At 73.0% G+C, this 55,961-nt stretch carries 57 protein-coding genes and 1 pseudogene (1 of these 58 running past the window's edge); 33 read left to right on the top strand and 25 right to left on the bottom strand.

The features are described from left to right. From BUE41_RS13220 to BUE41_RS13175, 10 genes are all read left to right on the top strand, one after another. Positions 1–1,204, top strand: the 3' portion of a protein-coding gene (locus tag BUE41_RS13220; RefSeq protein WP_073457380.1) for an FAD-binding oxidoreductase. The gene continues 191 nt to the left of window position 1, outside the view; only the last 1,204 of its 1,395 coding nucleotides appear in the window; its start codon lies beyond the left edge, outside the window; it ends in the stop codon at positions 1,202–1,204. 393 nt (positions 1,205–1,597) lie between these two features. Beyond that, positions 1,598–2,437 carry an enoyl-CoA hydratase/isomerase family protein gene (locus tag BUE41_RS13215; RefSeq protein WP_073457379.1) on the top strand — a complete coding sequence of 280 codons (840 nt, stop codon included), beginning with the start codon at positions 1,598–1,600 and terminating at the stop codon, positions 2,435–2,437. Between the two features lie 8 nt (positions 2,438–2,445). Continuing rightward, on the top strand, positions 2,446–3,045 hold the full coding sequence (locus BUE41_RS13210; protein ID WP_073457378.1) for a TetR/AcrR family transcriptional regulator: 600 nt from the start codon (positions 2,446–2,448) through the stop codon (positions 3,043–3,045). Between the two features lie 84 nt (positions 3,046–3,129). Next, positions 3,130–4,068 (top strand): 1,2-phenylacetyl-CoA epoxidase subunit PaaA, encoded by a 939-nt coding sequence (gene paaA, locus BUE41_RS13205; protein WP_234997224.1) that lies wholly within the window; start codon positions 3,130–3,132, stop codon positions 4,066–4,068. After that, entirely contained in the window at positions 4,065–4,352 is a 288-nt protein-coding gene (paaB, locus tag BUE41_RS13200) for a 1,2-phenylacetyl-CoA epoxidase subunit PaaB (protein ID WP_073457377.1), read from the top strand. Before paaA ends, paaB begins: the two co-directional genes overlap by 4 nt. Next, on the top strand, positions 4,349–5,227 hold the full coding sequence (gene paaC / locus BUE41_RS13195; protein WP_073457376.1) for a 1,2-phenylacetyl-CoA epoxidase subunit PaaC: 879 nt from the start codon (positions 4,349–4,351) through the stop codon (positions 5,225–5,227). The genes paaB and paaC overlap by 4 nt, the downstream gene beginning before the upstream one ends. Next, on the top strand, positions 5,224–5,733 hold the full coding sequence (gene paaD / locus BUE41_RS13190) for a 1,2-phenylacetyl-CoA epoxidase subunit PaaD (RefSeq protein WP_143172131.1): 510 nt from the start codon (positions 5,224–5,226) through the stop codon (positions 5,731–5,733). The genes paaC and paaD overlap by 4 nt, the downstream gene beginning before the upstream one ends. Next, positions 5,734–6,786, top strand: a complete 1,053-nt coding sequence (paaE, locus tag BUE41_RS13185; RefSeq protein ID WP_073457374.1) for a 1,2-phenylacetyl-CoA epoxidase subunit PaaE — start codon at positions 5,734–5,736, stop codon at positions 6,784–6,786. A 13-nt stretch (positions 6,787–6,799) separates the two neighbouring features. Then, positions 6,800–7,597, top strand: a complete 798-nt coding sequence (locus BUE41_RS13180; RefSeq protein ID WP_073457373.1) for a thymidylate synthase — start codon at positions 6,800–6,802, stop codon at positions 7,595–7,597. Positions 7,598–7,602: 5 nt separating this feature from the next. After that, positions 7,603–8,082 carry a dihydrofolate reductase gene (locus BUE41_RS13175; protein WP_073457372.1) on the top strand — a complete coding sequence of 160 codons (480 nt, stop codon included), beginning with the start codon at positions 7,603–7,605 and terminating at the stop codon, positions 8,080–8,082. Here BUE41_RS13175 and BUE41_RS13170 read toward each other — a convergent pair. From BUE41_RS13170 to BUE41_RS13160, 3 genes are read right to left on the bottom strand one after another with little or no spacing between them, the layout of a single operon-like run. Further along, entirely contained in the window at positions 8,066–9,685 is a 1,620-nt protein-coding gene (locus BUE41_RS13170; RefSeq protein WP_073457371.1) for a CotH kinase family protein, read from the bottom strand. The genes BUE41_RS13175 and BUE41_RS13170 overlap by 17 nt on opposite strands. Continuing rightward, on the bottom strand, positions 9,682–10,362 hold the full coding sequence (locus BUE41_RS13165; protein ID WP_073457370.1) for a DUF4956 domain-containing protein: 681 nt from the start codon (positions 10,360–10,362) through the stop codon (positions 9,682–9,684). The genes BUE41_RS13170 and BUE41_RS13165 overlap by 4 nt, the downstream gene beginning before the upstream one ends. Next, on the bottom strand, positions 10,359–11,288 hold the full coding sequence (locus BUE41_RS13160; protein WP_084754956.1) for a polyphosphate polymerase domain-containing protein: 930 nt from the start codon (positions 11,286–11,288) through the stop codon (positions 10,359–10,361). The genes BUE41_RS13165 and BUE41_RS13160 overlap by 4 nt, the downstream gene beginning before the upstream one ends. 296 nt (positions 11,289–11,584) lie before the next feature. On the opposite strand from BUE41_RS13160, the gene BUE41_RS13155 reads away from it, so the two are divergent. Next, positions 11,585–12,205, top strand: a complete 621-nt coding sequence (locus BUE41_RS13155; RefSeq protein ID WP_073457369.1) for an L-threonylcarbamoyladenylate synthase — start codon at positions 11,585–11,587, stop codon at positions 12,203–12,205. 4 nt (positions 12,206–12,209) lie between these two features. Here the strand turns inward: BUE41_RS13155 and BUE41_RS13150 are convergent, their stop codons facing one another. Continuing rightward, on the bottom strand, positions 12,210–13,277 hold the full coding sequence (locus BUE41_RS13150) for a serine hydrolase domain-containing protein (RefSeq protein ID WP_143172130.1): 1,068 nt from the start codon (positions 13,275–13,277) through the stop codon (positions 12,210–12,212). Between the two features lie 53 nt (positions 13,278–13,330). Here BUE41_RS13150 and hemQ point away from each other — a divergent pair, with 53 nt between their 5' ends. After that, complete coding sequence (gene hemQ / locus BUE41_RS13145; protein WP_073457368.1) at positions 13,331–14,026, top strand: hydrogen peroxide-dependent heme synthase; 696 nt, start codon at positions 13,331–13,333, stop codon at positions 14,024–14,026. Between the two features lie 491 nt (positions 14,027–14,517). Here the strand turns inward: hemQ and msrB are convergent, their stop codons facing one another. Together msrB and BUE41_RS13135 are read right to left on the bottom strand one after the other, a co-directional pair. After that, a complete protein-coding gene (msrB, locus tag BUE41_RS13140; protein ID WP_073457367.1) occupies positions 14,518–14,937 on the bottom strand; it encodes a peptide-methionine (R)-S-oxide reductase MsrB in 420 nt (139 codons plus the stop codon). A 39-nt stretch (positions 14,938–14,976) separates the two neighbouring features. Continuing rightward, a complete protein-coding gene (locus BUE41_RS13135) occupies positions 14,977–15,282 on the bottom strand; it encodes a hypothetical protein (protein WP_073457366.1) in 306 nt (101 codons plus the stop codon). 37 nt (positions 15,283–15,319) lie between these two features. On the opposite strand from BUE41_RS13135, the gene BUE41_RS13130 reads away from it, so the two are divergent. Continuing rightward, positions 15,320–16,405: a DNA polymerase domain-containing protein gene (locus tag BUE41_RS13130; RefSeq protein WP_200803881.1), complete on the top strand. Its 1,086-nt coding sequence runs from the start codon at positions 15,320–15,322 to the stop codon at positions 16,403–16,405. 98 nt (positions 16,406–16,503) lie between these two features. Then, positions 16,504–17,703: a cytochrome P450 gene (locus BUE41_RS13125; RefSeq protein WP_073457364.1), complete on the top strand. Its 1,200-nt coding sequence runs from the start codon at positions 16,504–16,506 to the stop codon at positions 17,701–17,703. Positions 17,704–18,008: 305 nt separating this feature from the next. On the opposite strand, the gene BUE41_RS13120 is transcribed toward BUE41_RS13125, so the two are convergent. After that, positions 18,009–19,331, bottom strand: coding sequence for a family 4 glycosyl hydrolase (locus tag BUE41_RS13120; RefSeq protein WP_073457363.1), 1,323 nt, complete (start codon positions 19,329–19,331; stop codon positions 18,009–18,011). Continuing rightward, positions 19,328–20,116 (bottom strand): DeoR/GlpR family DNA-binding transcription regulator, encoded by a 789-nt coding sequence (locus BUE41_RS13115; protein WP_073457500.1) that lies wholly within the window; start codon positions 20,114–20,116, stop codon positions 19,328–19,330. Before BUE41_RS13115 ends, BUE41_RS13120 begins: the two co-directional genes overlap by 4 nt. A gap of 192 nt (positions 20,117–20,308) precedes the next feature. On the opposite strand from BUE41_RS13115, the gene BUE41_RS13110 reads away from it, so the two are divergent. Continuing rightward, entirely contained in the window at positions 20,309–21,418 is a 1,110-nt protein-coding gene (locus tag BUE41_RS13110; RefSeq protein WP_073457499.1) for a carbohydrate kinase family protein, read from the top strand. A 1-nt stretch (position 21,419) separates the two neighbouring features. Here BUE41_RS13110 and BUE41_RS13105 read toward each other — a convergent pair whose 3' ends face one another. Further along, the gene (locus BUE41_RS13105; RefSeq protein WP_073457362.1) at positions 21,420–21,959 is read right to left on the bottom strand and encodes a COG4315 family predicted lipoprotein; all 540 of its coding nucleotides are present in this window, start codon (positions 21,957–21,959) and stop codon (positions 21,420–21,422) included. 529 nt (positions 21,960–22,488) lie between these two features. Here BUE41_RS13105 and BUE41_RS13100 point away from each other — a divergent pair. From BUE41_RS13100 to BUE41_RS30190, 8 genes are all read left to right on the top strand, one after another. Further along, entirely contained in the window at positions 22,489–23,850 is a 1,362-nt protein-coding gene (locus BUE41_RS13100) for a ferredoxin reductase family protein (RefSeq protein ID WP_084754895.1), read from the top strand. 92 nt (positions 23,851–23,942) lie between these two features. Then, on the top strand, positions 23,943–25,103 hold the full coding sequence (locus BUE41_RS31295; RefSeq protein WP_073457361.1) for a DUF4142 domain-containing protein: 1,161 nt from the start codon (positions 23,943–23,945) through the stop codon (positions 25,101–25,103). 167 nt (positions 25,104–25,270) lie between these two features. Beyond that, complete coding sequence (locus BUE41_RS13090; protein WP_143172129.1) at positions 25,271–26,326, top strand: Pecanex-like protein 1; 1,056 nt, start codon at positions 25,271–25,273, stop codon at positions 26,324–26,326. Between the two features lie 11 nt (positions 26,327–26,337). Beyond that, positions 26,338–26,862 (top strand): response regulator transcription factor, encoded by a 525-nt coding sequence (locus tag BUE41_RS13085; RefSeq protein ID WP_073457360.1) that lies wholly within the window; start codon positions 26,338–26,340, stop codon positions 26,860–26,862. Positions 26,863–26,893: 31 nt separating this feature from the next. Beyond that, positions 26,894–27,634, top strand: a complete 741-nt coding sequence (locus BUE41_RS13080) for an SDR family oxidoreductase (RefSeq protein ID WP_073457359.1) — start codon at positions 26,894–26,896, stop codon at positions 27,632–27,634. A 58-nt stretch (positions 27,635–27,692) separates the two neighbouring features. Beyond that, positions 27,693–28,973, top strand: a complete 1,281-nt coding sequence (locus tag BUE41_RS13075; protein ID WP_143172128.1) for a nucleotidyltransferase domain-containing protein — start codon at positions 27,693–27,695, stop codon at positions 28,971–28,973. Positions 28,974–28,987: 14 nt separating this feature from the next. After that, positions 28,988–30,148, top strand: a complete 1,161-nt coding sequence (locus BUE41_RS13070) for an NAD(P)/FAD-dependent oxidoreductase (RefSeq protein WP_073457357.1) — start codon at positions 28,988–28,990, stop codon at positions 30,146–30,148. A 247-nt stretch (positions 30,149–30,395) separates the two neighbouring features. Beyond that, complete coding sequence (locus BUE41_RS30190; protein WP_073457356.1) at positions 30,396–32,039, top strand: DUF732 domain-containing protein; 1,644 nt, start codon at positions 30,396–30,398, stop codon at positions 32,037–32,039. Positions 32,040–32,135: 96 nt separating this feature from the next. Here BUE41_RS30190 and BUE41_RS13060 read toward each other — a convergent pair whose 3' ends face one another. The 9 genes from BUE41_RS13060 to BUE41_RS13020 all read right to left on the bottom strand — a co-directional run bounded on the left by BUE41_RS13060 (position 32,136) and on the right by BUE41_RS13020 (position 37,543). After that, positions 32,136–33,716, bottom strand: a complete 1,581-nt coding sequence (locus tag BUE41_RS13060; RefSeq protein ID WP_143172127.1) for an alpha/beta hydrolase — start codon at positions 33,714–33,716, stop codon at positions 32,136–32,138. 77 nt (positions 33,717–33,793) lie between these two features. After that, positions 33,794–34,468, bottom strand: coding sequence for an alkaline shock response membrane anchor protein AmaP (gene amaP / locus BUE41_RS13055; RefSeq protein ID WP_234997223.1), 675 nt, complete (start codon positions 34,466–34,468; stop codon positions 33,794–33,796). Then, positions 34,465–35,016: a DUF6286 domain-containing protein gene (locus tag BUE41_RS13050; RefSeq protein ID WP_073457354.1), complete on the bottom strand. Its 552-nt coding sequence runs from the start codon at positions 35,014–35,016 to the stop codon at positions 34,465–34,467. The genes amaP and BUE41_RS13050 overlap by 4 nt, the downstream gene beginning before the upstream one ends. 22 nt (positions 35,017–35,038) lie before the next feature. After that, positions 35,039–35,416 (bottom strand): Asp23/Gls24 family envelope stress response protein, encoded by a 378-nt coding sequence (locus tag BUE41_RS13045; RefSeq protein ID WP_073457353.1) that lies wholly within the window; start codon positions 35,414–35,416, stop codon positions 35,039–35,041. Then, positions 35,413–35,592, bottom strand: coding sequence for a hypothetical protein (locus tag BUE41_RS13040; protein WP_073457352.1), 180 nt, complete (start codon positions 35,590–35,592; stop codon positions 35,413–35,415). Before BUE41_RS13040 ends, BUE41_RS13045 begins: the two co-directional genes overlap by 4 nt. A gap of 30 nt (positions 35,593–35,622) precedes the next feature. Next, positions 35,623–35,907, bottom strand: a complete 285-nt coding sequence (locus BUE41_RS31290) for a hypothetical protein (RefSeq protein WP_073457351.1) — start codon at positions 35,905–35,907, stop codon at positions 35,623–35,625. A 20-nt stretch (positions 35,908–35,927) separates the two neighbouring features. Next, on the bottom strand, positions 35,928–36,245 hold the full coding sequence (locus BUE41_RS13030) for a hypothetical protein (protein ID WP_073457350.1): 318 nt from the start codon (positions 36,243–36,245) through the stop codon (positions 35,928–35,930). A gap of 6 nt (positions 36,246–36,251) precedes the next feature. Then, a complete protein-coding gene (locus tag BUE41_RS13025; RefSeq protein ID WP_073457349.1) occupies positions 36,252–36,752 on the bottom strand; it encodes an Asp23/Gls24 family envelope stress response protein in 501 nt (166 codons plus the stop codon). A gap of 71 nt (positions 36,753–36,823) precedes the next feature. Next, positions 36,824–37,543 carry a pyrimidine reductase family protein gene (locus tag BUE41_RS13020; protein WP_073457348.1) on the bottom strand — a complete coding sequence of 240 codons (720 nt, stop codon included), beginning with the start codon at positions 37,541–37,543 and terminating at the stop codon, positions 36,824–36,826. Between the two features lie 140 nt (positions 37,544–37,683). On the opposite strand from BUE41_RS13020, the gene BUE41_RS13015 reads away from it, so the two are divergent. The 5 genes from BUE41_RS13015 (at position 37,684) to BUE41_RS12995 (ending at position 42,287) form a co-directional block, all read left to right on the top strand. After that, positions 37,684–38,748 carry a FecCD family ABC transporter permease gene (locus BUE41_RS13015; RefSeq protein WP_084754889.1) on the top strand — a complete coding sequence of 355 codons (1,065 nt, stop codon included), beginning with the start codon at positions 37,684–37,686 and terminating at the stop codon, positions 38,746–38,748. Beyond that, positions 38,748–39,836: a FecCD family ABC transporter permease gene (locus BUE41_RS13010; RefSeq protein WP_073457347.1), complete on the top strand. Its 1,089-nt coding sequence runs from the start codon at positions 38,748–38,750 to the stop codon at positions 39,834–39,836. The genes BUE41_RS13015 and BUE41_RS13010 overlap by 1 nt, the downstream gene beginning before the upstream one ends. After that, positions 39,833–40,666: an ABC transporter ATP-binding protein gene (locus tag BUE41_RS13005; protein ID WP_073457346.1), complete on the top strand. Its 834-nt coding sequence runs from the start codon at positions 39,833–39,835 to the stop codon at positions 40,664–40,666. The genes BUE41_RS13010 and BUE41_RS13005 overlap by 4 nt, the downstream gene beginning before the upstream one ends. A 131-nt stretch (positions 40,667–40,797) precedes the next feature. Continuing rightward, positions 40,798–41,433 (top strand): Uma2 family endonuclease, encoded by a 636-nt coding sequence (locus BUE41_RS13000; protein WP_073457345.1) that lies wholly within the window; start codon positions 40,798–40,800, stop codon positions 41,431–41,433. A gap of 11 nt (positions 41,434–41,444) precedes the next feature. Next, on the top strand, positions 41,445–42,287 hold the full coding sequence (locus BUE41_RS12995) for a PPK2 family polyphosphate kinase (protein WP_073457344.1): 843 nt from the start codon (positions 41,445–41,447) through the stop codon (positions 42,285–42,287). A gap of 4 nt (positions 42,288–42,291) precedes the next feature. On the opposite strand, the gene BUE41_RS12990 is transcribed toward BUE41_RS12995, so the two are convergent. From BUE41_RS12990 to BUE41_RS12975, 4 genes are all read right to left on the bottom strand, one after another. After that, positions 42,292–42,900 carry a hypothetical protein gene (locus BUE41_RS12990; RefSeq protein WP_073457343.1) on the bottom strand — a complete coding sequence of 203 codons (609 nt, stop codon included), beginning with the start codon at positions 42,898–42,900 and terminating at the stop codon, positions 42,292–42,294. A 77-nt stretch (positions 42,901–42,977) separates the two neighbouring features. Then, a complete protein-coding gene (locus BUE41_RS12985) occupies positions 42,978–43,976 on the bottom strand; it encodes an inorganic phosphate transporter (RefSeq protein ID WP_073457342.1) in 999 nt (332 codons plus the stop codon). A gap of 3 nt (positions 43,977–43,979) precedes the next feature. Next, positions 43,980–44,615 carry a DUF47 domain-containing protein gene (locus tag BUE41_RS12980; protein WP_073457341.1) on the bottom strand — a complete coding sequence of 212 codons (636 nt, stop codon included), beginning with the start codon at positions 44,613–44,615 and terminating at the stop codon, positions 43,980–43,982. Between the two features lie 34 nt (positions 44,616–44,649). Further along, the gene (locus BUE41_RS12975) at positions 44,650–45,795 is read right to left on the bottom strand and encodes an acyl-CoA dehydrogenase family protein (RefSeq protein WP_073457340.1); all 1,146 of its coding nucleotides are present in this window, start codon (positions 45,793–45,795) and stop codon (positions 44,650–44,652) included. 418 nt (positions 45,796–46,213) lie between these two features. Between BUE41_RS12975 and BUE41_RS12970 the strand changes: the two genes are divergently transcribed. The 4 genes from BUE41_RS12970 to BUE41_RS12955 all read left to right on the top strand — a co-directional run bounded on the left by BUE41_RS12970 (position 46,214) and on the right by BUE41_RS12955 (position 51,441). Continuing rightward, positions 46,214–47,299 carry an alpha/beta fold hydrolase gene (locus tag BUE41_RS12970; protein WP_073457339.1) on the top strand — a complete coding sequence of 362 codons (1,086 nt, stop codon included), beginning with the start codon at positions 46,214–46,216 and terminating at the stop codon, positions 47,297–47,299. A gap of 100 nt (positions 47,300–47,399) precedes the next feature. After that, positions 47,400–48,770: an FAD-binding oxidoreductase gene (locus BUE41_RS12965; RefSeq protein WP_073457338.1), complete on the top strand. Its 1,371-nt coding sequence runs from the start codon at positions 47,400–47,402 to the stop codon at positions 48,768–48,770. A gap of 5 nt (positions 48,771–48,775) precedes the next feature. Then, a complete protein-coding gene (locus BUE41_RS12960) occupies positions 48,776–50,005 on the top strand; it encodes a class I SAM-dependent methyltransferase (protein WP_073457494.1) in 1,230 nt (409 codons plus the stop codon). 17 nt (positions 50,006–50,022) lie between these two features. Continuing rightward, positions 50,023–51,441 (top strand): WS/DGAT/MGAT family O-acyltransferase, encoded by a 1,419-nt coding sequence (locus tag BUE41_RS12955; RefSeq protein WP_073457337.1) that lies wholly within the window; start codon positions 50,023–50,025, stop codon positions 51,439–51,441. Positions 51,442–51,546: 105 nt separating this feature from the next. Here the strand turns inward: BUE41_RS12955 and BUE41_RS31285 are convergent, their stop codons facing one another. The 3 genes from BUE41_RS31285 to BUE41_RS12935 all read right to left on the bottom strand — a co-directional run bounded on the left by BUE41_RS31285 (position 51,547) and on the right by BUE41_RS12935 (position 55,367). Beyond that, complete coding sequence (locus tag BUE41_RS31285) at positions 51,547–52,296, bottom strand: fructosamine kinase family protein (protein WP_200803880.1); 750 nt, start codon at positions 52,294–52,296, stop codon at positions 51,547–51,549. A 2-nt stretch (positions 52,297–52,298) separates the two neighbouring features. Further along, positions 52,299–52,709 (bottom strand): low molecular weight protein-tyrosine-phosphatase, encoded by a 411-nt coding sequence (locus tag BUE41_RS31280; RefSeq protein ID WP_407691665.1) that lies wholly within the window; start codon positions 52,707–52,709, stop codon positions 52,299–52,301. A gap of 1,749 nt (positions 52,710–54,458) precedes the next feature. After that, complete coding sequence (locus BUE41_RS12935; protein WP_073457335.1) at positions 54,459–55,367, bottom strand: TetR-type transcription factor C-terminal domain-containing protein; 909 nt, start codon at positions 55,365–55,367, stop codon at positions 54,459–54,461. Between the two features lie 175 nt (positions 55,368–55,542). On the opposite strand from BUE41_RS12935, the pseudogene BUE41_RS12930 reads away from it, so the two are divergent. Continuing rightward, positions 55,543–55,961: pseudogene (locus tag BUE41_RS12930) on the top strand (cyclase family protein); the annotation flags it as partial.

Below are 55,961 nucleotides of genomic sequence, written 5' to 3'. Positions count from 1 at the left end.
GGGCCTGGAGATCGCCGTGCGGTCGGGCGCGCACAACGTCGCAGGGCGCTGCACGTGCGACGACGGGGTGATGATCGACCTCAGCGGGATGCGCACCGTGCAGGTCGATCCCGAGACGCGCAGGGCGCGGGTGCAGGCCGGGGCGCTGCTGGGGGATCTGGACGCCGCGACCCAGGAGCACGGCCTCGCTGTGCCGCTCGGGGCGATCAGCCACACCGGCGTCGGGGGACTGACGCTCGGCGGCGGCATGGGGTGGTTGACCCGCCGGTTCGGGCTCGCGATCGACAACCTGGAGTCCGCCGAGATCGTCGTGGCCGACGGGCGCGTGCTGCGGGCGTCGCGCGCTGAGCACCCGGACCTGTTCTGGGCGATCCGTGGCGGCGGCGGGAACTTCGGGGTGGTCACCGAGTTCGAGTTCCGGCTGCACGAGGTCGGGCCGATGATCGACTTCGGGCTGTTCTTCTGGCCGGTCGAGCAGGGCGTCGAGGCGCTGCGGCTCATGCGCGACGTCGTCGGCGGGCTGCCGCGCACGCTGAACGCGTTCATCGCCTTCACGAACGCGCCACCTGCCCCGTTCGTGCCGCAGGAGCACCACATGCGACCCGGGTACGCGCTGGTGCTGGCCGGGTTCGGCGACTCGGCCGAGCACGCCCGGGTCGCCGGACGGCTGCGGGCGGCGCTGCCCCCGCTGTTCGACTTCTGCACGCCTCTGCCGTACACGGAACTGCAGAAGGTCTTCGACGAGGGCACCGCGTGGGGCTACCACGCCTACGAGAAGACGATCGAGATCGACGACTTCACCGATCCGGTGATCGACGTGCTGGTCGAGCGGCTGCCGCAGAAGGCGTCCCCGCTCACCGTGCTGATCGCCTACCGCCTCGACGCCGCCTACACGGAGGTCGGCGAGGACGAGACCGCGTTCGGCGGTCGTCGCGAACCGCGCTGCGAGTTGTTCCTGTTCCCGATCTGCCCCGACCCGGACACCCTGGTCGCCGACCGAGCGTGGGCGCGCGGGTTGTGGGACGCGCTGCGTCCGCTGAGCCGCAGCATCGGCGGGTACGTCAACTCGATGTCCGGTGACGTGGAGGAGGAGCGCGTGCTGGCCGCGTACGGGCGGGAGAAGCTGGATCGGTTGGCGCAGATCAAGGCGGTGTACGACCCGGGCAACGTCTTCCGCAACAACGTGAACATCAAGCCCGTCTGACGGCCGCGGCCGGGCGCGCCGTGCGCCCGCCCCGGTCGCGCGAGTCTCGCGTCCCGTCGGGCGACCTCCGCGTCCAATCCGGGCGAGTCCCGCACCCGGCGCCGCGAGTCTCGCGTCCGGCACCACGAATCCCGCTGTGCGTTATGTGACTCGTGCGTGCGGTGCGGCGAGTCCTGCGTCGCAAGCGGCGAGGTGCGCGTTCGGTCCGGCCGATGTGCAGGACTCGCCCGACCGATCGCGGGACTCGCTCGCCCGCACGCGCGACTCGCCGGGCGGAACGCGCGACTCGCCGGGCGGAACACGGGACTCGCCGGGCGGAACGCGGGACGCGCGAGCCTGGCCGCGCGTGTTCGAACGCGACCGATCGTTCGGTCGGCCGCTACGCTGCGCTCCATGGGTGATGACAAGGTCGCAGAACCGGCCGTCGCGGCGGACCCGGCTCCCGCCGTGCTGCTGGCCAGGGACGAGGTCGATCCCGCGGTGGCGGTGCTGACCCTCAACCGCCCCGACACCTACAACGCGCTCACCCTCGAGCTGAAGACCGCGCTGCTGGCCGCGATCCGTGAGCTGGAGACCCAGGTGGACGTGCGTGCGCTGGTGCTCATCGGTGCGGGCCGGGCGTTCTGCGTCGGCCAGGACCTCAAGGAGCACGCCGCTGCGCTGGAGGCCGGTCCGGCCGCGGCGTTCGCCACGGTCGAGCAGCACTACAACCCGATCGTCTCCGGGCTGGTCGACCTGGCCTTCCCGGTGGTCGCGGCGATCAACGGGTCGTGCGTCGGGGCGGGGCTCGGGTTCGCGCTGGCCTGCGACCTGCGCATCGCCGCCGCGGGCGCGAAGTTCTCGACCGCATTCGCCGGCATCGGGCTCACCGCCGACTCCGGCCTGTCCGCGACGCTGGCGCACGCGGTCGGCGTGGCCCGAGCGACCGACCTGCTCATGCTCAACGAGTCGTTCACCGCCGAGGAGGCCGCGAACTGGGGGCTGGTCCGCCAGGTCGTCCCGGCCGACGAGCTGCAGTCGGCGGCGCTCGACCTCGCCCGCCGGCTCGCGGCCGGGCCGACGAAGGCCTACGTCGAGATCAAGCGAGCGGTGCGCCGCGGGGCCATCTCCGCGCTGCCCGACGTGCTGGAGGCCGAGTGGGCTGCGCAGACCCGGCTGGGCGCCACGAAGGACCACCAGCGGGCGGTGGCGGACTTCCTCGCCAAGCGCACCCCCACGTTCACCGGTTCGTGAGGCACGGCATGACGACGAGCACGGGCCGCCGCCCGCGCCGCCCGGCCAACGGGCCGGGCTCGCTGCTCGAGGTGTGCGTCCTCGAGTTCACCACCCGCGGCTACGACGCCACCAGCATGGAGGACCTCTCCCGCGCCGCGGGCATCACGAAGTCGTCGTTCTACCACCACTTCCCCAGCAAGGAGGCCCTGTTGCGGGCCGGGCTGGAGGTGGCGCTCAACGGGTTGTTCTCCGTGCTCGACGAGCCCGGCGCGAAGACCGGCACCCCCGTGCAGCGGCTGCGGCACATCGTCACCTCGCAGGTGGCGGTGCTGCAGCGGGAGCTGCCGTACGTGCGGCTGCTGCTGCGGGTGCGCGGCAACACCGAGACCGAGCGGTGGGCGCTGGAACGTCGCCGCGCCTACGACGCCCACATCGCGGGCCTGGTCCGGGAGGCGATGGAGGCGGGGGAGCTGCGCGCCGACGTCGACCCGACGCTGGCCGCGCGGTTGCTGTCCGGCCTGGTGAACTCCGTGGCCGAGTGGTACCGGCCTGGGCATCCGCGCAGCGCCGAGCTGCCGCAGCAGGTCGCCGACGCCGCGTTCTCAGGCATCCTGCCCGCGCCCTGACCAGCGCAACCACCTAGCCACTTGCGGACTTGCAACCCGTGCGGCATCCTCAAACCGAACGAACATTCGGTCGAGGAGGACCCCGTGGACGACCTGCAGGCGCAGTTCGACGCGACGATCGCCGCGGACCAGCGCATCGAGCCGCGGGACTGGATGCCCGAGGGCTACCGCCGCACGCTCATCCGTCAGATCGCCCAGCACGCCCACTCCGAGATCATCGGCATGCAGCCGGAGGGCAACTGGATCCTGCGCGCGCCCACCCTGCGCCGGAAGGCGATCCTCCTGGCCAAGGTCCAGGACGAGGCGGGCCACGGGCTCTACCTGTACTCCGCGGCCGAGACCCTCGGCGCCGACCGCGCCGAGCTCACCGAGCTGCTGCTCGCCGGCAAGCAGAAGTACTCCTCGATCTTCAACTACCCGACGCTCTCCTACGCCGACGTCGGCGTGATCGGCTGGCTCGTCGACGGAGCCGCGATCTGCAACCAGGTACCGCTGTGCCGCTGCTCCTACGGCCCCTACGCACGGGCGATGATCCGCATCTGCAAGGAGGAGTCGTTCCACCAGCGGCAGGGCTACGAGCTGCTGATGGCGATGATGCAGGGCACCGACGAGCAGCGGGCCATGGTGCAGGAGTCCGTGAACCGCTGGTGGTGGCCGTCGCTGATGATGTTCGGCCCGCCCGACTCCGATTCGCCGAACACCCAGCAGTCGATGGCCTGGAAGATCAAGCGGCACAGCAACGACGAGCTGCGCCAGCGGTTCGTCGACATGACGGTGCCGCAGGCCGAGGCCCTCGGCGTCACGCTGCCCGACCCGGACCTGCGCTGGAACCCCGAGCGCGGCCACTACGACTTCGGCGAGATCGACTGGTCCGAGTTCAAGGCCGTGCTCGCCGGCGCCGGACCGTGCAACGCCCAGCGGCTCGCGCACCGCCGTCGCGCCCACGAGAACGGCGCCTGGGTGCGGGAGGCCGCGGCCGCGTACGCGGAGAAGCACGCGCGCAAGCAGGAGGTGGCGGCGTGAGCAGGCGGGACTGGCCGCTGTACGAGGTGTTCGTGCGCAGCAAGCGCGGCCTCAACCACGTGCACGTCGGCTCGCTGCACGCCGCCGACGACGAGATGGCGCTGCGCAGCGCCCGCGACATCTACACCCGCCGCAACGAGGGCGTGAGCATCTGGGTCGTCCGCTCCGACGCGATCACCGCGTCGAGCCCGGACGAGAAGGACCCGTTCTTCGCCCCGGCCGGCGACAAGGTCTACCGGCACCCGACCTTCTACACGATCCCGGAAGGGGTGCCGAACCTGTGACCGTCTTCGACGCGCTCTCCGATGCTCGCGACGAGCACGGTCAGTGGGCCTTCGGCACCGGCATCGAGGACGTCGCCACCGAGATCACCGCGCCCGTCCCCGACGGTGTGGACGCCGCCGACCTCGCCGAGTACTGCCTGATGCTCGGTGACGACGCGCTCGTCTGCGGCCACCGGATCTCCGAGTGGGTGTCGAACGCGCCCGAGCTGGAGGAGGAGGTGGCGCTCGCCAACACCGCGCTCGACCTCATCGGCCAGGCCCGCCTCCTGCTGTCCCGCGCCGCCCACCTCGGTGCCGGCGCCGACGAGGACGAGCTGGCCTTCCAGCGCAACGAGGACCGGTTCCGCAACGTCGCGCTCGCCGAGCTCACCGACGACGGCGACTTCGGCCACGCGATCGCTCGTCTGCTGCTGTTCTCCTCGTGGCGGCTGGCGCTGCTGCAGCGGCTGCTCGGCTCGCGTGACCCGGTGCTGGCCGCCGTCGCCGAGAAGGGCGTCAAGGAGGTCGCCTACCACCGCGACTACGCCGCCCGCTGGACACTGCGCCTCGGCGACGGCACCGAGCAGTCGCACCGGCGCATGCAGGCCGCACTGGACACCGTGTGGCCCTACGTCGAGGAGCTCTACCGCGTCTCCGACGTCGAGGAGCGCCTGATCGCCGCCGGTGTCGCGGCGAACCCCGCCGAGACCCGCGCCGACGTAGACGCCGTCCTCGACGAGCTGCTGCCGCAGGCCACCCTCACCCGGCCGGATCGCCCGCCGCGCGGCACGGTCCGCGGCCGCGCCGGCCGGCAGGGCGTGCACACCGAGCAGCTGGGCCACATGCTCGCCGTGATGCAGAGCCTGGCCCGCCAGCACCCGGGGGCGAAGTGGTGAACCGGACGACACCGGTCCGCTCGCGCGCCTGGGAGATCGCGGCTGCGGTGCGCGACCCCGAGATGCCCATGCTGACGCTCGCCGATCTGGGCGTGCTGCGCGACGTGACCGAGGACGGCGACCGGGTCACCGTCACGATCACCCCGACCTACTCCGGCTGCCCCGCGCTCACCGAGATGCGCGCCGACCTGCAGCGCAGCCTCACCGCCGCCGGGTACCGCGACGTCGAGGTGCGCACGGTGCTCTCCCCGGCCTGGTCCACCGACTGGATCACCGAGGACGGCCGCCGCGCGCTCGCCGAGCACGGCGTCGCCCCGCCCGGCCCCGCTCCGCGCCGCGGCGGACCGGTGCCGCTCACCCTGCTCCCGCCGTCCGACGTGGTGCGCTGCCCGCGGTGCGGATCACCCGCCACCGAGGAGACCTCGCGGTTCGGCCCCACCGCCTGCACGGCGCTGCGCCGCTGCACTGCGTGCCGCGAACCGTTCCAGCACATGAAGGAGCTGTGAGTGGCCCGCTTCCACAAGCTCACGGTGGCCGACGTCGAGCGGCTGTGCGACGACGCCGTCGCCGTCACCTTCGCGGTGCCCGACGACCTGCGCACCGAGTTCGCGTTCCGGCCCGGCCAGTACCTGACGCTGCGGCTGGTCGTCGACGGTGTGGAGGAGCGGAGGTCGTACTCGATCTGCGCACCGGCCGGGGCCGCTCCGCGCGTCGGCGTGCGGCGGGTGGACGGCGGCCTGTTCTCCGAGTGGCTGGTCGACCGCCTGCAGCCCGGCGACACCGTCGAGGTCGCTCCGCCCGCGGGCCAGTTCACCCCGGACCTGACCCGGCCCGGCCACCACGGCATGATCGCCGCCGGCTCGGGCATCACCCCGGTGCTGTCGATCGCCGCGACCGTCCTGGCGAACCCGGAGTCGGCCGTCACCCTCATCTACGGCAACCGCCGCACCGACACGGTGATGTTCGCCGAGGAGCTCGCCGACCTGAAGAACCTGCACGGCCCCCGGCTGCAGCTCATCCACGTCCTGTCCCGCGAGCCGATGGCCGCGGAGATCTTCTCCGGCCGGCTCGACGCCGACCGCCTCGGTCGCATCCTCGACCACCTCGTGCTCGTCGATGACGTCGACGAGTGGTGGCTGTGCGGCCCGTACGGCATGACCACGGGCGCGCAGGAGGTGCTGCGCGCCCGCGGGGTCGCCAAGGAGCGGGTCCACCGCGAGCTGTTCTACGTCGACGAGCCACCGCCCGCGGTGCACCGCGCGGAAGCCACCGTGTCGGGGGAGACCAGCGAGGTCACCGTCGTGCTCGACGGCCGGTCCACCACGCTCACCCTGCCGCGGGCCGAGACCGTGCTCGACGCCGCCCAGAAGGTGCGCGCCGACCTGCCGTTCGCCTGCAAGGGCGGGGTGTGCGGCACCTGCCGGGCCCGCGTGCGCGAGGGTGAGGTCCAGATGCGGCGCAACTTCGCGCTGGAGGACGACGAGATCGCGGCCGGCTTCGTGCTCACCTGCCAGAGCCACCCGGTCACGGCGTCGGTGACGGTCGACTACGACGCCTGACTAGGCTCGCCGCATGCCCGACACGCAGTACGAGGACCTGCTGCGCCTGGTGCTGGACACGGGTGCCCGCAAGTCCGACCGCACCGGCACGGGCACGCGTTCGATCTTCGGTCACCAGCTGCGTTACCGGCTCGCCGACGGGTACCCGCTGATCACGACCAAGAAGGTCGCGTTCCGGTCGATGGCCTACGAGCTGCTGTGGTTCCTGCGCGGCGACGGCAACGCCACCTGGCTGCAGCAGAACGGCGTCACGATATGGGACGAGTGGGCCGGACCCGACGGCGATCTCGGCCCGATCTACGGCGTGCAGTGGCGCTCGTGGCCCACCCCGAGCGGCGCGCACGTCGACCAGATCGAGCAGGTCCTGCGCACGCTGCGGGAGGACCCGGACTCGCGGCGGATGGTCGTGTCGGCCTGGAACGTCGCCGATCTGCCGCGGATGGCGCTGGCGCCCTGCCACGCGCTGTTCCAGTTCTACGTCGCGGACGGGGAGCTGTCCTGCCAGCTCTACCAGCGCAGCGCGGACCTGTTCCTCGGCGTGCCGTTCAACATCGCCAGCTACGCGCTGCTCACGCACATGATCGCCGACCAGGTCGGGCTGCGCGTCGGCGAGTTCATCTGGACCGGCGGCGACTGCCACATCTACGACAACCACGTCGAGCAGGTGCGCACCCAGCTGGCCCGCGAGCCGCGGCCGTTCCCGACGCTGCGGCTCAAGCCCGCCGAGAGCCTGTTCGACTACACCTTCGAGCACTTCGTCCTCGAGGACTACGACCCGCACCCGGCCATCCCCGCGCCGGTCGCGGTCTGACCGGCGTGATCGGGCTGATCTGGGCGCAGTCGGCGAACGGGGTCATCGGCCGCGGCGGCACCCTGCCCTGGCACCTGCCCGAGGACCTCGCCCACTTCAAGGCGGTGACCGCCGGCGCGACCGTCGTCATGGGCCGGCGCACGTGGGAGTCGCTGCCGCCGCGGTTGCGACCGCTGCCCGGGCGGCGCAACCTGGTGCTCTCCCGAACACCGCAGGACGGCGCCGAGACCTTCCCCGATCTCGACGCCGCCCTCGCCGCCGCCACCGGCGACGTGTGGGTGATCGGCGGCGCGTCGGTCTACGCGGCGGCGCTCCCGCTTGCCGACCGCATCGAGGTGACCGAGATCCGTGAGGTGTTCGACGGCGACACCTACGCTCCGGAGGTCGGCCGCCCGCCGGACGTGGTGGGGGAGTGGCAGGAGTCCACGACCGGTCTGCAGTACCGGTTCCTCAGCTGGCGCACCTCCGTCACGACGCGGCGCTGAGCAACGGGTCGACGGCGAGAGCGGCCGCGCGCTGCTCCAGCAGCCGGCGCAGCGCGTCGGACTCCTGCTGGATCGCGGCGAGGTGGGTCGGGTCGGCGACGGCGAGGGCTGCGGCCGTGGCCCGGTCGAGCGCCGCGATCGCCGCACCGCCTGCGTACAGCTGCTGGTACAGCTCTTCGTAGGCCTGCTCGTAGGCGGCCTTGAACCGCGCGTTCGCCAGGAACCGCTCCTTGAGCGGGTGGCTCATCATCATCGGTCCGCGACCACCCGGCTGGGCACCGGTTCGGGGCCCACCGCCCCGTGGTTCGCCGGGGAACCGCCCACCTGGAGCGGCACCGGCCGGGGGCACTCCGCCCGCCTGGGGCGGGGCGCCCGTGCCGCCGGGACCGCGCACGCCGCCCGGGTCGATCGCGTCGTTCGGGCCCGCCGTCGCGTTCCCGCTGAACGCGAGGTTGAGGTCCCACGTGACGACCTCGAACGTCCGCCGGTCCAGGTCGTACCAGAGGTAGTAGTTGCGGCCCGGCCCGGACATGTCGTCGACGTTCAGCAGCAGGTTCTGCGTGGCCAGGTAGCGGGCGAGCGACTCGATGTCGACGTGTTCGCCCAGCTCGGCGGTGAACTCCTCGTCCGACGCGGACGCCACCCACTTGATCAGGTTGATCACCGGTTGCAGGTCCTGGCTGCCGACCCGGTTGATCTGCTCGAAGTCGTCCCGGTACTCGGTAGGGTCGTCGCCCTGGTCGGTGAACGAGCTCGAGGCGCGGCTCTTGTAGAGCACCCCGGTCGCGCCGAACCGCTCGGTCCAGGCCTCGTCCGGGTGCTCGATGACCAGCCGGGTGGTCGCCGGGCGGTCGTTGACCACGAAGCGGGCGTACGCGAACTGCTGGCCGACCTGGCCGGACTCGTTCACCAGCGACAGCGCGACGGCCTCGTTGAGCGCGACCGTGGAGCTCGCGCTCGCCGGGCGCACCGCGATCTCGCTGCGGCCCTGGTAGCGGCGACCCTCGACGAACTCGTCGAAGCTGATCAGCCAGGGCAGGTGCTCCGGTTCCTCGGCGGAGAGCGCGATGCCGCCGGGCCCGCGGAACCCGCCACCACCGGCGTCGGGTGGTGGCGCGGCCCCCTCGGGCGGTCGGCCGCCGCGGAACGGCACGGCGCCCGGCCCGCGCTGCTCGGTGGGATCGGCGTTCGGGTCGCGCAGCGACATCAGGGTGGAGTTGCCCTTGAGGCGCACGCCGACGCTGTCGATCCGCACTCCGTCGACGACGAGCTCGGCCGCCAGGTAGGCCTTCTCGCCCTCGTCGTACCACTCCTGGAGGATCCGCTCGTAGTCCTCGTCGCTGAACGTCAGCCGGATCTCGTGGGCCACGGACGCGTCGAACAGGTCGCGGGTCCCGGCGATGTCCTGCGTGACGACCGGGGGCGCGTAGCGGTCGTCGCCGGTGACGTACGGGACGACCCGGCTCGACCCGAACACCCCCGTCGTGACCACGAGGAGCGCGACGAACAGCGCCAGCGGCCGCCAGTGCTGGCGCAGCTTGACCGGCAGTCGGTGCACCCACCGCCGCTCCGGCGGCGGTGGGGTGTCCGTCGAGGTCGTCACAGGTCCGTCTGGTCGTATCCGGTCAGGACGGCCACGCGCTGGCCCGCGTTGTGCTCGCGCAGCGCCGCGACCAGGTCACCGGGGCTGACGCCCTTCTTCAGCCGCACCGTGTAGAACAGCTCCGTCAGCGCGCCGCCGCGGATCGACTCCGTGCTGACCAGCTCGAACTCCGTGGTGCAGCGGATGAGGACGTCGGCGATCACCGCGGTGCGGTCGTGGTCCGGCGGCACCTGCACCTTGACCACCTGTCGCTGCACGTTCAGGCGGAACAGGTCGAACCGGTGCATCAGCAGGATGACCAGGCAGATGGCGATCGTGGCGGTGACGGCCAGCAGGTAGAAGCGGGTGCCGCAGGCCATGCCGACACCCATGACGAGGAAGATGAACCCGACGTCGCGGGTCTCCTTGATCGCGTTGCGGAACCGCACCACCGACAGCGCGCCGACCAGCGCGAACGCCCTGGCGATGTTCGAGCCGACCACGAGCATGATCAGCGCGATCAGCATGCCCAGGACGACCAGCGTCTGGACGTAGGACTGGCTGTAGGAGATGTTGCGGTGGGTCGCCCGGTAGGTCCAGGCGATCAGCAGGCTCAGGACCAGGGCGAGGCCCAGCGCGGCGGCGACGTCGAACGCGCTGAACGTGCCCGACAGGTCCTCGAACTGGAACGGGTTCATGACGGTGCGGCGCTCCTCGGCACGGCGGTGGTCGGGGCTTCGAGGTCGAGGTCCTCGGGGATGTGGAAGGCGGACCGGGGCGCCTTGCCGAAGGCCTCGATCGTCTGGCAGTACTTCGAGATCCGCACGACCTGGAGGTTGAGCGCGGCGGTCAGGTCGGTGACCCAGTACGGCACGCGCTCGTCGGCCTTGATCTCCATGACCGCCAGGTGCGGCGGGATCGTGAAGCGGTCCTCGGCGTCGGCACCGAGGTGGAAGTCGCGGTCGCGGCCGCGGACGCGGTGGTCGAGCGTGACCCGCAGGCCGAGGTCGATTCCCCGGCCGACGAACGGTTCGCGCTGGTAGGCGGTGGTCGCGATCGGGCGCAGGTCGTTCTCGACGATCAGGCCGAGCACCTCGTCGAGGAACGCGCGCTGGCGCGGATCGTGCGGGATCTCCTCGCGGCCGTCGCACAGCCTGCGGGCGAGGTGGTAGGGCATCCCGACGCGGCGCTTCTGCGTGACCCGGTTGACCCGTTGCTTGATCTCGACGTACACCGGGGAGTCGTCGGTGATCGTCGATCGGTCGCCGTAGTGGCGGATGCGCAGCTTGCGGCGGAACCGCAGGCCCTCGATCTTCTCCCAGTAGAACCTCAGAGCGATCGAGTCGTAGTACAGGGAGATCACGTCGTAGCCACCGCGGTGGGCGTGCCGGTCGGCGTCCATCCGCTGCCGCAGGTGCTCGCGGACCTCGGGGACCCGGGACTCGGGAACGAGGTACTTGAGCTCGTAGCGGTTGAACGCGTGCAGCGGGGTAGGCGCCCGCAGTGCGGTGGACCGGTCGGCCGGCACCGGGGTCTGCGTCGGCGCGGCCGTGGGCGCGTCCGCCGGCGCCGCGGACGGGCGGCCGGAGCGGGACGCGCGTGATCGACGCCGGAACGGGGGCATCGCCGTGCGCACTCCTCACCGTCGGCCCGTGCGGGCCGACCTCGTTCACCGGGGTTCGGCGACGCGCTGCCCCGCGGTCAGGTGCGCGTCAGCCCGAGGCTCAGGTTCCCCGGCGCCCGGATCGGCGCGCAACGACATGATCACCCTTCATACGAACTGCACAGGTACGTCGGGTCGGTGCGATGCCGCGACGAGGGGCGCCCGCCGAGCCGGGGGAACGCCGTTCGGCGCCCGAGCGCCGAGGACGGGCGCCGAACCGAGCACGGAGAGTGTCCGGAGCCTTATGCTCCGCCTTCATGGCCCGGTACTTCGATGTGCACCCCGTCGATCCGCAGCGCCGCGCGATCGGTCAGGTCGTCGACCTGATCCGGGACGGCGGCCTCGTCGCCTATCCGACCGACTCCTGCTACGCCCTCGGCTGCCAGCTCGGCAACGCGAAGGGCCTGGAACGGATCCGCGAGATCCGCCAGCTCGACGACCGGCACCACTTCACGCTCGTCTGCCGGGACTTCGCCCAGCTCGGCCACTTCGTGGTCGTGTCGAACTCGGTGTTCCGGCTGGTGAAGGCGTCGACACCGGGGCAGTACACGTTCATCCTGCCGGCCACGAAGGAGGTGCCGAGGCGGCTGCTGCACCCGAAGAAGAAGACGGTCGGCGTGCGCATCCCCGATCATGCGGTGGTGCGGGCGCTGCTGGAGACGCTCGGCGAGCCGCTGCTGTCGTCGACGCTGCTGCTTCCGGACCACGAAGAGCCGCTCACCCAGGGGTGGGAGATCAAGGAGGAGCTCGACCACCTCGTCGACGCCGTGATCGACTCGGGGGAGTGCGGCACCGAGCCGACCACCGTCGTCGACCTGTCGGGTGACGAGCCGGAGATCGTCCGGGTGGGGGCGGGGGACCCGAGCCGGTTCCAGTAGGCCGTCAGGTCAGCACCTCGCTCGCCACCCGTTCGAAGGCCCCGACCAGCGCGTCGCTGTCGGGGCCGAACATGCACTGCGTCAGCAGCAGCGCGGTGGTGCCGCGGCGCAGATCGGTGAACCAGTACGTGCCGGTGCCGCCGGCCCACCCGATGCGGGACTGCCCGTAGACGGACAGGCCGAAGCCCCAGCCGCGCTCGCCGAGGATCACCGAGCCCTTCTGCGCGGGGGTGAGCTGGTCGGTGGTCATCTCCGCGAACAGCTGAGGCGGCAGCAGGTCACCGCCGCTACGGGCGAGTACACCGGTGAACGCGAGCAGGTCCGCCGCGGTCGACACGAGTCCTCCGGAGGCGCGCGGGAACGCCGGTGGGCGGCTCCACGCACCGTCCGCCGGGTCCACCACGACCAGGCCGTCCGGGCCGCGCTCGTACAGCGGCGGCAGGCCGGCCGCGTGGAACGCCGTGCGCGTCATGCCGAGCGGGATGAACACGCGCTCGGCGAGCAGCTCGGGGAGGGGCGTGCCCGTGGCGCGGGCGTGCAGCACCCCGAGGACGTCGGAGCCGGTGTCGTAGGTCCAGCGGGCGCCGGGCTGGTGCAGCAGCGGCAGCGTGGCGAGGCGGGCGAGCCACTCGTCGGGCCCGAACGGGACGGGCGGCAGCGGCGGTCCGATCCGTAGCTCCAGCTCGGCGGCCGCCCGGACGATCGGGGCGTCCGGGCGCAGGGCGGGATCGATGCCGAACCCCCAGGTCAGCGTGAGCAGGTCGCGCAGGGTGATCGCGCGGTCGGCGGGCACGGTGTCGTCGAGCGGCCCGTCGGGGCGGTTCAGGACGCGCCGATCGGCCAGCTCGGGGAGCAGGTCGGTGATCGGGTCGTCGAGGTCGAGCACGCCGTCGGCGACCAGCACCAGGGCCGCCGTGGCCACGATCGGCTTGGAGAGCGAGGCGATGCGGACGACGGTGTCGGGCGAGTAGCCGCCCTGGGCGTCGACCGCGATCTCGGTGCCGCGGGCCAGCGCGACCACCGCGGGCTGCCCGTGCGCCGCCACGACGGCGCGCAGCGGTGAGATGTCCATGACGTTTCGACCGCGAATCCTGCACGAACTCATCGCCGCCCTACGATGGCCGTATGGCCCGCCTCGACTACGACCAGCTCAACAGCACGATCCGGTACGCCATGTGGTCGGTGTTCCGGGCCCGGCCCGGGGTACTGGGGGAGGACCGCGCCGACACCGCCGCCGAGTTCTCCGCCTTCCTCGACGCCCTGGCCGGCAAGGGCGTGGTCGTCCGCGGCGTCTACGACGTCGCCGGCATGCGGGCCGACGCCGACTACATGATCTGGTGGCACGCCGACAACATCGAGGCGCTGCAGGCCGCGTACTCCGATCTGCGCCGCACCACCGCGCTCGGCCGCGCGAGCGAGGCCGTGTGGAGCGCGGCGGCGCTGCACCGGCCCGCGGAGTTCAACAAGAGCCACATCCCAGCGTTCCTGGCGGGCGAGGAACCGAAGGGCTACGTCTGCGTCTACCCGTTCGTGCGCTCCTACGACTGGTACCTGCTGCCGGACGACGAGCGGCGCCAGATGCTCGTCGAGCACGGCAAGGCGGGCCGCGGCTACCCGGACGTGCGCGCCAACACCGTGCCGGCGTTCGCGCTCGGCGACTACGAGTGGATCCTCGCGTTCGAGTCCGACAAGCTCGACCGCATCGTCGACCTCATGCGCGACCTGCGGGCCACGGAGGCGCGCCGGCACGTCCGGCACGAGATCCCGTTCTTCACCGGGCCGCGGGTCGAGCCCGGGGCGCTGGTGGCGACGCTTCCGTGACGTGCCGCGTCGAGAACGACGTTGCCGTGATCAACAGGGTGTCGTGATCACGCGGGTCGTCCTCGACGCTCGGCGCCCAGCTCCTCCGGCACCAGTCGCGGCGACGTCGAGCTGCGCAGCAGCGCGGATCGGCGCCGATCCGGCTGCGGCGGTGGAGGCGCCGACCGAGCCCGACGCACCTGCGCTGCTCGCCGGGTTTCGCGCGGCCATCCCGCACCGGACCTCATCGAGGTCGAGGTCGATCTGCGCCGTCGCGCCGCTGCCGGCAGGGTGCCGGAGCTTCGCGCCGCCGGAGCGCTGCGCCTCCTCGGCGTCCGGTCGACCAGCGCAGCAGCCGCACTGCGCTCGCGCAGGCGCCGGGGAGCTGCGCCACGAGCTCAGCCACCACGTCGCCGGGTGCTCGGCTCTGGCGGAGCGCCTGGGCGCCACGCTGCTCACGGCGGATGCCCGCCTGGCTCGAGCACCGGGCCCGCCGTGCGCGGCCGAGCTGGTCAGCCCTCCTTCGGCACCAGCCGCAGCGAGATCGAGTTGATGCAGTACCGCAGGTCGGTGGGGGTGGGGTAGCCCTCGCCCTCGAAGACGTGCCCGAGGTGGCTGTGGCAGGCCGCGCAGATGACCTCGGTGCGCTTCATGCCCAGGCTGTAGTCGGGCCGTTCGATCACCGCGTCCCCGGCCAGCGGGGTGAAGAACGACGGCCAGCCGCAGTGGGAGTCGAACTTCGCGTCGCTGCGGAACAGCTCGGCTCCGCAGGCCCGGCAGGTGTAGATCCCCTCGGTCTTGGTGTCGACGTACTCGCCGGTGAACGGGCGCTCGGTGCCGGCCCGGCGCAGCACCTCGTACTCGGCGGGGGTCAGCTGGGCCCGCCACTCCTCCTCGGTCTTGACGACCTTCGCGGCAGGTTCGGTGTCCATGCTCCCAGCCTACGGACCCGGCGGCCCGGGCACAGGCCGTCACCAGAACGTCGTGATCACGAAGGTCAGCGCGTCCCACACCACCCACGCCACGATCGCCAGCAGCAGGGCGCAGACCAGCACGGCGGTGCCGCGCCGCCACCCGCTGGCCCGGTTGGCGGAGTCGGCGAACCGGCTGACCCCGTGCAGGTAGCCCTCGACGGTGTACTCGGGCCGGTCGTCGGCCATCCGGTCCAGGTGCGCGGCGAACGCCTGCGCCTCGGGATCGTCGGGATCCAGCCCGAGCAGCTCGTCGTCGAACCGGCGCGACCGGGCACCGCGGTCCGGGTCGCGGCGCTCGATCATGCGGGCAGTGTACGGCCGGCGCGGTAGCGTGCACCCCGTGGCGAAGACACCGGCGGCAACGGTGACGGCCGGGGAGCGCGAGGTGCGCGTGACCAACCCCGACCGCGTCATCTACGAGGCAACCGACCGCACGCCGGCGGTTACGAAGCTGCAGGTCTGCGAGTACTTCGTCAAGGTCGCCGACGCGCTGATGCGCACGATCCGCGACCGGCCCACCGCCATGGAGCGCTGGCCGAACGGCTACCGGGAGGGCATGCGGCTGTCCACCGGCCACGGCGACGACGGCGACGGCTTCTACCAGAAGCGGCTGCCCAAGGGCGCGCCCGACTGGATCGAGACCGTCCGCATCGCCTTCCCCTCGGGCCGCACCGCCGAGGAGCTGTGCCCCACCGAGCCGGCTGCGCTCGTGTGGGCGGCGCAGATGGGCACGCTGACCCTCCACCCGTGGCCGGTGCGGCGCCCCGACGTCGATCACCCCGACGAGCTGCGCCTCGACCTCGACCCGCAACCCGGCGTCACCTTCACCGACGTCCGGCGTGTCGCGCTCGTCGCCCGGGAGCTGCTGGAGGAGCTGGGCCTGCGCGGCTACCCGAAGACGAGCGGCAGCCGCGGCATCCACATCTACGTGCGGATCGAGCCGAGGCACACCTTCGAGGACGTCCGCCACGCAGCGATCGGGTTCGGCCGCGAGCTGGAGCGCCGCGACGGCGGGGTCACCACGGCGTGGTGGAAGGAGGAGCGCGGCGAGCGGGTGTTCCTCGACTTCAACCAGAACAACCGCGACCGCACGATCGCCAGCGCGTGGAGCCCGCGAGCCCGGCCGGGTGCCCCGGTGAGCATGCCGCTGACGTGGGACCGGCTGGCCGAGCTCACCGATCCGCGCGAGTTCACCGTGTTCAGCGCCCCCGAGCTGCTCGAGTCCCACGGTGACCCGTGGGCCGACATGGACGAGCACCCCAGCCCGCTGGAGCCGCTGCTGCACCTGTGGGAGACCCTGCCCGGCGGCGAGATGCCCTTCCCGCCCGACTACCCGAAGATGCCCGGCGAGCCCCCGCGCGTGCAGCCGTCGAAGAAGGTGGCCGCGCACTGGGACGAGCACGGCAACCGCATCGCCGACCGCTGACGCCCGGATCGTCCGTTCTGAGGAAACGGGAAGGATCGCGCCGGGCCCGATCGGTAGCGTCGTCTGCGTCACACCGCTGCGAGGGTCGGGGGACCGAGATGACGCAGGCAGCGCCGCAGATGCCGATCTACATGCAGCGCGACGGCATCGAACCCGTCGCTGCGCTGCGCAGGATCCGCGAGGACGAGCGGGTCCTGCGGCTCGGGAACCCGTACGGGATCGACGCCTTCCTCGTCACCCGGTACGACGACGTCCGCGAGGTGCTCACCGATCCCGCCCGGTTCTCCAACCGGCGCCCGGCCCGGCTCGCCGAGTTCGACGACCGGTCGCCGGAGGAGGTCGCGCAAGCCCGGGCGGGCAACCTGCTCGCGATGGACCCGCCCGAGCAGCACCGGCTGCGGCGGATGCTCGCGCCCGAGTTCACGGTGCGCCGCATCCGGCGGCTGGAGCCGCGCATCGCCGAGGTCGTCGACGACCACCTCGACGCGATGGAGCAGGCCGGCGCCCCGGCCGAACTGGTGAGCGCGTTCGCGCTGCCGCTCCCGTCGCTGGTGATCTGCGAGCTGCTCGGGGTGCCGTACGTCGACCGCGCCGGGTTCCAGGCGCGCACGTCCCGCCAGCTCGACATGTCCCTGCCGCCGCGGGAACGAACGGCGCTGGCTCACGAGAGCCGCATCTACATGGACGGCCTGGTCACCGCGGCCCGCACTGATCCCGGCGACGATCTGATCGGCATGCTCGTGCGCGAGCACGGTGCGGAGCTGACCCAGGACGAGCTGGTCGGCATCGCGAACCTGCTCCTGGAGGCCGGGCACGAGACCACGTCGAACATGCTGGGGCTCGGCACGTTCGCGCTGCTGCAGCACCCCGACCAGCTCGCGATCGTCCGGGACGAGCCGGACGCCGTCGGACCGGCCGTCGAGGAGCTGCTGCGGTGGCTGTCGATCGTGCACAGCGGCCTGCCGCGCTTCGCGGTCGCCGACACCGAGATCGGCGGGGTGGCGATCCCGGCCGGCGCGATGATCATCCTGTCGCTACCCGCGGCCGACCGCGATCCCGCGTTCGTCGACGACCCCGACCGCCTCGACGTGCGCCGCGGCGCCATCGGCCACGTCGCGTTCGGCCACGGGGTGCATCACTGCCTCGGCGCCCCGCTCGCCCGCGTGGAGATGACCATCGCGTTCCCGGCGTTGGTGCGGCGCTTCCCACGGCTCGCGCTCGCCGGCGATCCCGCCGACGCCCCGTTCCGGGCGTTCCACTTCGTCTTCGGGCTGGAGCGGCTGGAAGTGACCTGGTGAGGCTCGCGCCGGCGGGCCGCTCCGGGGCGAGTCCCTGCGTTCCGGCCGGCGAGACCCGCGAACGGTCGGGCGAAGTCGTGTCGAGAACGAGGTTGTGGCGATTTCGGATCGATTCAGTCCATCACAACCTCGTTCTCGACGCGGACTCGACCGTGTCACTCGGGTGCCCGTGCGCACGTCACGCTGTACGGGATGCGAAACTCGCCGGCCGCTACGCGCGACTCGCGCGACCGTTCGGGCGACTCGCGCGACCGGGTGCGGGACTCGCGGCACCGAACGCGGGAGTCACGGCACCCCGGCCGTGATCACGCTGCACCCAGCACCGCCGCCACCCCGGGCAACTGCGTCCGGTACTCCGCCAGCAGCTGCTCCGCCACTCCCACCGAGTCGACGAGCGGGTGGCCGGCGAACGCGCGCAGGGCCAGGTCGGCCGAGCCGGTCACCGCGGCCTCGATCGTGTCCTGCTCGACAGCCTTCACCTGCTGCATCAGCCCGAGCATCCCCAACGGGAGCGGGCGGGTGGCCAGGGGGGTGACGCCGTGCGGCCCGACGAGGCAGGGCACCTCCACCACCGCTTCGGGCGGCATCCCGGGCACCGCGGAGCCGTTGCGGACGTTCAGGATCAGCGTGGTGGGCGGGCCGCCGGAGAGGGCCCGCATGAGCGCGACCGCAACTTGCTGGTACCCGCCCGTCTCGACGTCGACGGCGTCGCGTTCCCCGGCCCCGGCGGCTTCGCGGCTCTCCGCCATGTAGCTGGCGTCCCGTTCGGCGCGGGTCGCCGTCCACAGCTCCCACGCCGAGGCCGGGTCGGCGGCTGCTGCGGCGTAGAACCGTTCCTGCTGCTCGCACAGGTACTCGCCGCGGGTCTGCGGCGCCGAGCGGATCGCGGCCACCGCCTCCCGGTTCCGGTAGAAGTAGTACAGGTACTCGTTGGGCAGCGCCCCGAGAGCGCGGACCCACGCTGGACCGAGCAACCGCGCCTCCTCGATCCGGGTGAGGCGGGCGTCGTCCGCGAGCAGTTCCGGCAGCCGGTCGACGCCGTCGACGGACAGCCCGCGCAGCCAGCCGAGGTGGTTGAGCCCCACGTAGTCGGGCACGACCGGGCCGCTGATCCCGAGTGCGCGGGCGGCCCGCGCCGCCAGGCCGACGGGGGAGTCGCAGATCCCGACGACCCGGTCGCCGAGCACCCGCTGCATCGCCTCCGTGATCATCCCGGCCGGGTTGGTGAACGAGATGACCCACGCGCCGGGCGCCAGCGCCGCGACCCGCCGCGCGACGTCCAGTGCGACCGGCACCGTCCGCAACCCGTAGGCGATCCCGCCCGGACCGACCGTCTCCTGGCCGAGCACGCCGAGCTCCAGCGCCACCCGCTCGTCGATCGTGCGGCCGGCGAGTCCGTCCACCCGCACCGCCGAGAAGACGAACCGGGCGCCGGCCAGCGCGTCGTCGAGATCGGTCGTCGTCCGCACGGGCGGGCCCGGCCGCCCGGCGAGCACCGCGCCGATGGCGGCGAGCCGCCGCGCGTCGACGTCGTGCAGCACGACTTCCGACACCCCGCAGTCGGCGGTCAGCGCCCCGTGCACGAGCGGTACCCGGAACCCGCCGCCGCCCAGGATCGTGAGCTTCATGCGTGCCGCACCGAGCGGAACGCGGCGAGCGCGGAGGCGAGGCAGTCGGATGGCTCGCCGTCCGCCGCGTCGGTCACGAGGACGTCGACCGCGTCCGGCCCGCAGACGGGGGAGACCCCGGTCCCGGGGAACTTCCCGCGGTCGGCGAGCAGCGCCGTCCGCTCAGCCGCCGCGATCATCGTCTGCTTCACCGGCACCTCCACCAGCGTCGTGTCCATCACCGTGCCGTCCGGCCGCACCCCGCTGGCCCCGAGGAACAGCCAGCGCGCCCGCACCTCGCGCAGCGCCTGCTCGGTGAGGCTCCCGACGAACGACAGGTGGTTGCGCCGCAGCACCCCGCCCAGCACGAGCAGGTCGACGTCGTCGGCGTCGCGCAGCACGTCGACCACCGCGAGGCTGGAGGTGATCACGGTGACCCGCCGGTCGCGCAGGCGCGCCGCCAGCCGCGCGGTCGTCGTGCCGATGTCGATCAGCACGACGTCGCCGTCCTGCACGAGCTCGGCGGCGCAGCGCGCGATCCGCTCCTTCGCCTCCGCCGCGGCGTCCGCGACGGACACCGTGCCAGCCGGGTGGCCGACCGCGTGGTCACCGTCGCCGGACGGCCGGGGGCAGGGCAGCGCCCCGCCGTGCACCCGGCGCAGGGCGCCGCTGGCCTCGAGGGCCTGCAGGTCGCGGCGGATCGTGGACGGGCTCACGTTCAGCCCGCAGGCGAGCGTCTCCACCGAGACGATGCCGGACGACTGCACGATCCTGAGGATCTCGCTGTGCCGGCTGGCTGGGAGCACGTGAGCACCGTAGCGCATCTGTGCGCATTCCTGCGTGTTCTTGCGCGCATCGGTTGATTTCCGCGCAGCCGAGGGGCACTGTGGCGGAACCGGACATCCTGCACGTGAGAGTGAGATCCCGACGTGAGCGACACCGTGAGCGGCGCAGCGGCACCCGCCGATGCGGATCCGTTCGCCGCGCCCCACGACCCCATGTCGTGGGACCCGCTCGCCGAGCTGCGAGCACCGGGCGATCCCGCGATCGACGTGCTGATGTCGGGCACGGTGTTCCTCGACATCGTGTTCACCGGCCTGCCCCACCCGCCGAAGCCCGGCACCGAGGTGTGGGCGGCCGGCATGGCGTCCTGCCCCGGCGGGATCGCCAACCTCGCCGTCGCCGCGTCCCGGCTCGGCCTGCGCACCAGCCTCGCCGCCGGCTTCGGCGACGACGTCTACGCCGACTTCTGCTGGCGCACCCTCGAGGACCAGGAACGCGTCGACCTCTCCCGGTCCAGGAGGTTCGCCGGCTGGCACTCCCCGGTCACGGTCTCGATGGCCGTCGACCGGGACCGGTCCATGGTCACCCATGGGCACGAGCTGCCCATCTCCACGGCCGAGCTGGTCGGGGACCCGCCGCCGGCGCGCGCGGTGCTGACCACGATCGGCGAACGCTCTGCGGACGCGCTGCTGCCCGACTGGGTCGGCCCCGCCCGCGAGCGCGGTGCGATGGTCTTCGCCGACGCCGGCTGGGACCCGACCGGTGCCTGGGACCCGGCCCTGCTCGCCTCGCTCTCCGGCTGCGACGCGTTCCTGCCCAACGACGTCGAGGCCCGTGCCTACACCCGCACCGACACTCCGCAGGAGGCGGTGCGGGCGCTGGCCCGGCACGTCCCGCTCGCCGTGGTCACCTGCGGCGCCGACGGCGCGATCGCGCTGGACGCCTCGACCGGTGAGGAGGTCGCGGTGCCCGCCCTGCCCGTCGACGCGCTCGACCCGACCGGCGCGGGCGACGTGTTCGGCGCGGCGTTCGTCGTCGGCACCCTCGCCGGCTGGCCGCTCACCCACCGGCTGCTGTTCGCCGGCCTGGCGGCGGCGCTGGCCGTGCACGAGTTCGGTGGCTCGCTCGCCGCGCCCGGCTGGGGCGACATCCGCGACTGGTGGTTCGGTGTGCGGGCCCGGGCTGCGGCCGGCGATCCGGACGCGCAGTGCCTGCGCAACCGCTACGGCTTCCTCGACGACGTCGTGCCGACCACCCACGTGTGCGGAGTGCGTCGGGCGGCCGCAACGATCGCGCGCCAGGCCGATCTGACCCGCCCGGCCTGACTCAGGGGCCGTGGGCGGGGTGCGGCTCCCCGTCCACCTCGACCGCGTGCCAGACGCCGCCGACGCCGTCCCCCTCCACGTCACCGGGCGCGGCGTCCCCGGCGTAGCGGTAGAGCGGCCAGCCGTTCAGCGTGAGCTGCTGGGTGCCGTCCGGCCGGCCGACGGTTCCGACCTGCTCGGCGGGCACCCCGGTCAGCCTCGGCAGCCCGTCGCCGAGCACCGGTGGCCACTGCTTCGCGCACTCCCCGGTGCACGTCGACCGCGACGGGTCGGCACTGTCCTGGTCGAACCGGTAGACCGTGTACCCGTCGACGGTGACGACGGAGCCGAGCGCCGTGACTGCGGTCGCGAGTCCCGTCGTGACCCGCTGCGGGACCGCGCCGGAGATGGGCGGGGCCTCGCGCGCGGGCACGGTCTGCAGCGTCGAGCCGCACGCCGCCGTCACGAGCAGCAGCCCGAGCGCGGTGGCGGCACCGCCGACGATCCCGCCGATGATCCCGCCGGTCCGTGGGTGCGGTGCCCGATGACGATGACGAGACATGGCTGGGCAGCTTTCGCGGGGGTGATGGAGTGCAGGAGAGCGGAAGCCGGGTCGCATCCCGCGTCGGGGGGCGGAATTGGCGCGGGCTGCGACCCGACCCCGAAGAGTAAGGATCTTCTGCCGCCCGGGTTGCCGGTCTGAGGGGGGTCGCCGCCGCACGGCCGCCGGAACGCGCCGGACGGACGTCGATTCGACCGCTCGGAGCAGCGATCCGGAGCCGAACGCCGAGCTCTGCTCTCAGGAACCGCGATCTGCCGCTCGTCCGCTCGAACGCGCCGTCTCCCCGGCCGTCGCCCGTTCACCGTACGACGACCGGTCGGTCACTGTGGGTGGATCGATGAACGAGCGTGGGGCGCGGGACGACCGACCGCGGCGGTTCGCTTCCTGAGACCTGCGTTGTTGCGTTCGGAGCAATCGCTGGTCCGGACGGATCAACGATCGACCGCTCGTCGCGTCTCGGGCGGCTTCGGGCTTACGGGGCTCTCAGGTTCGCAACCCCCCTCGGAAAACCGCTCATACGGTCGGCCACATGAGCTCGCCACCCCTCGGCGCGTCCGCCGACCCCCAGGCACAGCAGGACCAGTGGGTCCGCGTCGCCTGGCTCGCGGCGCTCGGCGTCGTGATCGCCGGGCCGGCGCTGCTGTGGCTGGCGGTGTCCCCGCCGGCCCCGCTGTGGACCCGGCTGTCGGACGTCACCGGGTTCTTCGCCCTGACCGCGCTGGTCTGCGCGGTGATCGTGCCCAGCCGCATCCGGTCGCTGAACCGGGCGTTCGGCATCGAGAGCGTGATCGAGGTGCACCGCTTCCTCGGCATCTCGACAGCGGTGCTGACGCTGGTCCACATCGCCTTCGTCGTGGCGCTGGACCCGGCCAACCTCGGCCTGTTCCACCTGCCGACCGCGCCCGACCGGGCCATCGCGGCGACGCTGTCGACGCTGTCGCTGCTGGCGCTCACCGGCGCGGCGGCACTGCGGAAGCGGTTGCGCATCCCGTACGACGTGTGGCGGTTCACCCACATCGGGCTCGCCGGGTTCGCGACCATCACCGGGGCGCTGCACGTGTGGTGGCTCGATCACTCCATCCGCAACATCGCGATGTTCTGCGTGTTCGCGCTGCTGCTGGTGGCCGTCGCGGGCGTCGTGCTCTACCGGTGGGTGTGGCGCTCCCTGCTCGACCCCACCACCGAGTTCCTCGTGCGCGAGGTGCGGCCCGAGAGCCCCACCGTCTCCACGCTGGTCCTGCAGCCGCGGCACCCGGGCATCGGCGGCGGCTGGGAGTTCGCGCCCGGTCAGTTCGCCTGGATCCGGCTGCGGCGCAGCATCACCGCCGAGGAGCACCCGTTCACGATCGCCTCCAGCGCGCACGACGGCAGCACCGAGTTCACGATCCGCCACGCCGGTGACTTCACGAGCGCCATCCGGGCTCTGCCCCCCGGGAGCCCGGTCTGGGTCGACGGCCCGCACGGCGCGTTCACCAGCGACATCGGCGCGTGCAGCGGGTTCGTCCTGATCGCGGGCGGCGTGGGCATCACCCCGATGATGAGCATGCTGCGCACCGCGGCCGACCGCGGCGACCGGCGCCCCTACCGGCTGATCGTGGTCGCGAGCTCACCGGAGGACCTGCTGTTCCGCGAGGAGCTCGGGTTCCTGCGCGCCACCCTGGATCTCGAGGTCACCGAGGTGCTGCGCCGGCCGCGTGAGGGCTGGGACGGCCCCATCGGCGGGCTCAGCGTCGGGCTGTTCGCGATGGTGCTGCGCACCGTCGACCGGCCCGACGACCTCGACTACTTCATCTGCGGCCCGCCCGGGCTCGTGAACGACGCGCTCGACGTGCTCGATGCGCTCGACGTCGCGCCCGCGCGCGTGCACACCGAGCTGTTCGACTTCGTCTGACCACACGTCCGAGCCGGAGACCCCCCGTACCGGCTCGAACCTCCGGGACGCTCCCCCGCCGCCCCGCTCCCTGCAAGAGAGGTTTCCCCCGAATGCTCCGCCGGATCCCCTGGTTCCTGCGCGTCTCCGTCCTCGTCGCCGTGGTGCTCGCCGTTTCGGTGTCGGTGTTCCAGTCGTGGGTCACCGGTGTCCCCGGCACCGGCGGCTGGACCCAGACCCAGTGGGGACCCCTCGGCCCCGCGGACCGCGACCTGCTCGTGAAGGTCCGGCTCGCCGGCCTCTGGGAGGCTCCGACCGGCCAGCAGGCAGCCCAGCAGGCCAGCTCGGAGGAGGTGCGCGAGCTGGGTGCCTTCCTCGCCGTCGAGCACGCCCGGCTCGACGAGATCGTCCGCCGCGAGGCCGACCAGCTGGGCGTGCTGCTGCCGACGCAGCCCAACGCGCAGCAGCAGGCCTGGATGAAGGAGATCTCCGCGGCCACCGGCACCGACTACGACCGGGTCTTCGTGCAGCGGCTGCGCGAGGCGCACGGCGGCGTGCTGCCGTTCATCACCGAGGTTCGGGTCAGCACCCGCAACGACAAGGTCCGCGCCTTCGCCGACACCGCGAGCGAGTTCGTGCGCCGCCACATCGAGCACATCGAGGCCACCGGCCTCGTCGACTACTCCCAGCTGCCCGACCCGCCCTCGCCCGGCCTGTTCTCCGGTGACCGCACCGCGGGCGACCTGATCGTCCCGATCCTCGTGTTCGCCGCCCTGCTGCTCGCGGCGATCGGCCTGGTCGTGGGACTGCGCCGGCGTGCCCTCTCCAAGCCGACCCGGGTCGTCGCCTCGGCACCGGCCGCCGGCCCGTCCGCGGCCACCGCCTCCGTCCCGGCCGGGGCGATCCCCAGGTCGACGATCGCCGCGCGGCCCGGTGAGAACAGCGGTGCCCACCGCATCCCCGGGGCTCGCACCGGCGCCCACGCGGTGATCACCGAGCCCGCCGGACGGGCCACCCGCACCGCGGCCCGGCACGGTGCCACCGCCGTGCTCGACCACGAGGTGCAGGACGCCGCCTCCACCCACACCGCCACCACCCACACTGCCACCACCCACAGCGCAACTGCCCACACCGCAACGGCCGTCTCGAACACCGGGCCCCACCGCTTCCCCCGCGTCACCCCGCCCGGCGAGACCACCGGTCCCCGCCGCGCGCACCGGCGTGCGTCGACCGTCGAGAGCACCGGGCCCCGGCACGCCGCGGTCCGTCGCTAGTCCCCGTCCCCGACTGAATCGGATCCCGACCGAACACCGATCCCCGACCGAGCCCCGACCAGTCCCGGCCGGCGCCCCTGCTCCCCGCAGCCGCTCCCCGCGAACCGCGCCGGCCACCGGTGGTCGACCGTCCACCGGCCGTTCCCGACCCCGATCGGAAACCGACCATGTCCGACAAGCCTGACCGTCCGATTCCTGACACGAACCCCGACACCACTCCCGGTCTCGGTCCCGACCGGACCGACCTCGCCCGGGCGATCGCGCGCCAGCGGTCCGGGCGGCGCATCGTCGCCGTCGCCGCGACGGTCCTGGCCGCGGCCCTCGTGACGGCCGCGTGCGGCACCGCAGACGCCTCCCCGCGCAGCGACCGCTCCGCCGCCGCCGGCTACTCCGTGAGCGGCGGTCACGCCGGCCACGGCTCCGCCGCCGGCAGCACCGACACCGACGCCGACCAGACCGACGGTGAGGAGACCGGCGACGACGCGGAGGCGGCGACCGGCCGGAACAACGGGCGCGGCAACGGTGACCGCACAGACGGTGACCGCAGCGGTGATCGGAACGGCGATCGGCCCGACCGGAACAACGGCGACCGGGGCAAGGACCGCGGAAACCAGAACGCCGGCAACAACAACGGCAACGGCAACAACAACGGCAGCGGCAACGGCAACAACAACAACGGCCTCGACGTCCTCGGCCGCGACTGCTCCACGAGCGACCTGCCCCCGCACACCGGTTTCCAGGTCTCCCCGGCCTGCGTCGACACCGCGTTCGGTGAGGTCGCCGCGGCCGACAAGAGCCCGTCGCTGCTGATCACCGAGGCTCCGACCGAGGTGAAGGTCGGCGAGTCGTTCACGCTGAAGGTCTCCACCCGCAACCTCGTGCGTGACCGGTTCCTCGGCGCCGCGGCCGGCGGCTACTACCTGGAGAGCTCGTTCCTGGACGACAACGGCATCCAGCGCGGCCACTTCCACACCGCCTGCCGCGTGCTCCCGTCGCTGGACGAGGCGCCCGACTCGGCGCCCGACCCGGAGTTCTTCCTCGCCACCCAGGACAACAAGGGCGGCGCCGGCGTCGACACCGTCGAGATCGAGGTCCCCGGCATCGACGAGGCCGGTGTCGTGCAGTGCACCTCGTGGGCCGGTGACGGGTCGCACCGCATCCCGATGATGCAGCGCGCCAACCAGACCCCCGCCGTCGACTCCGTCCGCATCACGGTGAAGTGAGGCCGGCCAGCATGTCCGTCGAGTCGATCGCCACCACCCACCCCGCAGAACCGCAGTCGCCCGAGGCGGCGGCCGCCGCCGCGCTGGCCCCGATGGTCGAGGTGTGGTTCCAGATGCTCGTCGACCACGTGCCCGACGCCGATCGCAACTGCACCGCCTGCACGCACGGCGGCACCGGCGCCCGGCACACCCCGTGGCCGTGCGCCCTGCGCACCGTCGCCGAAGCCGCGCGGCAGGAGTTCACGCAGGTCAGCGTGCCCTCCCCGCGCAAACCGCTGGACGACACCATCGGCCGCCCGGCCGGGCGGCGCCGCCGGCTGCGCAGCCCGCACGGCGTCACCCGCATGCTGACGGCCCGCGAGCAGGAGTACCTGCAGCTCGCCGCCGACGGCTACGACGATGCCCGGATCGCCGCCGAACTCGGCGTCCCGGAGCGCACGGTCGCCACCAGCATCCGGCGGCTGGCCCGCACCCTCGGCGTCCCCGACCGCACCGCGCTGCTCGTGCTGGCACTGCGCGAAGGGGTGATCGCCTGACCATGGCCCGCGATCGGCGACACTGACCACCATGACGGGCGGCGTTGCGGTGGTCACGGGTGCGGGTTCGGGAATCGGTCGCGCGGTGGCGCGGGCGCTGCTGGGCGCGGGATACCGCGTCGCGCTGTCCGGCCGCCGCGCGGCCCCGCTCGAGGAGACCGCGCAGGGCCACCCCGACGCGCTCGTCGTGCCGACCGACGTCACCGACCCGCAGTCGGTCGCAGAGCTGTTCCGCGCCGTCAAGGTGCGCTGGGGTCGAGTCGATCTGCTGTTCAACAACGCGGGCACGTTCGGCCCGGTCGGGACGGTCGACGAGATCGACGTCGCCGAGTGGCAGGCGGCGGTCGCGACGAACCTGACCGGGTCGTTCCTGTGCGCACGGGAGGCGTTCGCCGCCATGCGCGCCCAGGACCCGCAGGGCGGGCGGATCATCAACAACGGCTCGATCTCCGCGCAGGCCCCGCGGCCGCTGAGCGCGGCGTACACCGCGACCAAGCACGCGATCACCGGGCTGACGAAGTCGCTGTCGCTGGACGGGCGACCGTTCGGCATCGCCTGCGGGCAGATCGACATCGGCAACGCCCTCACCGAGATGACCTCCGGGATCGCCACCGGCGCCCGGCAGGCCGACGGCAGCATCCGCGCCGAACCCACGTTCGACGTCAAGCACGTCGCCGACGCGGTGCTCTACATGGCCGGGCTGCCGCTCGAGGCGAACGTGCAGTTCATGACCGTCATGGCCACGACGATGCCGCTCATCGGCCGCGGATAGCGGTTGTCCGGCGATCGGGGGTGGCTACCCTTGTCGCCACCACGATCGGGGAGTGGGCATGCGGGGGGATGCGCCGGACGAACGTCGGATCGCCGCCGAGATCGAGGAGCGGGTGCGAAGCGGACGGCTGGGACCGGGAGACCGGCTGACGGTCGGTCCGGGGCTCGCCGCCCGGTTCGGCATGGACGTCGCACTGCTGCGCTCGGCGGTGCGCGTGCTCGAGGACAGCGGGCTGATCCGGCTCGTGCCGGGCGAGCCCGACGAGGTCGAGATCCTGCCGTTCAGCACCACCGCGCTGCGGCGCGCCATCGCCCGGCTCGCCGCGATGGAGACGCTCGGGCTGGCCGATCTCGTCCGGTTCCGCATCCTGCTGGAGGGCTGGGCGTACCAGTTGGCGGCGCGGCGGGCGAGTCCCGCCGACCTGGCCGAGCTGGACGAGGCGCTCGCGGCGATGGCCGCGGCCGTGCCCGAGGGTCCCGCGGCGTTCGCCGTCGCCGACGTCGCGTTCCACCGCGTGATGGCGCGGGCGAGCGGCGACGAGATGCTGCAGGTCTGCCACGAGGCTGTCCGCGACGTCGTCACGGGGCTGATCTCGCACCGGCTGACCACCGCGGGCGGGCGGCCGGAGCTGCTCGTCAAGGCGCTGGACCTGCACGTCGATCTGCTCGCGGCCGTCCGCGCCGGTGATGGGGAGGCGGCGTCGCGGCTGGCCCGCCGGTCGATGCGCGTCTACCTCTCGGCGATGGCCGACGAGGGGGAGCGGGCCCGCCCGGCGCTGGTGGCGCCGCTGGCCACCACGTCGGCGGACGACGTGCTGGAGCTGCTCGACGTGGCCGCCGACACCGGTGCGCCGCTGTGGCTGAACGGCGGGTGGGCCGTGGACGCTCTGCTGGGGGCGCAGACCCGCCAGCACGGCGACGTCGACGTCGTGGTGCCGGTCGAGCACGCGGCCGGGCTGGTCGTGGCGCTGGCCGAACGCGGATACGCGGCTCGCCCGGGCGCCCGCGCGGAGAACATCGTGCTCGGCGATCCGCGCGGCCGGGCCGTGGACGTGCACGTCGTGGAGCTCGACGAGCACGGCAACGGCTGGCACGGGCCCACCGAGGTGTACCCGGCGGCGGCGCTGACCGGGGCCGCCGGGACGATCGCCGGCCGCGCGGTGCGCTGCATCGCGCCGCAGTGGCTGGTGCAGTTCCACACCGGTTACCGCGTCGACGTCGACGACTGGCACGACGTGGCGGCGCTGTGCGACCGGTTCGACCTGCCGGTGCCACCCGACTACGCCCGGTTCCGGGCGAGCGGCCACCGGGAGGGGCTGCGTCGCCCGCCGCGGTCGTGAGGTAGACCGGACGGGTGCAGGAGGCAGGTACGGATCGCCCGGCCGACGTCGCGATCGTCGGAGCGGGCCCGGCCGGATCCGCCGCGGCCCTGCGCGTGCTGGCGCTGCGTCCCGATGCGGAGGTGCTGCTGCTCGACGCCGCGGCGTTCCCGCGGGACAAGACGTGCGGGGACGGCATCTCGGCGCACGTGCTGGAGCTGATCGGGCGGCTCGGTGTGCCCGTGGCGGACTGGGCCGGTCCGCCGGTGCCGGGGATGCGGCTGACCAGCCCGGGTGGGCGGGTCGTGGCCCGGCGCTGCGCCCGGCCGAACCGGGTGGTGCCGCGGGCGGAGTTCGACGCGCGGCTGGTCGCGGCGGCCACCGGGGCCGGGGCCCGGCTGGTGCAGCATCGGGTGCGGTCGATGCAGGTCCTGGCCGATCGCGTCGTGCTCGACGATCGGTGGTCCGCGCGGGTGGTCATCGGCGCCGACGGGGCGAACTCGACGATCCGCAGGTTGCTCGGCGCCCCGCCCAGCCCGGCGACGACGGTCGCGGTGGCGGTGCGCGGCTACGCGCAGGGCGTCGTCGACCCGGAAGCGCTGGTGATCGAGTTCACCCGCGGCTCCAGACCGGCTTACGCGTGGGCGTTCCCGCTGCCCGATGGTCGTTCCAACGTCGGGTTCGGGGTGTTCGGTCGCCGCGCCGGCGGCTCCCGGGCCGACCTGCTGGCCGAGCTGGCCCGTCTGCTTCCCGACCACCAGCCGGACCCGGGCACGGTGCGCGGCCACCAGCTGCCGCTGTCCACCGGTCCGCGCTGGCACCCCGACGGGCGGGTCCTGCTCGCCGGGGACGCCGCGTCGCTGGTGAACCCGCTGACCGGCGAGGGGATCTACGACGCCGTCGCCTCCGGTGCGCTGGCCGGTGAGGCCGCGCTGCACGGCGCGGGAGCCGGTGCCGCGCACCGCGCCGCGATGAAGGCGGCGTTCGGCCGGCACCACCGGCACACCGCGCTGCTCGCCCGGCTCGTGCCCCGGCCGTGGTTCCTCGACGCGGCGGTGGCCGCGGCGGCCCGGTACCAGAGCGTGTTCGACTCGGCTGTCGACCTAGGCTTGGGGCCGGGGACCGCGTCCCGTGCAGATCTCGTGCGCGTGGCGTCGAGTGCGCTGACCCTCGGTCGGGGAAGAGCGCTGACCTGACTACCCGGGAGTGTGACGAGTCGGATACGCAGAGTGCATGAACCCTGTGATGGCGCGCACAGTCATGTAGGCCAATCGGGCAGTATCTGCGCCGTTGTCGCAGGTGTCTCGTTGAACCCGATGACAGAGCGATCCGATCACCCGGTCTCGAGGGGGGAACGCGATGGACGACGAACAGCTCAGCGGTCGGCGCGCCGTACGCGGTACACCCTCCTCTGAACCGGTCATCACGGAGGAGCGTCCGGACGTGTCCATCGGCCACGACGCCGCCGTCGACGACGACGTCGCCGGCAGCGTCGACCACAGCGTCGGCCACAGGGTCGACCACGGCGTCGACGAGGGAGTCGGCGCAGTCGGCAACGGTCCCGACACCGGTCACAACCACGGTCTCGGCGACGACCTCGAGAGCGGTTTCGACGGTGGCCCGGCCACCGGCCGTCCCGAGAGCCACCACGACATCCGGCCCGACGGCGGCCCGCCGCCCGGCCACACCTCAGCCGGGCCCGGCTTCAGTCCCGGCCCGATCGATCTCGACTGGTACACCCGCCGCCGGCTCGCCGCGCAGGCCGCGGCCGATGCCGCGGAAGCGGCCGCCGCGGACGCCGCGAGCCGGGCCGCCGCGGCCATCAAGGCCGCCGCGCGGGCGGCCGAGGAGGCCGAGGCCGCGGCCGATGCCGCTGCCCGGGCCGCCGAGGAGGCAGCCGCCGCCGCAGAGGCGGAGGCCAGGGCACACGCCGTCCACCGGTCGGTGCCACCGCCGCCGCTGCGGCCCGCCGACGGTCCCGCCGCGAACGGCGGCGCCATCGGCGCGGCGCACGGTGCGATCAACGGCACTGGAACCGGCACTGGAAACGGCGCTGGAAACGGCGCTGCGAACGGTTACGCGAACGGACACTCGGGGCCCACGGGGAAGGGGCTCCCGGGTGACGGGCGCGGCGCCGACGCCGCAGCGGCCGAGGGGCGGCCCGCCGAGCACCACATCGAGTACCACCCGCTGGGGGAGCAGCCGCAGCCCGCGTGGCCGACCCACTCGGCCGAGCGGGACGACACCACGGTCATGGCGGCGCTGCGCAGCGGTGGCCGCCGGCACCGCCGCGACGACGACGGTGCGGTCGAGCCGGAAGCGGCGGCCGAGGTCACCGCGGTGGTCCCGCCCACCCGCGAGGGCCGGGCAGCGCGCCGGCGGGCGCAGGAGGCCGCGGCAGCGGTGGCCCACGAGGCGTCGAGGGACCCGGTCACCGACGCGATCGACGTCACGGAGCTGCGGGCCGCCGGCCAGCAGCCCGCCGCCCGCGCGCCGGAGGACGCCACCCAGGTGGTCACCGGGATGGCGCGCACGGGCTCCGACGAGTTCGACGACGGTGCCCGTGACCGGTCCCGTGACGACGCCGCGGAGCGCAGCTCCGCCCGGGAGAGCGACGGTCCGCGCCACGCCATCGTCAGCCGGGACGACGACGAGGAGGGCGAGGAGGAGTCGTCCTGGCTGGGTAAGCCCGTCGTCTACGCGATCGGCGGGGTGCTCCTGATCATCGGGCTCGTCGCGGCCCTGATCGTGGTGCTCGGCGGCGGGGGCGGTACCCAGACCCCGGCCGCCGCGGCCGGCGCTCCGGCGGCGCCCCCGGCTCCGGCGGCGCCCGCTGCCGCGGACCCCGCCCCGGCCGACCCGAGCAGCCCGAAGGCGGTCGCCTTCCTCGAGGCCCTGCGCAAGGAGGGCATCACCACCAGCCGGTCGGGAGTGTCTGAGACCCAGGCCGCCGTCGAGATCTGCAAGAAGCTCGAGGAGGGCGTGGCCAAGACGACCGTGGCCAAGTCCGTGCCCACCCAGCTGCCCACGGTCGCCCGCAAGCAGGCGCCGGTCTTCGTGGACCTGGTCGAGAAGCACCTCTGCTGAGGGAGACCTCATCGAGAACGAAGTTGTGGTGATCGAATCGGCTCTTTGATCACCACAGCTTCGTTCTCGACGTGACGGGGCCGGGGCCGATCCACCTCACGGCGGGCAGAGCGTCCCGTCCGGGGGCAGCAGGCCGTTCACGAGCATTCCCGTCACCACGTCCGAGACGCAGGCCGTGCGCGGGAACGCCCCCGTCCCCGCCCCCTGCCAGCTCACGAACACCCCGCCCGGCAGCTGCTGGGCGAGGTGGCGGGCGCCCTCGAGGGTGCTGCGCGGGTCCGCCGCGGTGCCGATGACGAGCATCGGCGGCGTCCCGGCCGGGATACCGGGGCCCATCGGCCGGCCGGTCGGCCACGGCGCGCACAGCACGACCTGCAGCGCCATCGCCCCGCCGAACAGCGGGTGAGCCTGCCGCATCCGCGCGGCGAACTCGGCGGCCTGCGCGGGCGCGAGCCGGCGCTGGGTGTCGTTGCAGGCCGTGGCCAGGGTTCCGTCGAACGTGCCGCGAGGGCCGAGGGCCCGGTCGAGCGTCGCCAGCAGCGGCACCGGATCGCCTGCATCGGCGGCGGCGAGCGCCGACGCCAGGTCCGGCCAGTTCCGCGGCTCCACCAGCGCGGTGCGCAGCGCGTACAGGGCGGTGCCCGCGGTGAGCCGGTCACCGATGGGGGAAGCCAGCGGGCGGGCGTCCAGCCGCTGCATCAGCGCGGTGACCCGAGTCCGCGGATCGGGGCCGAGCGGGCAGTCCGCGCCGCCCGTGCACGCGGTCGCGAACGCGTCGAACGCGGCCTCGGTGGCCCGGGCACGGGAGTCGGTGAGGTCCGGGTCGTCCAGTCCGGGCTGCGGTGGTCCGTCGAGCACCACCCGGCCGACGTGCGCGGGCGCGGAACGGGCCCACTCCAGGACGGCGGCGGCCCCGTCGCCCACCCCGATCGCCGACAGCTGCCGGACCCCGAGCCCGTGCCGCAGCTCCTCCAGGTCGGAGCCCGTGGACGCCGACCGATAGCTCGCCAGCCCGCTGTCGACGTCGATCGTGCACTGCTGCACGAGGTCGCGGGCCCGCTCGAGCAACCGGTCCAGGCTCGCCTCATCCACCGCGGTCGGCGACGCGTCCACGAGTGCGGCGCGCGTGGTGTCCGGGGCGCAGTCGAGGTTGTCGTAGCCTGCGCCGCGCCGGTCGATCCCGACCAGGTCGTACGCCTCCAGCAGCTCCACGGGCACCTGCCCGGCGAGGATCGCCGCGAACCGCGCGGTCGGCTCGGCCGCCGAGTCCCCGACGACGGCCAGCGGCGGCTTCGTCCCGGGCCGGCCGGTGCCGATGCGCAGCACCTGCAGCTGCGTGATCGACAACGGGGCGTCCGGGTCGATCGGCACCTCGATCATGCCGCAGTCGATGCGCAGCCCGCGGTCCGCCGGTAGCGGGTCGCGCAGGGTCAGCTGCAGCTCGTCGGTGCAGTCGACGAAGTCGATCGTCGACGTCCCGGGCGCGGGGCTGGGCAGCGGCGCGGATCCGGTCGGTGGGCCCGGCGCGGGCGGGCCCGGCGCGATCCGCTCGTCGCCGCGCACGGCCACCGGTGGCCGGACCGAAGGGCCCACGGTGCACGCCGCGACCAGCGCCGCGGCGAGCAGCGTGACGAGCCCGACCAGCGTACCGCGCAAAGCGGGCGGCCGTTGCCTCACCTGCTCCTCCACGTACCCGTCCGCGCAAGGGGGTCCCTGCCGCACCCAAGCTTCGCGCACCGGGGGTGTGGGCGCCGTCAGGTGACGCGCGGGGGAGGGGGCGGGTTGTCCAGCTCCAGCCGCACCGCCACCGGTAGCGCCGGGAGCCCCAGCGCCTCCTTGGCCGGGGCGAGGACGCGAGTCTGCAACGCCTCCAGCACGTCGGCGACGTGGCTGTCGTCGGCCAGCCACAGCGTGACCCGCAGCGCGGGCGCCCGCGTGGTGCCCACGACCCGCGCACGGGCCTTGCCGACCCCGGGCAGCCCCAGCGCCTGCTCGGCAACCGCGTCGCCGATCGCGCTCGCCAGCACGACGATCTCGGTGTCGCCGCCGGCCTCGACCGGCAGGTCGGGGTGCGGTTCGGGACGCACCGCCCGGGCCGCCCACACCAGCCCGAGCACGGTCAGCACGATCCCGGACGCGATGGCGATCAGCCGCGCCGCCATCGGGTTGGCCGTCATCCAGTCGACGATCATCGGGTCGAGCACCGGTCGTGCGGCCCGGCCGACGCCGAAGACCCCGTTCGACAGCAGCACCACCGCGACCCCGGCGGCGATCAGCAGCAGTCCGACGACGACGGCCACCACCCGGTCGCCGACGTAGGAGCGGGCCACCGCGGCGCGGGAGCGCCTGCGCAGCGCCGGGTCGACCGGCACCCGCTTCGGCGGGTCGCCGCCGGGATCGAGCGTGTTCGCGGTCGGCTCGGAGGTCATCGCGGTCCCCTCAGCTCGGCCAGCCGCACGCGGACGCGGGGCCGCCGGGTCAGCGGCACGTCGTCCAGCAGCGCGGCGACGGTGCCCTCCACGGACGAGCGCAGCGCCGCCCCCACCTCGCCGTCCGGGTCGCCCCAGCCGGTCGCGGTGACGGTGATCCGTCCCTTCGAGGCCGTGACCGCCGCACTCGCCACGTCGTCGGACCGGCGCACCCGCTGCCCGACCAGCCGGGCCAGCACCCGCGGCGACATCGTCACCGTCATGTCGGCGCGGGGCGCGATCACCGTGATGTCGGAGCGGCGCGCGAAGAGCCCGAGCAGCACCAGCAGGAGCCCGACGACGGCGATCCCGAACCCGGTCCCCAGCACGGCCGGGTCGGCCCAGGTCGTCGCCTCCAGCGCGGACTTCCAGTCCGGCCACGGCACGAGCACCCCGGTGGCCTCGCCGGGCCGGGTCCAGCCGACGATCACCTCGATCGCCAGCAGCACACCCGCCGCGGCGAGGGCGAGGCCCAGCACCGGGGCGAGCAGCCGCAGCAGCACGCGCATCAGGTGTCTCCTCGGGTCGGGGTCACTGCAGGCGGGCGGGCGCGGGCCGGGCCGGGGCGCCGCGCAGCCCGGCCACGGTGACGGCGAACGAGCGGACCTTGTGGCCGGTGATGCGGACGAGCTCAGCGTCGACCGCCCGCCGCACCTCGGCCACCACGGAGCGGATGTCCGCCGGGTAGCGCAGCGTCACCTCCAGCCGCACGTCGACCGCTGTCGGATCGCCGTTGCCGGGCAGGACGCGGGCTCTGGCCCCCGACTCGCCGACGTCGATCCCGGCCACCCGCCGTTCCTGGCGCAGCGTGCCGGGCACCTGGTCGGCGGCGTACTCGACGACCTTGCGGAGCACGATCGGGTCGATGTCGAGCGCTCCGCGGTCGGCCGGATCGGGCAGCTCGGTCACCGGTCCCGACCGCGGCCCAGCAGGCCGGACAGGTCGACGTCGCCGTCGAGCACCCGGCCGACGACCAGCCCGACGATGCCCAAGAGCAGCGCGATGAGGAAACCGATCAGGCCCCCGGCAGCGGCGGCGACGCCGAGGGCGAGGCCGGCGAGGAGACCGGTCTGGGTGGCGTTCATGTCAGCAGCTCCTAGCGGACACGGGGTGGATCATTCGGTTCTGCGGGCGGCCCGCTGCTTGCGCACCGTACGGATCAGGGCGATCGCGACCCGCATGGGGAACGGGTGGTGCACCGGGGTGAACTCGACGGGGCGGTCGTAGCGGGGATCGTCTTCGGCGTCCGCCGCGGTGGCCGGTCCGCCGGGCCGGGACTCGGCGAACCGCGCCAGGCCCGCGACGAACTCGTCCGGGTCGCCGCCGCGGTCGGGATGGTGCTCGCGCACGAACGCGCGGAACTCCGCCCGCCAGCGGGCCTCCTCGCCCGGATCGTCCACGGCGCCACTCCCGGCATCGCTCACGGTGCCTCCCGCACGTCGGCCACGGTCACGTCGACCGGTCGGTCGCCGCACACTCCCGCCACGGCCGCGCGCACGTCGACGACGACGTCCGGGATCGGCCGGTCCAGCCCGACCACCAGGCCCACCTCGACCGGCTCGGAGGGCCGGCCGATCCGCACCCCGGCGAGCCGCCGGCCGGGCAGGTAGGTCAGCACATCGCCGTAGGCGCCGGGGTGCAGCGCGACGACCCCGGGCACCCGGATGACCGCGGCCGCCACGCGCTCGGCGAGCTCGGCCGGATCAGGTGCGGGGGATGCGGGGTCGGGCCCTGCCATCCGGGCTCACTCCACGCGGGCGCTGGCGACGGCGGGCGCGTCGTCCTGGCCGTCGACCTCGGGCAGGTGGATGTCGTTGACGGCGATGTTGACCTCGATGACCTCCAGGCCGGTCATCCGCTCGACGGCGGTGATCACGTTGCGGCGCACCGCCCGGGCCAGCTCGACGATCGACGCTCCGTACTCGACGACGATGTCCAGGTCGATCGCGGCCTGCTTCTCGCCGACCTCGACCGCGACGCCGGCGATGTTGGCCGCGCCGGTGCCGCCGCCGGGGATCCGCTCACGGATCGCGCCGAACGCGCGCGAGACCCCGCCGCCCATCGCGTACACGCCGGAGATCTCCCGCGCGGCGATGCCGGCGATCTTCTGCACCACCGAGGCCGCGATGGTGGTCTTGCCCTGCGCGGTGTCGTCGGCGAGCCGCGCCGGCGAGGACGCGGTCCCGGACGGCGTCGACACCGTGGGGGCCGCGCTCGCCTGGGGGGTTCCAGCACTCTCGGTCATGTCCGCTCACTTCCTCGTTCTCGAGTTCTGACGTGGGTGGGACGCGCATCCCCGGCGTCCCTCACTCCTTGTCACCCGTTCGGCGGATCAAGGCGACGATAGCGGAGCAGGAGCGTGCCGTCGTCGTCGCGAAGGACCCCGACCAGGTCGAGTGTGCGCGTCGTGGCCGGGCCCCGCGCGATGCGGCCCGCGGTGCCGCTGGTCGCCAGCGGGGCGACCGTCAGGCACAGCTCGTCGACGGCCCCGGCGGCGAGGAAGTCGCCGAACAGCGCCGGGCCGCCCTCCAGGAGCACCCGGTGCAGCCCGCGCCGCCCCAGCTCGCCCAGCAGGCACTGAGGGGTCAGCTCAGGCAGCAGCACGACGTCGCCCCCCGCGGCGGCGATCGCGGCCCGCCGCTCCTGCGGCGCGGCCGCGGTGGTCAGCACGATCGGCGGCACCACCGTGTCGGTGAACAGCCGCGACGCGGGATCGAGGTGCGCACTCGCGGTGACGACGGCGATCGGTGGGGGGTGCTCCCGGCCCGGCCCGGTGCGGCGCGCGCCTCCGTAGCCCTCGGTGCGCACGGTGCCCGCGCCGACCAGCACGACGTCGCACAACTCCCGCAGCAGCGCGAAGACCGTGTTGTCGGCGGGGGTGTGCAGCCCACCGGACCGGCCGTCGACCGCCACCGCGCCGTCGACCGAGGCGATGAAGTTCGCCCGCACGTAGGGTGCCGCGAGCTCCTCGGGGTAGGCGTAGGCGGCGGCCAGGTCGAGTCCGGTCGACGGACCGGGCGGCCACAACGCGATCACGGCCCCATCCCATCACGGTCCGCGGTGGCGTGGTTGCAGGCAGGGCCGGACCGATGCCGGAACGTGGGCCAGATCGTATGGGATCGTAGGCGAGGCTCACCTATGGTGAGGTCCGCGGAGGTGAGCGATCGGAGGACGGGATGACCAGTGGCGCGCCGCCGGCGGCCGCGGTCGTGCGGTCCGCTCCGCGGCCCCCGGTGCCGACCAGCATGCGGCGGCGCCGCCTCGTGGCCCTGGCCGGGCTGCTCGTGCTGCTGGTGGGCTGCTGCTTCGCCAGCGTCGCGGTCGGGGCGAAGGAGATCGGCATCGGTGACGTGTGGCGGGCGTTCGTCGCCTACACCGGCACCGAGAACGACATCGTGATCCGATCGCTGCGGGTGCCGCGCACGATCGTGGGCGTGCTGGCCGGGGCCGCGCTCGGGCTGGCCGGCGCGCTGATCCAGGGGCACACCCGCAACCCGCTCGCCGACCCCGGTCTGCTCGGCGTCAACGCCGGGGCCGCGCTTGTCGTGGTGATCGGCATCTACGTCTTCGGCGTCACCAGCCTGCTCGGGTACGTGTGGTTCGCGTTCGCCGGTGCGTTCGCGGCGGCCGTGGCGGTGTTCGTGCTCGGGTCCATGGGCCGCGGCGGGCCCACTCCGGTGACGCTCGCGCTGGCCGGAGCCGCGGTCACCGCCATGCTCGGCGCGTTCACGTCCGCGATCGTCCTGGTCGACGTCCAGACGCTCGACGCGTACCGGTTCTGGGCCGTCGGCGCGCTCGCCGGGCGGGACGCGGCGGTGGCCGCCCAGGTGGCGCCGTTCATCGGCGCCGGCACGCTCATCGCGTTCGCGAGCGCTCCGGCGCTCAACGCGCTGGCGCTGGGCGACGACGTAGCCACCTCGCTCGGGCACGACGTGCGCCGCACCCGGTTCGTCGGGGTCGTCGCGATCACCCTGCTCGCCGGGGCCGCCACCGCTGCCTGCGGACCCATCGCGTTCGTCGGGCTGGTGGTGCCGCACGTGGCCCGATCGTTCACCGGCCCCGACTTCCGCTGGCTGCTGCCGGTGTCGGCGCTGCTCGGCGCGGTCCTGCTGCTCGTCGCCGACGTCGTCGGCCGCGTCGTCGTGCGTCCGGCCGAGCTGCAGGTGGGCATCGTGCTGGCGCTCGTCGGCGGCCCGTTCTTCGTGTGGCTGGTGCGGCGGCGGAAGATGGTGCAGGTCTGATGGCGCTCGCGGTGTCGCTCCCGCCGGCCCGGGTCCCGGGCCGGCGCGCGCTGCGGATCGGGCCGGTCTCGCTCGTCTGGCGGCCCCGCGTGGCGCTCGTCGGCCTCGCCGGGGTCGCCGTGCTCGTGCTCGGGCTCGCGCTCAACGTCGGCATCGGCGAGGTCCGGATCTCCGTGCCGGACGTGCTGATCACCCTGCTCGGCGGGGGTGATCCCGGGCAGCGGTTCATCGTCGTCGGGCTGCGGCTGCCCCGCTCGCTCACCGGCGCCCTGGTGGGGGCCGCGCTGGCTGGGGCTGGCGCGATCACCCAGGCGATCGTACGGAACCCGCTGGCCAGCCCCGACGTCATCGGGTTCACCGCGGGCGCCAGCGCCGCCGCGGTGTTCGTGATCGTGCTCGGCGCCGGGTTCGGCTCGGTCGGGTTCACGGCGAGCGTGGTCGGGCTGCCGCTCGCGGCGCTGATCGGCGGGCTGCTGTCGGCGTTCGCGATCTACGCGCTGGCCTGGCGCAAGGGTGTGCAGGGCTTCCGGCTGGTCCTGGTCGGGATCGGCATCAACGCCATGCTCATCGCGGTCGTCGAGTGGTTGCTCGTCATCGCGCAGGTCACCGACGCCGCCCGCGCCTACACCTGGATCAACGGCAGCCTCAACGGCCGCGGCTGGGAGCACGTCGTCCCGGTGGCGGTGGCGCTCGCGGTGCTCGTGCCGGCGGCGCTCGTGCTCGCGCACGTCCTCGGCGCGCTGCAGCTGTCCGACGACAGCGCCCGCGGCCTGGGCATCCCCGTCGACAAGGCGCGCACCCTGCTGCTGCTCACCGCGGTCGGGCTGTGCTCGGTGGCCACCGCGTCGGCCGGGCCGCTGGCGTTCGTGGCGCTGGTGGCGCCGCAGATCGCGCAGCGCGCCGTCGGGGCCGCCCGTCCACCGATCACGATCTCGCTGATCTTCGGCGCGGCGCTCACCGTGATCGCCGATCTGCTGGCCCGCACCGCGTTCGGCGCCGAGCTGCCCGTCGGCATCGTCACGGCGGTCATCGGCGCGCCCTACCTGCTCTACCTGATCGCCCGCCAGGGACGGAGAACCCGCGCATGACGCTCGACCCCACGGTGCGGCCGGACGTGACGACGCAGGACACGGTGCGACTGCGCGCCGAGGGCGTCCGCCTCGGCTACGGCGACCGGCTCGTCGTCGACGGCCTCGATCTCGACGTCGTCGAGGGCACGGTCACCGCTGTGATCGGGCCCAACGGCTGCGGCAAGTCGACGCTGCTGCGTGCGCTGGGCCGCCTGCTGCGGCCCCGAGGCGGCCAGGTGCTGCTCGACGGCCGGCGCATCGACTCGGTGCCCACCAAGGAGGTGGCGAAGGTGCTCGGGCTGCTGCCGCAGAGCCCGTCCGCCCCCGAGGGGCTCACCGTCGCCGACCTGGTGGCCCGCGGCCGGCACCCGCACCAGGCCTGGTACCGGCAGTGGTCGGCCGACGACGAGGCCGCGGTGCTGCAGGCCATCGAGTGGACCGGCATCGCCGACCTGGCCGACCGGCCCGTCGACGAGCTGTCCGGTGGTCAGCGGCAGCGGGCGTGGATCTCCATGGCGCTCGCCCAGGGCACCGACCTGCTGCTGCTCGACGAACCCACCACGTTCCTCGACCTCGCCCACCAGGTGGAGGTCCTGGAGCTGGTGGCGCGGCTGAACGTCGAGTTCGGCCGCACCGTCGTGATGGTGCTGCACGACCTCAACCTGGCCGCCCGCTACGCCGAGCGGCTGGTCACGATGAAGGACGGGCGCATCGTCGCGCAAGGCGCGCCTGCCGAGGTCATGACCGAGGAGATGCTCGCCGACGTGTTCGGCCTCGCCGCCCGGGTGATCCCGGACCCGGTCGCGGGCACCCCGCTCGTCGTCCCGATCGGGTCCAGGGTGACCTGACGCGACCCGCGGTCGTGCCCGATCCGGGTGCGGGACGGCCGCTGCCCGTGCCGGCGGGCCGCGCACCCGGATAGTCTTCGCCGGCCGGATCCCGACCGGCGCCATGAGAGGGTGGCTGGGAGGTGGCCAGCATGGGAGACACGGTGCTCGAGCACGACGGGCCGTTCACCGAGCGCGACTACCTCGCGCTCGCGCCCCGCGACGGGCACGTCGAGCTGGTCGAGGGCACGCTGCTCGTCGGTCCGGTGAACAGCGCTGAGCACGGCACCGCGGTCGCGGCCGTGCGCGCAGCGCTGGAGAAGGCGCTGCCCGAGGGGCTGCGGGTGGTGGAGACCACGCCGCTGCGGCTCGGGCACGACTGCGTGCTGGTGCCCGATCTCGTGATCGCCCGAGACGTTCCAGTGGAGCGCGCGGAGTCGGCGGAGTCATCGGAGTCCTCGGGCGGCGAGCCGGCCTCCGAGGAGCCCGCGCAGGTGGAGACCGGGCCGGAGGTGCTGGACTGCGCCGACGTCCTGATCGTCGTCGACGTCGTGGACCGCACGCACGGCATCACCCAGCGCTCGTTCAAGCCGCAGCTCTACGCGCGCAGCCGCATCCCCTACGCGGTGCTCGTCGACTCCGCGGCGCCGGAGGCCGCGGCCAGCATGCTGATCAGCGGCCGCTACCACGAGTTCGCCCGGGCCGGGGCGGGGGAGCGGCTGGTGCTCGAGGAGCCGTTCCGCGTCGAGATCGATCTCACCTCCCTCTCCGGACAGGGTGATCAGTAGGCTCCGCCGGCATGAAGAAGTCGGTGCGCGAGACGTTCCGCGTGGGTGCCGACGCGGACCTCTCCGCGATCGACTCGAAGGGCAGGCCGATCGGGCCGCGGGACAAGGCGGCGGCCGCCGAGGCCGTGCGTGACCTCGGGATGCGCCTCGACGCGCTCCAGGAGGCGCTCACCGCGGAGGCGTCCGGCGGGGGACCGCGGTCGGTGCTGCTGGTGCTGCAGGGCATGGACACCGCGGGCAAGGGCGGCGTCGTCCGCCACGTCGCCGGCCTGGTGAACCCGCAGGGGCTCGCGATCGCGTCGTTCAAGGAGCCCACAGCGGAGGAGCTCGCCCGCGACTTCCTGTGGCGCATCCGCGAGCGCGTGCCGCGGCCCGGCCAGATCGGCGTGTTCGACCGCTCGCACTACGAGGACGTGCTGGTCGCCCGCGTCGACCGGCTCGTGCCGGAGGAGGTGTGGCGGGCCCGCTACGACGCGATCAACGCGTTCGAGGCCGAGCTGGACAGCCAAGGCGTGACGATCGTCAAGTGCATGCTGCACATCTCGCCGGAGAAGCAGGCCGAGCGGCTGCTCGAACGCCTCGACGACCCGGCGAAGCGCTGGAAGTACAACCCGCACGACGTCGACACCCGGCTCAAGTGGCCGCAGTACATGCAGGCCTACACCGACGCGCTGCGCTTCTGCAGCACCGACGCCGCGCCCTGGTACGTCATCCCGTCGGACCGCAAGTGGTACCGCAACTGGGCCGTCGCTGCGCTGCTGGCCGAGACGCTCACGGCGATGGGGCCGCGGTTCCCGGAGCCGGACTTCGACCTGGAGGCGGAGAAGGCACGGGTCAAGGCCGCGGTGGTCTAAGGGGTCAGTGCACCGCCGGGTGCGGGTCTCGACCGGCCGTGCGCAGGAACCGGTCCCGCCACGACACGTCGTCCGGCATCGGCAGCGGCTCCCCGGCGAACCAGCCCTCCGCCAGCCACCGACCGGCATCGGGCGCGGTCTGCTCCCACATCGCCCTGGCCAGGCTCTCCGGGAAGGGGCAGGCCCGCGAGCCGAGCCACATCGCCACGTCGTGGGCGAGCCAGCAGCGCAGCACGTCGAGCTGCCAGAGGTACTCCTCGGTCGTGCGGTCGCCGCCCGGGACGTGCACGATCGCCGCACCGTCGACGACCTTGCCGACCGCGGAGCACGCGACCGCGCAGGCGCGCAGCAGGGACTCCTGCGGGTCGGGCCCCAGCGGGTCCGTCGCGGGCTCCGGGACGGCGTTCGCCCCGGCGAGCACATCGGGCAGGGCGAGCTGCTCGCGGACGTGGTCGACGACGGCCTGGCGCATCGTGCGCCGCCGCGCCGCCGGATGCCCGGGGACGGCGACCGTGGGCGGCAGCATGATCCGCCAGTCGTCCCCGCGGATGCGGCCGAGCACCTCGACCAGCATCTCCTCGGCCTCCACGAACAGCTCCGCCGCCCGGATCATCGCGCCTCCTCGCCCGGTCGCGGTGAGCGTGGCACGTGGCGGGCGCGCCTGACGTGTCGCTTTGAGACGGATCCGGATCAAGCAGGGATGATCAAGCGCAGGATCTCCCAGGCCACGGCGCCGCTCAGCGCGGCAGCGGGCAGCGTCAGCACCCACGCGACGGCGATCTGCCCGCCGACGCCCCACCGCACCGCCGACAGCCGCTTCGTGGCCCCGACCCCGAGGATCGACGAGGTGATCGTCTGGGTGGTGGAGATCGGCGCGGCGAACGCGAACGCCGTCGTGTAGAGCACCGCGGAGGCCGTGAGTTCGGCGGCGAACCCGCGCGGCGGGTCCAGGTCGATGATCCGCCTGCCCAGTGTGCGCATGATCCGCCAGCCGCCGGAGTAGGTACCCAGCGACAGCGCTCCGGCGGAGATCACGACGACCCACCACGGGATCTCGAAGCCCTCGTGGTAGCCGCCGACCACCAGCGCCAGCACGATCACGCCCATCGTCTTCTGGGCGTCCTGCAGGCCGTGCCCGAGCGCCATGGCCGCGGCGGACGCGGTCTGGGCGATGCGGAACCCCCGCGACAGCGGGGTCGGCCGCGCGCGCCGGAACAGCCACAGGATGACCAGCATCAGCAGCCCGGCCAGCACGAACCCGACGACGGGGGAGAGGATCATCGGGATCACGACCTTGTCGACGACCCCGTTCCACTGCACCGTACCCGCCGAGGCGAGCGCGGCGCCCACGAGGCCGCCGATCAGGGCGTGCGAGGACGACGACGGCAGCCCCAGCCACCAGGTGATGATGTTCCAGGTGATCGCGCCGACGAGCGCGGCCAGCACCACGGTGAGCCCCGACACCCCGCTGGGCGCCGCGATGATGCCGCTGCCGACGGTGGAGGCGACCTCGGTGCCGAGGAATGCCCCGATGAGGTTCATCACGGCCGCCATGATCAGCGCCGTGCGCGGGGCGAGCGCTCGCGTGGCCACCGAGGTGGCGATGGCGTTCGCGGCGTCGTGGAAGCCGTTGGTGTAGTCGAACACCAGCGCGACGACGATCACCAGGATGATCGCGAACAGCTCCACGGGTCAGCTTTCCTTGACCGCGATGCTCTCGACGGTGTTGGCCACCGTCTCGAAGGCATCGGCGGCGTTCTCCAGGATCTCGACGATCTCCTTGTGCTTGAGCACGGTGAGCACGTCGAGCGGGGTCGTACCCTCCGCAGGCGCGAGCAGGTCGCCGAGCAGGTCGCGGTAGAGGGCGTCGGCCTCGTCCTCGAGGGAGTTGACGTGGATCCAGTACTCCCGCAGCTTGGCCATCTTCTCGAGCTTCGGCATGGCCTCCGCGGTGGCCGCCGCCGCGCGCTGCAGTACCCCCACCTGCTGGGCGACGCCCTTGGGCAGCGCGTCGATCCGGTAGAGCACGATCCGGTCGGCCGCCTCCTCCATCTCGTCGAGCACGTCGTCGAGGGAGGAGGCCAACCGGTAGATGTCCTCGCGGTCGAACGGGGTCACGAAGGTCCGGTTGAGCTTGACCATGATCTCGTGGGTGACCTCGTCACCCGTGTGCTCGGCGTCCTTGACCCGGGCCGCCAGTTCGGCCCGCGCGGCGGGCTCGGCCGCGACCAGCTCGGCCAGGAGGTCCGCCGCGGCGGCGATGTTCTCGGCTGCTCTGGTGAAGAGCGGATAGAAGCCGCGTTCATGTGGCGTCAACCGGAAGGCCATGCGGCCTTCATACCTGGTCGGCCCATCAGCGGTCCTATCCACCCACCAGAGAGCGACCGATGATCTCCTTCATGATTTCGTTGGTGCCCCCGTAGATGGACTGGACGCGGGCGTCCAGGAACGCCTTGGCGATGGGGTACTCCAGCATGTAGCCGTAGCCGCCGTGCAGCTGCACACAGCGGTCGACGACCCGCTTGAGCGTGTCCGACGCCCACCACTTGGCCTTCGCCGCGTCCTCGGCGGAGAGCCGGCCCTGGACGTGCTCGAGGATGCAGCGGTCGACGAACGCCCGTGTGACGGATGCCTCGGTGGCCATCTCGGCCAGCTCGAACCGGGTGTTCTGGAACGCCGCGATCGGCTTGCCGAAGGCCGTGCGCTGCGTGGTGTAGTCGAGTGTGATCTTCAGCGCCTGCTCGATCCCGGCGGCCGCGGCGACGGCGATCGACAACCGCTCCTGCGGCAGGTTCTCCATCAGGTAGAAGAAGCCCTTGCCCACCTCGCCGAGCACGTTCTCGGCCGGCACGCGCACGTCGGTGAACGACAGCTCGGCGGTGTCCTGGGCCCTGAGCCCCACCTTCTTCAGCCGCCTGCCGCGCTCGAAGCCGGGCATGCCGCGCTCCACGACGAGCAGGCTGAAGCCGCGGGCGCCCGCGTCCGGGTCGGTGCGGGCGACGACGATCACCAGGTCGGACAGGATGCCGTTGGTGATGAACGTCTTGGCGCCGTTGAGGACCCAGTCGGAGCCGTCCCGCCGGGCGATCGTCTGGATGCCCTGCAGGTCGGAGCCGGTGCCCGGCTCGGTCATCGCGATCGCGGTGATGATCTCGCCGGAGCAGAAGCCGGGCAGCCAGCGCTCCTTCTGCTCCTCGGTGCCCAGGCGCAGCAGGTAGGGGGCGACGACGTCGTTCTGCAGCGGGAAGCCGGGCCCGGTGATGCCCGCCGCCACCAGCTCCTCGTTGAGCACGACGTTGTAGCGGAAGTCCGCGACGCCGCCACCGCCGTACTGCTCGGGCACGTCGGTGCCCAGCAGCCCGGCCCTGCCCGCCGCGCGCCACACGTCCCGGCTGACCTGGCCCTCTTCCTCCCACCGCTCGTGGTGGGGGAGGACCTCCTTGGCGATGAACGTGCGGGCGAGATCGCGGAAGGCCTCGTGCTCGGCGTCGAAGATGGTCCGCTCCATGGCGGCGAGTCTCACACGGGGCCGTCGCCCGCGGAAGACTTACCGTCACGATTGATTGTTTCTCTGTGGGCCGAGCGGTGTAACGTAGTGGTCACCTGGAGCGACCCAATAGCACACAGCCCCGTGGCATCGGTTTCGGGGGTCGGGGCTGTGCGCCGGTCCACGTGAGGAACGGGTGCGGGCCTGCTGGGGAGCGAGGCCCGGACTCAACCGTGGACGGCCCGGCACCTCGCGGGCTGGGGAGCGACGCGAGGTGCCGGCTTCCTCGGCGTGATCTCGGTGGCGTGATCTCGGCGCGATCGCGCCCTACGTCGACCGCGGTGGTCGCCTTCGTGAGGTGTTCGGTCGGGTGCGGCTCGACGACTGCGGTGCTCGGGGCGCGAGTTCGGGGTCGTGGGTCGGGAGTCAGCGTGCGGGTGTGGACCTGATCGCCGCGGCCTCGAACGTGGTGCGCAAGGTCCGCGGCGGGGTCGCCGATCTGCGGCGCATGCCGCGCGACCCGATCGCCGACCGCGACGGCGACGCACCGGGGCAGAGCCGGTCCGTGCTCCACCGCTACCGGCCGATCGAGGGCGTCGAACCGCTGGACGCACCGCCGGTGCTGCTCGTCCCGCCGCTGGGCGCCCCCGACTTCGCCTACGACCTGCGCCGCGGCTGCTCGCTCGTCGAGCACCTGCTCGGCGCCGGGCGCGCGGTGTACCTCGTCGACTACGGCGGGCTGACGTTCGCCGACCGGCGGCGCGGCATCGAGAGCTGGGTCGACGGGGTCGTGCCGTGGGCGGTGCGGGAGACCGCCCGTGACTCCGCCGAGCGCGGCGGCGCGGGCGAGGTCCACCTGATCGGGTGGTCCTTGGGCGGCATCTTCTGCCTGCTCGCGCTCGCCGCCGCCCGCAGCGCTGGCGCCCCGCTGCCGGTGCGCGCCCTCGTCGAGATCGCGAGCCCCGTCGACATCGCGGCGGTGCCGCTGGTGGCGCCCGTGCGGCCGGTCGCGGCGGTCACCGGCGGCCGCGTCGTCTCCGCGGTCTACCGGGCGATCGGGTCGTTCCCCTCGCCGATCGTGAGCGCGGCCTTCCGGGTGGTCGCGTTCGACAAGGTCGTCACCAAGCCGCTCACGCAGCTCTCGCTCATCGACGACGCCGACGGCCTGGCCCAGATCGAGGCCGTCGAGCACCTGATGAACCACATGCACGCCTACCCGGGCCGGGTGTTCGGCCAGATCTACCACCTGCTGCTGCGCAACAACGACCTCGCCGACGGCCGGCTGGCGCTCGCCGGGCGCACCATCACGCTCGCCGCGATCGCCGAGCCGGTCCTGGTGATCGCCGGCACCGAGGACGTGATCGCGCCGCTCAAGGCGGTGCAGAAGGTCGTCGAGCTGCTCACCGCCAGCCCCGACGTCCGCTTCACCACCGCCCCCGGTGGCCATCTCGGCGTCCTCACCGGTCGCCGCGCCCGCACCACGACCTGGCCCGCGATCGACGCCTTCCTCACCGAGCACGGCTGAACGTCGCTCGCGTGACGGCCGGATGTCCCACCCGGACATAAGGGGCGACCTGGGGGAATGCCCTGTGCAGGGCCCGATCCGCGGACTAGCGTCGGCAATCATGACCCTGACCGACCTGCCGGCCGCGCGGCTGGTGCCGCGCGCCGCCCACGACGCAGCCGTCGCCGAGCTGCAGCGTCAGTACCGGGCCGTGCCGCCCGGTACACCGGTGCGACTGGGCAAGCCGACGTCGAACCTGTTCCGGTTCTCCTCCGCCGCCGGCGCCCGCCTGATCGACGTCTCCGCCCTCACCGGCGTGCTCGACGTCGACCCGGTCGCGGGCACGGCCGAGGTCCAGGGCATGGCCACCTACGAGACGATCGTCGCGGCCACGCTCGCGCGCGGGGTGATGCCGCTCGTCGTCCCGCAGCTCAAGACGATCACCCTGGGCGGCGCGGTCACCGGGCTGGGCATCGAGTCCACCTCGTTCCGGCACGGGCTGCCGCACGAGTCGGTCCGCGAGATGGACGTGCTCACCCCGGCGGGCGAGCTGGTCACCGTCACCCGCGACGGCGAGCACGCCGACCTGTTCCGCGGCTTCCCCAACTCCTACGGCACCCTCGGCTACGCCCTGCGGATCGTCATCGACGTGATGCCGGTGCAGCCGTACGTGGCGCTGGAGCACCGGCGGATCGGCTCCGGTGAGCTGTCCGCGGCGATCAGCGAGGTCTGCGCCGACCCGGCCACCGACTTCGTCGACGGCACGGTGTTCGGCCCCGACGAGAACTACCTCACGATCGGCCGGTTCACCACCGATCCCGGGCCGGGGACCAGCGACTACACCGGCCAGCGGATCTTCTACACGTCGATCCGCGAGCGCACCCACGACGTGCTCACCGTGCACGACTACATCTGGCGCTGGGACACCGACTGGTTCTGGTGCTCGCGCGCGTTCGGCGTCCAGCATCCGCTCGTGCGCCGGTTCTGGCCGCGCCGCTACCGCCGCTCCGACGTCTACCGCCGCCTCGTCGCCCTCGACCGCCGCTACGGGTTCACCGCGAAGGCGCACCGGGTCCTCGGCAAGCCGCAGGACGAGCTGGTGATCCAGGACGTCGAGATCCCCGTTGCCCGGCTGCGCGAGTTCCTCGACACGTTCCACGCCGACATCGGCATCCGCCCGGTCTGGCTGTGCCCGCTCGCCCTGCGCGACGATCGCCCGTGGCCGCTGTACCCGCTCACGCCCGGCGAGCTGTACGTCAACGTCGGGTTCTGGTCGGCCGTGCCGCAGGCGCCCGGCGATCCCGAGGCGCACAACCGCCGCGTCGAGGAGCTGGTGGCGCAGCTGGGCGGGCACAAGTCGCTCTACTCGACCGTGCACTACGACGAGCAGGAGTTCTGGGAGCACTACAACGGACCCGCTTACCGGGCCCTCAAGGACCGGTACGACCCGGGTGGTCGCGCGCCGGATCTCTACGCAAAGGTCAGGAGGTAGTGACGATGCTGGTCGCCGACATCATCTCCGATGTCATCGGACCGGACCTGCCGGTGCGGGTCGTCGCCTACGACGGCAGCAAGGTCGGCCCCGACAGCTCCGAGGTCACCCTGCGGGTCATCAGCCCGAGCGCGCTCGCCCGGCTCGCCACGGCACCGGCCACGCTCGGCCTCGCCCGCGCGTACGTCTCCGGCGAGATCGAGGTCGACGGCGAGATGTACCAGCTGCTCGACGCGATGGCCGACCTGACGATCAACGGGCTGACCCGTGCCCAGCAGATCGATCTGGCGCGCAAGATGCTGCCGATCTGGGCCAAGCACCGCCGCCCGATCCCCGACCTGGAGTACCGGCCCAAGGGGCGGTTGCACTCGCTGCGGCGCGATCACCGGGCCATCTCCCATCACTACGACGTCTCCAACCGGTTCTACGAGTGGGTCCTCGGCCCGTCGATGACCTACACGTGCGCGGTGTTCCCGACCGCGGACGCGACGCTGGAGGAGGCGCAGGCGGCCAAGCACGAGCTGGTCGTGCAGAAGCTCGGGCTGAAGTCCGGGATGCGGTTGCTCGACGTCGGCTGCGGCTGGGGCGGGATGGTCATGCACGCCGCCAAGGAGCACGGCGTGAAGGCGCTGGGCGTGACCCTGTCGAAGAACCAGGCCGACTGGGCGCAGCAGAAGATCGAGGAGCTGGGGCTGTCGAAGCTCGCCGAGGTGCGCCACCTCGACTACCGGCAGACCCCCGAATCGCAGTTCGACGCGATCAGCTCCATCGGCCTGACCGAGCACATCGGCCGCGACCAGCTCAGCCGGTACTTCTCGTCGCTGCACGCGCGGCTGCGACCGGGCGGGCGGCTGCTCAACCACTGCATCACCCAGCCCCGCACGCCGCGGCGGAAGAAGGTCGACCCGTTCATCGGACGCTACGTGTTCCCGGACGGTCAGCTGGAGCCGATCGGCCTGCTCATCAGCGAGATGAACGACGCCGGCTTCGAGATCCGCCACGAGGAGAACCTGCGCGAGCACTACGCGCTGACCCTCAAGGCCTGGTGCGAGAACCTCGAGGAGCACTGGGACGAGGCCGTGGCCGAGGTCGGGCTGGGCCGGGCGAAGGTGTGGCGGCTGTACATGGCCGCGTCGCGGGTCGGGTTCGAGCGCGACAACATCCAGCTCCACCAGGTGCTCGGGGTGAAGCTCGCGGCGCAGGGCGGGTCCGGGTTCCCCCTGCGGGGGTGGTGAGGAGGAGGATCTCTCGAGTGCCCGACCGGCTCTCGCCCCTCGACGCCTCGTTCTTGTTCGCCGAGGACCGCACGACCGCCATGCACATCGGCGGTGTGATGACGTTCGAGCAGCCCGCCGGCGGGCCGTTCGACGTCGGTGCGTTCACCGACTTGATCGAGCAGCGGCTGCACCTGGTACCGCGGTACCGGCAGAAGGTGCGCATGGTGCCTGGCGGGCTCGGGCTGCCGGTGTGGGTCGATGATCCCGACTTCGACATCCACTACCACGTGCGGCACTCGGCGCTGCCCGCGCCGGGCACCGACGCGGTGCTGCGGGAACTGGTCGGCAGGCTGCTGGTGCGCCACCTCGACCGCAGCCGCCCGCTGTGGGAGGTCAACATCGTCGAGGGGCTGACCGGCGGCCGGTTCGCCGTGGTCACCAAGACCCACCACGCGATGGTCGACGGCCTCGCGTCGATGGACATCGGCGCGGCGCTGCTCGACCTGACCCCGGCGCCCCGGCCCACCCCGGCCCCGCCGTGGCGCCCGGAGCCGGAGCCGAGCGCGCTGGCGCTCGCCGCCGGGGCCGCCGTCGACCTGCTGCGGCGGCCGTGGAGCGCGATCGAACGGGCCGGTGAGGCGGCCGCGCGGGTCGTCACCGACGCCCGGTCCACCGCGGACTCGGTGGCCCGCACGGTCGGGGGCGTCCTGTCCACCGGCCGGCGTGCAGCGTCCGCCCGGCCCGTCGGTGCGCTCAACGCCGCCACCGGCCAGCAGCGCCGCTACGGCACCCTGCGCACGACGCTCGCCGATCACCGGAAGGTGCGCAAGGCGCACGGCGGCACCGTCAACGACGTCATCCTCGCCGTCGTCACCGGCGGACTGCGCCGGCTCTTGATCCGGCGCGGGGAACCGCTGACCGAATCGACGCAGGTGCGCGCCATGGTGCCGGTGAGCGTGCGGGCCCGGGCCCGCGAGACCGGCACGATCGGGCCGGCGGGCAACAGCATCTCCGCCTACCTCGTCGATCTCCCGGTCGCGGTGACCGACCCGGTCGAGCGCCTGGGGATCCTCAGCGCCGCGATGGAGGAGCACAAGCGCGGCGGGCAGGCGGTCGGCGCGGCGACGCTGATGGGGCTGGTCGGGCTCGCCCCGCCGGTGCTGCACAGCCTCGGCGTGCGCATGGCTAGCCGGTACTCGGACAACTTCTACAACGTCCTGGTCACCAACGTGCCCGGACCGCCCCGCCCGCTCTACGCCATGGGCGCGCGGATGCTGGAGATGTACCCGGTGGTGCCGCTGGGCGGCCGGCAGGCGGTGGCCGTCGGGATCACCTCCTACGACGGGCACGTGCACTACGGGCTCACCGCCGACCGCGACGCGATGCCCGACGTCGACGAGGTCGCCGACGACCTCGCGGAGTCGCTGGCCGAGCTGGTGGAGCGCTCCGACTGACGGTTCGGCCGGGTGCGCCCCGCCGCGTCGAGAACGAGGTTGTGACGGGTTGAATCGTTTCGAGATCGCGCCAACGTCGTTCTCGACGCAGCCTGGTCGGTCCGGTCAGGCCGTTGCGAGCACCGTCCGGGCGGCCGCGCCGGCCTGCCGGCCGTACCCGGCGCCGAACAGCACGGCGTGCACCAGCAGCGGGAAGAGCTGGTGCAGCGGCACCCGCTCGCGCCAGCCGTCGGCGAGCGGGGTCGTCTCGTGGTAGGCGCGCAGCACCGCGTCGAGGTAGGGGAAACCGAACAGGGCGAGCATCGCGAGATCGGTCTCCCGGTGGCCGCCGTGCGCGGCCGGGTCGATCAGCGTGCCGCCCTCCGCGGTCCACAGGACGTTGCCCGACCAGAGATCGCCGTGCAGTCGGGCGGGCGGTTCGGGCGGGCCGGCGAGCTCGGCGATGCGCTCGCACACCTGCTCGACGGCCGCGGTGTCAGCCGCGCCGATGCTGCCGGCGTCACGGGCGGCGCGCAGGTAGGGCAGCACCCGGTCGCGCACGTACCACTGCGGCCACGCGGGGGCTGGTTCGTTGCGCATCGGGGCGCGCCCGATCGTCGCCTCCGCCGGCCCGCCCGGCGGGGGAGCGCCGAACGCCGGGGCCCCGGCGGCGTGCAGGTAGGCCAGCTGGCGGCCGAAGCGCTCGGCAGCGGCGGGATCGGCGCCGACCTCGTCGAGCCGGGCCAGCACCAGCCGGTCGGGATGCACCTCGAGGACCGGCACCACCGGTGGCCCGCCGGGGACGACCAGCCACGCCAGGCCGGCTGCCTCGGCGCGCACGTCCCCGTGCTTCACGACCACGCGGTCGGCGGACATCGTCACACCTGCGAGCGCACGTGCTCGAGCAGGCCGGGCACCGCGGCCTTGATCATCGCCAGGACGTCGGCGAACCCGTCCGGGCCGCCGTAGTACGGGTCCGGCACGTCCCCGTCGTTCTGCCCGGGCTCGAACGAGCGCAGCAGCCGCACCCGCTCCGGCTCGGGGACCCGCTGCTGCAGCGCGCGGCGGTGCCCGTTGTCGAGGGCGACGATCAGGTCGGCTCCCAGCGCCTCGGCGTCGACCTGCTGGGCGACGTGGTCGGTGGGGTAGCCCTCCGCAGCGAGGATGGCGGCGGCCCGCTCGTCCATGGGCTCCCCGACGTGCCAGGCGCCGGTGCCGGCGCTCGTCACCCGCACCTTCTCGGCCAGCCCGGCCTCCTCCAGCGCCGCGGCGAACACCTTCTCGGCCATGGGGGAGCGGCAGATGTTGCCGGAACAGACGAACACGACATGCACGTCGGCCACCGTAGGCCGTCCGGACGCGGTGCATCCGGCCGTGGCGGGGTGGCCCCGGTCACTGCCGGGGTCCACCCGCTGCGCCGAGAACGACGTTGTGGCGAAAATCGAATCGATTCAGTCCGCAGCATCGTCGTTCTCGACGAGACCACCCGGTCCGGCCTCCACCCGGGTGAGCTCCTCCTCCACCCGGGTGAGCTCCTCCTCGGCCCGGGGCGTGGTCCCCGGCACCGGACGCGGCGCACCACCGCCGAGCGCCCTCGACGGTGGCGCGTGCCCGGGCCCGGTCGCCAACGGGACGCGCGCCATCCGGGCGGCCTCGATCGCGAGGCGGGTCTTCCCGACCCGGCCGACCCGGCCAGCCCGACGAGCGTGACGAGGGGATGCTCCGCGATCGCGGTGATCAGCTCCGCCAGCTCGGCCGCCCGGCCGAGCAGCGGCCCGCCCGGTACCGGGACGGGGAGCGGATCGAGCCGCGGTCCTGCCGCAGCACCTGCGATCGAGCTAGCCCGTCAGCTCGGCACACTCCCCGAATCCGAACAGCAGCGCATCGCCGCGGCAGGTCCGCCGTACCGACTGCGATCGAGCACTCAGTCCGCGGCGTCCGGACGTGCTGTCCGGCGCATCTCCGCGTCCACCCCCGAGCAGGCCGCCAAGTCCATCAGGGCGCTGTTCAGCCCTGAGGAGCTCGCTGAGCTGATCCGTCTGCTCACCTCCCCACAAGACTGACGTCCGGGGCCTGGGGTCCGGAATCCGACCCCCAGGCCCCGCTGCGCTGGGGCGATGAGCGGCGTTTACGCGAGCTCCTGAGTCGTCCCGTCAACACAAGTGGCTCACCTACCGTTCGGCAAGCGGACACAGGGACCGACGGGACGGATGGAAACGGCAGGAGCGACCAGAGCAGCGGCATCCGCACGACCTCCTGCACGCACGACCAGGTGTGGGCGGCGTGCAACGGCGTTGCCGACCACGTTCGCTTACCGATCTGGGTCATGCAGGTGACCGGCAGACTCGCTCGTCTGCCTTCAGTGCGCGGTGAGACTGGATGCAGATCGCCGCAGCCGACGGACCCCTCAATCTTGGGAGCCGCAGGCGCGCGCCGAGACGGCCAGCGACATGCCCTCGCCGGCGTGGTCGTCGACCGCCGCCAAGGGTGAGAGCAGTGGACACATGCGAGCTCGCACTGCGGGTCACACCGTGGTCCGCCGACGACAATCACGACCTCGACGCACACTGAGAAGATCTTCATCATCAGATGAATTAGCGCCGGCGTTGCCTCGCCGCGAGCACCGTGGAGCAGCCCCAGCGGCGGTTGGCAAGCGCATGCGCGTGCGACGTGGAGGCCCCAGCTCCAGGCCGCGAGGCGATCGTTCCTCGCTGACCTATCTGCCCGTGCGCCACAACGCCACCCCGCATCCGGGGGGCGTGGTGTGGCCCGGCATCGGTGCTGATGGCTCCCGCGAAGTCCTCGACATGGACTGTCTGCGACAGCAGGGACGAAGCCTCTGGCGCGCCGTCCTCACCCCGGGTTCAGGCAGCGGGACCTGCACGACGTGCCGGTCGTCTCCGGTCGGTGTCTCGGGCTGGTCAACGCGGCTCGCGATGCTTGAGCATCGTCGGTCAGCGATGTGTCCAGAGCGGGCGGGCGAGGAGTACAGATGCGTGGTCGGCGCGGACGGTTCTGCGCGGGTTCGTGTGAGCGGCCTATCGGTCAAAGCGCATGAGATCGAGAGCGAAGCTCACGTATTGCTCGGCGACCTGCTCGGGGCTGAGAGGGCCGTCGGAGCGCCACCAGGTCGGTAGCGCTGTGCACATGGTGACGGCGGCGCGGGCGGCCTCATGGGGGTGGTCGGTGCGGAAGCGGCCCTGACGGACGGCTGCTTCGACCTCGTGGTCGACCATGCGTTGCTGGATGGTGCGCAGCTGTGCGATCTTGCGCCGGTTGCCGGCGTCGAAGCTGCGCATCTCGCTTGCGCCGACGAAGCCGAGCTCGCGCCGGTGGGTGTGGAACAGGGCGAGGTGCTCGATGAGCAGGCTGAACCGTTCGACCGGGTCGCGTCCCTCGTTCCTGGCGGCGCGTGCGCGGGCGAGCAACTCGGTCATGGTGAGGTCGAGGATGGTGAGCAGCATCTGCTGCTTGCTGGTGTAGTAGTGGTAGATCCCGGAGACGGACAGGCCGCACCGCGCAGCGATTCCTCGCACTGTTGCACCGTGGTAGCCGATCTCGAGGATCTCGTCGAGTGCGGCGCGTAGAACAGGGTCGAAGTTGAGGGGCTCGTAGTGGCGCCAGTGCGTGATCTCCGGTACCGCTGGCGTCTTCTCGGCCCGCGGTGCCGGGCGTGGCTCTTCGGCTTGCCGCACTGAGGGCAGCGATCCGGGCTCCACGACGATGTCGAGGATCTCCTGCACGGTCAGGCCGAGGGCGTCGGCGATGAGTGCCAGCCGGCTGACGCTGAGGCCGGTCTGTCCGTTCTCGATCTGACTCAGCGTCGCCGCGCTCACCCCGATCGCGTGGGCAAGAAGGCGCTGGGTGAAGCCCTTCGTCCGCCGGGCGGCCCGCACCTGAGCGCCGAGGGATTCGTCGGCCGATCCTGCCTTGTCAGTCGTCGTCATGGCACCGCTCCCGCGTCGGACTTTAGGAATTCTAAACTTAGCCGATCGGCTCTCCCTCTTTGAGAGGTATTGACTCCCAGGCAGATCCTCTGCCACGTTCTAAACATTGAACCGTGCGATCGCTCGGACGCTGAGCGTTGGTTCACCGTGTGGGAGACGACGGGAGGAGACGACGATGTCCGACGCCCCGGCGATGCGCGAGCTGCTCGGTGACGACGCGCCGACCAACTGGGGTAGGTGGGGCCCCGACGACGAGCTGGGTTGCCTGAACTACCTCGACGCGAAGGAAGTGCTGCGCGGGGCGCAGCACATCCGCAGCGGGGAGGTGTTCACGCTGCAGATCCAGATGGGTCGTACCGATGGGCCGGGGGATCCGTTGTGGCCCGGCCGGACGGGCATGGAGCGGCAGAACATCCTCGATGAGGGCAGTTGGGACGGCGGCGATGCGCCCCAGTTCCCGGGTGGGCTGCACTACGCCGACGACACCGCGAAGCTCTTTCTGCAGGGTTCCACGCAGTACGACGCGCTCGGCCACGTCTGGTACGACGGCAAGCTCTGGAACGGCTACGACGCCCGCACCACGGTCGGTGGGAT

Origin of the sequence: Pseudonocardia thermophila, from assembly GCF_900142365.1 — a bacterium.
GTDB lineage: Bacteria > Actinomycetota > Actinomycetes > Mycobacteriales > Pseudonocardiaceae > Pseudonocardia > Pseudonocardia thermophila.
This window is presented reverse-complemented; position numbering and strand designations above follow the sequence as displayed.

Coding starts and splice junctions, on each gene's coding strand:
- BUE41_RS13080 (WP_073457359.1), top strand. CDS start 26,894: ATGACGGGCGGCGTTGCGGTGGTCACGGGTGCGGGTTCGGGAATCGGT.
- BUE41_RS13155 (WP_073457369.1), top strand. CDS start 11,585: ATGGCCCGGTACTTCGATGTGCACCCCGTCGATCCGCAGCGCCGCGCG.
- BUE41_RS13165 (WP_073457370.1), bottom strand. CDS start 10,362: ATGAACCCGTTCCAGTTCGAGGACCTGTCGGGCACGTTCAGCGCGTTC.
- BUE41_RS13090 (WP_143172129.1), top strand. CDS start 25,271: ATGTCCGACAAGCCTGACCGTCCGATTCCTGACACGAACCCCGACACC.
- BUE41_RS13085 (WP_073457360.1), top strand. CDS start 26,338: ATGTCCGTCGAGTCGATCGCCACCACCCACCCCGCAGAACCGCAGTCG.
- BUE41_RS13150 (WP_143172130.1), bottom strand. CDS start 13,277: ATGGACATCTCACCGCTGCGCGCCGTCGTGGCGGCGCACGGGCAGCCC.
- BUE41_RS12975 (WP_073457340.1), bottom strand. CDS start 45,795: ATGGAGCGGACCATCTTCGACGCCGAGCACGAGGCCTTCCGCGATCTC.
- BUE41_RS13135 (WP_073457366.1), bottom strand. CDS start 15,282: ATGATCGAGCGCCGCGACCCGGACCGCGGTGCCCGGTCGCGCCGGTTC.
- BUE41_RS13075 (WP_143172128.1), top strand. CDS start 27,693: ATGCGGGGGGATGCGCCGGACGAACGTCGGATCGCCGCCGAGATCGAG.
- hemQ (WP_073457368.1), top strand. CDS start 13,331: ATGGCCCGCCTCGACTACGACCAGCTCAACAGCACGATCCGGTACGCC.
- BUE41_RS31285 (WP_200803880.1), bottom strand. CDS start 52,296: ATGTCCGCCGACCGCGTGGTCGTGAAGCACGGGGACGTGCGCGCCGAG.
- BUE41_RS13050 (WP_073457354.1), bottom strand. CDS start 35,016: ATGCGCGTGCTGCTGCGGCTGCTCGCCCCGGTGCTGGGCCTCGCCCTC.
- msrB (WP_073457367.1), bottom strand. CDS start 14,937: ATGGACACCGAACCTGCCGCGAAGGTCGTCAAGACCGAGGAGGAGTGG.
- BUE41_RS13015 (WP_084754889.1), top strand. CDS start 37,684: ATGACCAGTGGCGCGCCGCCGGCGGCCGCGGTCGTGCGGTCCGCTCCG.
- BUE41_RS13210 (WP_073457378.1), top strand. CDS start 2,446: ATGACGACGAGCACGGGCCGCCGCCCGCGCCGCCCGGCCAACGGGCCG.
- BUE41_RS13025 (WP_073457349.1), bottom strand. CDS start 36,752: ATGACCGAGAGTGCTGGAACCCCCCAGGCGAGCGCGGCCCCCACGGTG.
- BUE41_RS13040 (WP_073457352.1), bottom strand. CDS start 35,592: ATGAACGCCACCCAGACCGGTCTCCTCGCCGGCCTCGCCCTCGGCGTC.
- BUE41_RS31280 (WP_407691665.1), bottom strand. CDS start 52,709: ATGGCCGAGAAGGTGTTCGCCGCGGCGCTGGAGGAGGCCGGGCTGGCC.
- BUE41_RS13180 (WP_073457373.1), top strand. CDS start 6,800: ATGCCCGACACGCAGTACGAGGACCTGCTGCGCCTGGTGCTGGACACG.
- BUE41_RS13105 (WP_073457362.1), bottom strand. CDS start 21,959: ATGTCTCGTCATCGTCATCGGGCACCGCACCCACGGACCGGCGGGATC.
- BUE41_RS13005 (WP_073457346.1), top strand. CDS start 39,833: ATGACGCTCGACCCCACGGTGCGGCCGGACGTGACGACGCAGGACACG.
- BUE41_RS13000 (WP_073457345.1), top strand. CDS start 40,798: ATGGGAGACACGGTGCTCGAGCACGACGGGCCGTTCACCGAGCGCGAC.
- BUE41_RS13160 (WP_084754956.1), bottom strand. CDS start 11,288: ATGCCCCCGTTCCGGCGTCGATCACGCGCGTCCCGCTCCGGCCGCCCG.
- amaP (WP_234997223.1), bottom strand. CDS start 34,468: ATGACCTCCGAGCCGACCGCGAACACGCTCGATCCCGGCGGCGACCCG.
- BUE41_RS12980 (WP_073457341.1), bottom strand. CDS start 44,615: ATGGCCTTCCGGTTGACGCCACATGAACGCGGCTTCTATCCGCTCTTC.
- BUE41_RS12965 (WP_073457338.1), top strand. CDS start 47,400: ATGACCCTGACCGACCTGCCGGCCGCGCGGCTGGTGCCGCGCGCCGCC.
- BUE41_RS12935 (WP_073457335.1), bottom strand. CDS start 55,367: ATGACGACGACTGACAAGGCAGGATCGGCCGACGAATCCCTCGGCGCT.
- BUE41_RS13110 (WP_073457499.1), top strand. CDS start 20,309: ATGTCGTGGGACCCGCTCGCCGAGCTGCGAGCACCGGGCGATCCCGCG.
- BUE41_RS13215 (WP_073457379.1), top strand. CDS start 1,598: ATGGGTGATGACAAGGTCGCAGAACCGGCCGTCGCGGCGGACCCGGCT.
- BUE41_RS13030 (WP_073457350.1), bottom strand. CDS start 36,245: ATGGCAGGGCCCGACCCCGCATCCCCCGCACCTGATCCGGCCGAGCTC.
- BUE41_RS13125 (WP_073457364.1), top strand. CDS start 16,504: ATGACGCAGGCAGCGCCGCAGATGCCGATCTACATGCAGCGCGACGGC.
- BUE41_RS12990 (WP_073457343.1), bottom strand. CDS start 42,900: ATGATCCGGGCGGCGGAGCTGTTCGTGGAGGCCGAGGAGATGCTGGTC.
- BUE41_RS12960 (WP_073457494.1), top strand. CDS start 48,776: ATGCTGGTCGCCGACATCATCTCCGATGTCATCGGACCGGACCTGCCG.
- BUE41_RS31295 (WP_073457361.1), top strand. CDS start 23,943: ATGCTCCGCCGGATCCCCTGGTTCCTGCGCGTCTCCGTCCTCGTCGCC.
- BUE41_RS13010 (WP_073457347.1), top strand. CDS start 38,748: ATGGCGCTCGCGGTGTCGCTCCCGCCGGCCCGGGTCCCGGGCCGGCGC.
- BUE41_RS13120 (WP_073457363.1), bottom strand. CDS start 19,331: ATGAAGCTCACGATCCTGGGCGGCGGCGGGTTCCGGGTACCGCTCGTG.
- BUE41_RS12995 (WP_073457344.1), top strand. CDS start 41,445: ATGAAGAAGTCGGTGCGCGAGACGTTCCGCGTGGGTGCCGACGCGGAC.
- BUE41_RS13100 (WP_084754895.1), top strand. CDS start 22,489: ATGAGCTCGCCACCCCTCGGCGCGTCCGCCGACCCCCAGGCACAGCAG.